Source organism: Bradyrhizobium sp. Ec3.3, from assembly GCF_000472925.1.
GTDB lineage: Bacteria > Pseudomonadota > Alphaproteobacteria > Rhizobiales > Xanthobacteraceae > Bradyrhizobium.
On sequence record NZ_AXAS01000046.1, the window covers coordinates 1 to 55,167 of the forward strand.

At 63.3% G+C, this 55,167-nt stretch carries 56 protein-coding genes, 1 tRNA gene and 1 pseudogene (1 of these 58 only partly in view); 27 read left to right on the plus strand and 31 right to left on the minus strand.

Going from position 1 to position 55,167, the window contains the following annotated elements; genetic code table 11:
• From YUU_RS0132715 to YUU_RS0132725, 3 genes are all read left to right on the plus strand, one after another.
• Positions 1-1,506, plus strand: a 1,506-nt coding sequence (locus tag YUU_RS0132715) for a biotin/lipoyl-containing protein (protein WP_027526132.1), incomplete at its 5' end; no start/stop codon positions are given.
• A 156-nt stretch (positions 1,507-1,662) separates the two neighbouring features.
• Positions 1,663-2,529 carry an oxaloacetate decarboxylase gene (locus YUU_RS0132720; protein ID WP_027526133.1) on the plus strand — a complete coding sequence of 289 codons (867 nt, stop codon included), beginning with the start codon at positions 1,663-1,665 and terminating at the stop codon, positions 2,527-2,529.
• Entirely contained in the window at positions 2,526-2,825 is a 300-nt protein-coding gene (locus YUU_RS0132725; RefSeq protein ID WP_027526134.1) for an acylphosphatase, read from the plus strand. Before YUU_RS0132720 ends, YUU_RS0132725 begins: the two co-directional genes overlap by 4 nt.
• Before the next feature lie 2 nt (positions 2,826-2,827).
• On the opposite strand, the gene YUU_RS0132730 is transcribed toward YUU_RS0132725, so the two are convergent.
• On the minus strand, positions 2,828-4,345 hold the full coding sequence (locus YUU_RS0132730) for a PAS domain-containing sensor histidine kinase (RefSeq protein ID WP_027526135.1): 1,518 nt from the start codon (positions 4,343-4,345) through the stop codon (positions 2,828-2,830).
• Between the two features lie 152 nt (positions 4,346-4,497).
• On the opposite strand from YUU_RS0132730, the gene YUU_RS0132735 reads away from it, so the two are divergent.
• Genes YUU_RS0132735 through YUU_RS0132750 form a run of 4 tightly spaced genes read left to right on the plus strand, consistent with a single transcriptional unit; the run spans position 4,498 to position 7,600 of the window.
• Positions 4,498-5,055 (plus strand): GbsR/MarR family transcriptional regulator, encoded by a 558-nt coding sequence (locus tag YUU_RS0132735; protein WP_027526136.1) that lies wholly within the window; start codon positions 4,498-4,500, stop codon positions 5,053-5,055.
• A 17-nt stretch (positions 5,056-5,072) separates the two neighbouring features.
• The gene (locus YUU_RS0132740) at positions 5,073-5,738 is read left to right on the plus strand and encodes a DUF4166 domain-containing protein (protein ID WP_027526137.1); all 666 of its coding nucleotides are present in this window, start codon (positions 5,073-5,075) and stop codon (positions 5,736-5,738) included.
• Positions 5,735-7,171: a TIGR01777 family oxidoreductase gene (locus YUU_RS0132745; protein WP_027526138.1), complete on the plus strand. Its 1,437-nt coding sequence runs from the start codon at positions 5,735-5,737 to the stop codon at positions 7,169-7,171. The genes YUU_RS0132740 and YUU_RS0132745 overlap by 4 nt, the downstream gene beginning before the upstream one ends.
• 9 nt (positions 7,172-7,180) lie before the next feature.
• Positions 7,181-7,600 carry a hypothetical protein gene (locus YUU_RS0132750; protein ID WP_027526139.1) on the plus strand — a complete coding sequence of 140 codons (420 nt, stop codon included), beginning with the start codon at positions 7,181-7,183 and terminating at the stop codon, positions 7,598-7,600.
• A gap of 1 nt (position 7,601) precedes the next feature.
• Here the strand turns inward: YUU_RS0132750 and YUU_RS0132755 are convergent, their stop codons facing one another.
• A complete protein-coding gene (locus tag YUU_RS0132755) occupies positions 7,602-8,456 on the minus strand; it encodes a LysR family transcriptional regulator (protein ID WP_027526140.1) in 855 nt (284 codons plus the stop codon).
• A gap of 114 nt (positions 8,457-8,570) precedes the next feature.
• Between YUU_RS0132755 and YUU_RS0132760 the strand changes: the two genes are divergently transcribed.
• On the plus strand, positions 8,571-8,996 hold the full coding sequence (locus YUU_RS0132760; protein WP_027526141.1) for a 4-oxalocrotonate tautomerase family protein: 426 nt from the start codon (positions 8,571-8,573) through the stop codon (positions 8,994-8,996).
• Between the two features lie 55 nt (positions 8,997-9,051).
• Here YUU_RS0132760 and YUU_RS0132765 read toward each other — a convergent pair whose 3' ends face one another.
• On the minus strand, positions 9,052-9,765 hold the full coding sequence (locus YUU_RS0132765; RefSeq protein WP_027526142.1) for a DNA helicase: 714 nt from the start codon (positions 9,763-9,765) through the stop codon (positions 9,052-9,054).
• 179 nt (positions 9,766-9,944) lie between these two features.
• On the minus strand, positions 9,945-10,682 hold the full coding sequence (lipB, locus tag YUU_RS0132770) for a lipoyl(octanoyl) transferase LipB (protein ID WP_027526143.1): 738 nt from the start codon (positions 10,680-10,682) through the stop codon (positions 9,945-9,947).
• Between the two features lie 68 nt (positions 10,683-10,750).
• On the opposite strand from lipB, the gene YUU_RS0132775 reads away from it, so the two are divergent.
• Positions 10,751-10,993 (plus strand): FliM/FliN family flagellar motor switch protein, encoded by a 243-nt coding sequence (locus tag YUU_RS0132775; protein ID WP_018647371.1) that lies wholly within the window; start codon positions 10,751-10,753, stop codon positions 10,991-10,993.
• 135 nt (positions 10,994-11,128) lie between these two features.
• Positions 11,129-11,213, plus strand: a tRNA-Leu gene (locus YUU_RS0132780).
• A gap of 157 nt (positions 11,214-11,370) precedes the next feature.
• On the opposite strand, the gene YUU_RS0132785 is transcribed toward YUU_RS0132780, so the two are convergent.
• A complete protein-coding gene (locus YUU_RS0132785; protein WP_027526144.1) occupies positions 11,371-12,318 on the minus strand; it encodes a 2-hydroxyacid dehydrogenase in 948 nt (315 codons plus the stop codon).
• A 101-nt stretch (positions 12,319-12,419) separates the two neighbouring features.
• Between YUU_RS0132785 and YUU_RS0132790 the strand changes: the two genes are divergently transcribed.
• A complete protein-coding gene (locus tag YUU_RS0132790) occupies positions 12,420-13,175 on the plus strand; it encodes an SDR family oxidoreductase (protein ID WP_027526145.1) in 756 nt (251 codons plus the stop codon).
• A 45-nt stretch (positions 13,176-13,220) separates the two neighbouring features.
• Positions 13,221-14,102, plus strand: coding sequence for an NAD(P)-dependent oxidoreductase (locus YUU_RS0132795; protein ID WP_027526146.1), 882 nt, complete (start codon positions 13,221-13,223; stop codon positions 14,100-14,102).
• A 22-nt stretch (positions 14,103-14,124) separates the two neighbouring features.
• Here the strand turns inward: YUU_RS0132795 and YUU_RS0132800 are convergent, their stop codons facing one another.
• The 7 genes from YUU_RS0132800 to YUU_RS0132830 all read right to left on the minus strand — a co-directional run bounded on the left by YUU_RS0132800 (position 14,125) and on the right by YUU_RS0132830 (position 21,461).
• Entirely contained in the window at positions 14,125-15,030 is a 906-nt protein-coding gene (locus tag YUU_RS0132800) for an SMP-30/gluconolactonase/LRE family protein (protein WP_027526147.1), read from the minus strand.
• Between the two features lie 39 nt (positions 15,031-15,069).
• Positions 15,070-15,408 carry a hypothetical protein gene (locus tag YUU_RS0132805; protein ID WP_027526148.1) on the minus strand — a complete coding sequence of 113 codons (339 nt, stop codon included), beginning with the start codon at positions 15,406-15,408 and terminating at the stop codon, positions 15,070-15,072.
• Between the two features lie 109 nt (positions 15,409-15,517).
• Positions 15,518-16,618 carry a substrate-binding domain-containing protein gene (locus YUU_RS0132810; RefSeq protein WP_027526149.1) on the minus strand — a complete coding sequence of 367 codons (1,101 nt, stop codon included), beginning with the start codon at positions 16,616-16,618 and terminating at the stop codon, positions 15,518-15,520.
• 99 nt (positions 16,619-16,717) lie between these two features.
• Positions 16,718-17,770, minus strand: coding sequence for an ABC transporter permease (locus YUU_RS0132815; protein WP_027526150.1), 1,053 nt, complete (start codon positions 17,768-17,770; stop codon positions 16,718-16,720).
• A 50-nt stretch (positions 17,771-17,820) separates the two neighbouring features.
• Positions 17,821-19,320, minus strand: coding sequence for a sugar ABC transporter ATP-binding protein (locus tag YUU_RS0132820; protein WP_027526151.1), 1,500 nt, complete (start codon positions 19,318-19,320; stop codon positions 17,821-17,823).
• 144 nt (positions 19,321-19,464) lie between these two features.
• Positions 19,465-20,463, minus strand: coding sequence for a LacI family DNA-binding transcriptional regulator (locus YUU_RS0132825; RefSeq protein ID WP_027526152.1), 999 nt, complete (start codon positions 20,461-20,463; stop codon positions 19,465-19,467).
• Between the two features lie 305 nt (positions 20,464-20,768).
• Positions 20,769-21,461 carry an SDR family NAD(P)-dependent oxidoreductase gene (locus YUU_RS0132830; protein ID WP_027526153.1) on the minus strand — a complete coding sequence of 231 codons (693 nt, stop codon included), beginning with the start codon at positions 21,459-21,461 and terminating at the stop codon, positions 20,769-20,771.
• Positions 21,462-21,689: 228 nt separating this feature from the next.
• On the opposite strand from YUU_RS0132830, the gene YUU_RS0132835 reads away from it, so the two are divergent.
• The 9 genes from YUU_RS0132835 (at position 21,690) to YUU_RS0132880 (ending at position 30,512) form a co-directional block, all read left to right on the plus strand.
• Complete coding sequence (locus tag YUU_RS0132835) at positions 21,690-22,493, plus strand: SDR family oxidoreductase (protein WP_027526154.1); 804 nt, start codon at positions 21,690-21,692, stop codon at positions 22,491-22,493.
• Positions 22,486-23,688 (plus strand): pyridoxal phosphate-dependent aminotransferase, encoded by a 1,203-nt coding sequence (locus YUU_RS0132840; protein WP_027526155.1) that lies wholly within the window; start codon positions 22,486-22,488, stop codon positions 23,686-23,688. The genes YUU_RS0132835 and YUU_RS0132840 overlap by 8 nt, the downstream gene beginning before the upstream one ends.
• Before the next feature lie 225 nt (positions 23,689-23,913).
• Positions 23,914-24,840, plus strand: a complete 927-nt coding sequence (locus YUU_RS0132850; protein ID WP_051390008.1) for an ABC transporter permease — start codon at positions 23,914-23,916, stop codon at positions 24,838-24,840.
• Positions 24,840-25,643: an ABC transporter permease gene (locus YUU_RS0132855; protein ID WP_027526157.1), complete on the plus strand. Its 804-nt coding sequence runs from the start codon at positions 24,840-24,842 to the stop codon at positions 25,641-25,643. Before YUU_RS0132850 ends, YUU_RS0132855 begins: the two co-directional genes overlap by 1 nt.
• Positions 25,644-25,671: 28 nt before the next feature.
• Positions 25,672-26,736, plus strand: coding sequence for an extracellular solute-binding protein (locus YUU_RS0132860; RefSeq protein WP_035664036.1), 1,065 nt, complete (start codon positions 25,672-25,674; stop codon positions 26,734-26,736).
• Positions 26,737-26,747: 11 nt separating this feature from the next.
• On the plus strand, positions 26,748-27,842 hold the full coding sequence (locus YUU_RS0132865; RefSeq protein ID WP_027526159.1) for an ABC transporter ATP-binding protein: 1,095 nt from the start codon (positions 26,748-26,750) through the stop codon (positions 27,840-27,842).
• Between the two features lie 196 nt (positions 27,843-28,038).
• The gene (gene pxpB / locus YUU_RS0132870; protein WP_027526160.1) at positions 28,039-28,734 is read left to right on the plus strand and encodes a 5-oxoprolinase subunit PxpB; all 696 of its coding nucleotides are present in this window, start codon (positions 28,039-28,041) and stop codon (positions 28,732-28,734) included.
• A complete protein-coding gene (locus YUU_RS0132875) occupies positions 28,731-29,708 on the plus strand; it encodes a biotin-dependent carboxyltransferase family protein (protein WP_027526161.1) in 978 nt (325 codons plus the stop codon). The genes pxpB (YUU_RS0132870) and YUU_RS0132875 overlap by 4 nt, the downstream gene beginning before the upstream one ends.
• A gap of 36 nt (positions 29,709-29,744) precedes the next feature.
• On the plus strand, positions 29,745-30,512 hold the full coding sequence (locus tag YUU_RS0132880) for a LamB/YcsF family protein (RefSeq protein ID WP_027526162.1): 768 nt from the start codon (positions 29,745-29,747) through the stop codon (positions 30,510-30,512).
• Between the two features lie 41 nt (positions 30,513-30,553).
• Here YUU_RS0132880 and YUU_RS55330 read toward each other — a convergent pair whose 3' ends face one another.
• Genes YUU_RS55330 through YUU_RS0132910 form a run of 6 tightly spaced genes read right to left on the minus strand, consistent with a single transcriptional unit; the run spans position 30,554 to position 35,229 of the window.
• Positions 30,554-30,967 carry a biotin/lipoyl-containing protein gene (locus YUU_RS55330; protein WP_051390009.1) on the minus strand — a complete coding sequence of 138 codons (414 nt, stop codon included), beginning with the start codon at positions 30,965-30,967 and terminating at the stop codon, positions 30,554-30,556.
• 2 nt (positions 30,968-30,969) lie between these two features.
• Positions 30,970-31,953, minus strand: a complete 984-nt coding sequence (locus YUU_RS0132890; protein ID WP_027526163.1) for a biotin-dependent carboxyltransferase family protein — start codon at positions 31,951-31,953, stop codon at positions 30,970-30,972.
• The gene (gene pxpB, locus YUU_RS0132895; RefSeq protein ID WP_027526164.1) at positions 31,950-32,612 is read right to left on the minus strand and encodes a 5-oxoprolinase subunit PxpB; all 663 of its coding nucleotides are present in this window, start codon (positions 32,610-32,612) and stop codon (positions 31,950-31,952) included. The genes YUU_RS0132890 and pxpB (YUU_RS0132895) overlap by 4 nt, the downstream gene beginning before the upstream one ends.
• Positions 32,609-33,964, minus strand: coding sequence for an acetyl-CoA carboxylase biotin carboxylase subunit (accC, locus tag YUU_RS0132900; RefSeq protein WP_027526165.1), 1,356 nt, complete (start codon positions 33,962-33,964; stop codon positions 32,609-32,611). The genes pxpB (YUU_RS0132895) and accC overlap by 4 nt, the downstream gene beginning before the upstream one ends.
• Positions 33,964-34,425 (minus strand): acetyl-CoA carboxylase biotin carboxyl carrier protein, encoded by a 462-nt coding sequence (accB, locus tag YUU_RS0132905; protein WP_027526166.1) that lies wholly within the window; start codon positions 34,423-34,425, stop codon positions 33,964-33,966. Before accB ends, accC begins: the two co-directional genes overlap by 1 nt.
• A 45-nt stretch (positions 34,426-34,470) precedes the next feature.
• Positions 34,471-35,229 (minus strand): SDR family oxidoreductase, encoded by a 759-nt coding sequence (locus YUU_RS0132910; protein ID WP_027526167.1) that lies wholly within the window; start codon positions 35,227-35,229, stop codon positions 34,471-34,473.
• A 49-nt stretch (positions 35,230-35,278) separates the two neighbouring features.
• Here YUU_RS0132910 and nac point away from each other — a divergent pair, with 49 nt between their 5' ends.
• Together nac and YUU_RS0132920 are read left to right on the plus strand one after the other, a co-directional pair.
• Entirely contained in the window at positions 35,279-36,349 is a 1,071-nt protein-coding gene (nac, locus tag YUU_RS52535; protein ID WP_084801656.1) for a nitrogen assimilation transcriptional regulator NAC, read from the plus strand.
• A gap of 98 nt (positions 36,350-36,447) precedes the next feature.
• Complete coding sequence (locus YUU_RS0132920) at positions 36,448-37,119, plus strand: 4-carboxy-4-hydroxy-2-oxoadipate aldolase/oxaloacetate decarboxylase (protein ID WP_027526168.1); 672 nt, start codon at positions 36,448-36,450, stop codon at positions 37,117-37,119.
• A gap of 159 nt (positions 37,120-37,278) precedes the next feature.
• On the opposite strand, the gene YUU_RS0132925 is transcribed toward YUU_RS0132920, so the two are convergent.
• The 9 genes from YUU_RS0132925 to YUU_RS0132965 all read right to left on the minus strand — a co-directional run bounded on the left by YUU_RS0132925 (position 37,279) and on the right by YUU_RS0132965 (position 46,320).
• Positions 37,279-37,989, minus strand: a complete 711-nt coding sequence (locus YUU_RS0132925; protein ID WP_027526169.1) for an SDR family NAD(P)-dependent oxidoreductase — start codon at positions 37,987-37,989, stop codon at positions 37,279-37,281.
• Positions 37,990-38,044: 55 nt separating this feature from the next.
• Entirely contained in the window at positions 38,045-38,827 is a 783-nt protein-coding gene (locus tag YUU_RS0132930; RefSeq protein ID WP_027526170.1) for a 3-hydroxybutyrate dehydrogenase, read from the minus strand.
• A 58-nt stretch (positions 38,828-38,885) separates the two neighbouring features.
• Complete coding sequence (locus tag YUU_RS0132935; protein ID WP_027526171.1) at positions 38,886-40,496, minus strand: MDR family MFS transporter; 1,611 nt, start codon at positions 40,494-40,496, stop codon at positions 38,886-38,888.
• Positions 40,497-40,531: 35 nt separating this feature from the next.
• A complete protein-coding gene (locus YUU_RS0132940; protein WP_027526172.1) occupies positions 40,532-41,680 on the minus strand; it encodes an HlyD family secretion protein in 1,149 nt (382 codons plus the stop codon).
• A gap of 33 nt (positions 41,681-41,713) precedes the next feature.
• On the minus strand, positions 41,714-42,889 hold the full coding sequence (locus YUU_RS0132945; protein WP_027526173.1) for a patatin-like phospholipase family protein: 1,176 nt from the start codon (positions 42,887-42,889) through the stop codon (positions 41,714-41,716).
• A 32-nt stretch (positions 42,890-42,921) separates the two neighbouring features.
• Positions 42,922-43,722: an acetoacetate decarboxylase gene (locus YUU_RS0132950; RefSeq protein ID WP_027526174.1), complete on the minus strand. Its 801-nt coding sequence runs from the start codon at positions 43,720-43,722 to the stop codon at positions 42,922-42,924.
• Between the two features lie 78 nt (positions 43,723-43,800).
• Entirely contained in the window at positions 43,801-45,006 is a 1,206-nt protein-coding gene (locus tag YUU_RS0132955) for an NAD(P)/FAD-dependent oxidoreductase (protein WP_027526175.1), read from the minus strand.
• A gap of 109 nt (positions 45,007-45,115) precedes the next feature.
• The gene (locus tag YUU_RS0132960; protein WP_027526176.1) at positions 45,116-45,412 is read right to left on the minus strand and encodes a hypothetical protein; all 297 of its coding nucleotides are present in this window, start codon (positions 45,410-45,412) and stop codon (positions 45,116-45,118) included.
• Between the two features lie 137 nt (positions 45,413-45,549).
• The gene (locus YUU_RS0132965) at positions 45,550-46,320 is read right to left on the minus strand and encodes an SDR family oxidoreductase (RefSeq protein ID WP_027526177.1); all 771 of its coding nucleotides are present in this window, start codon (positions 46,318-46,320) and stop codon (positions 45,550-45,552) included.
• 144 nt (positions 46,321-46,464) lie between these two features.
• On the opposite strand from YUU_RS0132965, the pseudogene YUU_RS52540 reads away from it, so the two are divergent.
• A pseudogene (locus YUU_RS52540) lies at positions 46,465-48,029 on the plus strand (winged helix-turn-helix domain-containing tetratricopeptide repeat protein).
• A 2-nt stretch (positions 48,030-48,031) separates the two neighbouring features.
• On the opposite strand, the gene YUU_RS0132975 reads toward YUU_RS52540, so the two are convergent.
• Positions 48,032-48,991, minus strand: coding sequence for an AraC family transcriptional regulator (locus tag YUU_RS0132975; protein ID WP_027526178.1), 960 nt, complete (start codon positions 48,989-48,991; stop codon positions 48,032-48,034).
• A gap of 499 nt (positions 48,992-49,490) precedes the next feature.
• Between YUU_RS0132975 and YUU_RS52545 the strand changes: the two genes are divergently transcribed.
• Both YUU_RS52545 and YUU_RS0132985 read left to right on the plus strand, forming a co-directional pair.
• Positions 49,491-50,483 (plus strand): AraC family transcriptional regulator, encoded by a 993-nt coding sequence (locus YUU_RS52545; RefSeq protein WP_084801657.1) that lies wholly within the window; start codon positions 49,491-49,493, stop codon positions 50,481-50,483.
• Positions 50,432-51,361 (plus strand): AraC family transcriptional regulator, encoded by a 930-nt coding sequence (locus YUU_RS0132985; RefSeq protein ID WP_027526179.1) that lies wholly within the window; start codon positions 50,432-50,434, stop codon positions 51,359-51,361. Before YUU_RS52545 ends, YUU_RS0132985 begins: the two co-directional genes overlap by 52 nt.
• A gap of 27 nt (positions 51,362-51,388) precedes the next feature.
• Here the strand turns inward: YUU_RS0132985 and YUU_RS0132990 are convergent, their stop codons facing one another.
• Together YUU_RS0132990 and YUU_RS0132995 are read right to left on the minus strand one after the other, a co-directional pair.
• A complete protein-coding gene (locus YUU_RS0132990) occupies positions 51,389-52,336 on the minus strand; it encodes a catalase family peroxidase (RefSeq protein ID WP_027526180.1) in 948 nt (315 codons plus the stop codon).
• A 95-nt stretch (positions 52,337-52,431) separates the two neighbouring features.
• A complete protein-coding gene (locus YUU_RS0132995) occupies positions 52,432-53,757 on the minus strand; it encodes an FAD-binding oxidoreductase (protein ID WP_027526181.1) in 1,326 nt (441 codons plus the stop codon).
• Positions 53,758-53,992: 235 nt separating this feature from the next.
• Between YUU_RS0132995 and YUU_RS0133000 the strand changes: the two genes are divergently transcribed.
• On the plus strand, positions 53,993-54,469 hold the full coding sequence (locus YUU_RS0133000; protein WP_027526182.1) for an Lrp/AsnC family transcriptional regulator: 477 nt from the start codon (positions 53,993-53,995) through the stop codon (positions 54,467-54,469).
• A 21-nt stretch (positions 54,470-54,490) separates the two neighbouring features.
• Here YUU_RS0133000 and YUU_RS0133005 read toward each other — a convergent pair whose 3' ends face one another.
• Positions 54,491-55,167 carry the 3' end of an ABC transporter ATP-binding protein gene (locus tag YUU_RS0133005; protein ID WP_027526183.1) on the minus strand. It continues 985 nt past the right edge of the window, so the window shows 677 of its 1,662 coding nt (coding positions 986-1,662); its start codon lies beyond the right edge, outside the window — the gene reads right to left on this strand; it ends in the stop codon at positions 54,491-54,493.

The window sequence follows — 55,167 nt, forward strand, 5'->3', positions numbered from 1 at the left end:
GCGCATTCGAAGAGCGAGGTCGCCGAAGGCTTCAATCTGGCGAAAGCCGAAGCCAAGGCGTCGTTCGGCGACGACCGCGTCTTCGTCGAAAAATTCATCGTCGATCCCCGCCACATCGAGATCCAGGTGCTGGGCGACAAGCANGGCAATGTCATCNATCTCGGCGAGCGCGAATGCTCGATCCAGCGCCGCAACCAGAAGGTCATCGAGGAGGCGCCGTCGCCGCTGCTCGACGAGACCACCCGCCGCAAGATGGGCGAGCAGGCGGTCGCGCTGGCGAAGGCCGTGAACTATGATTCCGCCGGCACCGTCGAATTCGTCGCCGGACAGGACAAGAGCTTCTACTTCCTGGAGATGAACACCCGCCTCCAGGTCGAGCATCCCGTCACCGAGCTCGTCACCGGCATCGATCTCGTCGAGCAGATGATCCGCGTGGCCGCCGGCGAAAAGCTCACCATTGCGCAGAAGGACGTTACGCTCACGGGATGGGCGGTGGAGTCGCGTCTCTATGCCGAAGATCCCTTCCGCAACTTCCTGCCCTCGATCGGACGCCTCGTGAAGTACCGCCCACCAGCGGAGCTAAGCAAGGACGGCATCACCGTGCGCAACGACACCGGCGTGCAGGAGGGCGGCGAGATCTCGATCCACTACGATCCGATGATCGCCAAGCTCGTCACACATGCGCCCTCGCGCGCCGCGGCCATCGAGGCGCAGGCGACCGCACTCGATGCGTTCTATGTCGACGGCATCCGTCACAATATTCCGTTCCTGTCCGCGCTGATGAACCATCCGCGCTGGCGCGAAGGACGGCTCTCGACCGGCTTCATCGCCGAGGAGTTTCCGAAGGGCTTTTCGGCGCGCGTGGCTGAAGGCGAGGTCGCGCGGCGGATCGCGGCCGTCGGCGCCGCCATCGACCACGTGCTCGGCGAGCGCAAGCGGCAGATCTCCGGCCAGCTCGGCGGCCGCGTCGTGCAGCGCGAGCGCCGCCGCGCGGTGTGGCTCGACCGCGAGGAGATCGCACTCGAGATCGCGCGCGAAGGCGAGGCGATCGCGGTGCGTTTCCTCGATGCCGAGGGCAAGGCAGGCAATGCCCACCTCCTGGAATCGCCGTGGAAGCCGGGCGTACCGGTCTGGCAGGGCACCATCGACGGCCACTTCATCGCGGTGCAGGTGAGGCCGATCCCGAACGGCATGCGGCTCGCCCATCAGGGCGTCGAGGTTCCCGTCTATGTCTGGACCGAGACGGAAGCGACTTCCGCGCGGCTGATGCCCGTGACCGCGGCCTCCGACACCGGCAAGAAGCTGCTCTGTCCGATGCCCGGGCTCGTCGTCTCCATCGCCGTCGCCGAAGGGCAGGAGGTCAAGGCTGGCGAGACGCTTGCGGTCGTCGAAGCCATGAAGATGCAGAACGTGCTGCGCGCCGAGCGCGACGGCACCGTGAAGAAGATCCACGCCAGCGCCGGCGCCACGCTCGCGGTAGACGCGCTGATCCTGGAGTTTGCGTGAGGTGTGAGTCGGTCTCCGCAGGACCCACAAACACCGTCATTGCGAGGAGCGAAGCGACGAAACAATCCAGACTCCTCCGCGGAAAGATCCTGGATTGCTTCGCTGCGCTCGCAATGACGGAGTATGCTGGAGCGGCTTCGAAAGACAGGGAACACCATGGCCTTCCGTCAACGCCGCGAAAGATTGCGATCGATCCTCGCCGGGCTGGGCTGCGTCCGTCCCGGCTCGGTCTATGACGCGATCTCGATCCGCATTGCCAAAGATCTCGGTTTTCCGCTCGGCATGTTCGGCGGCTCGGTGGCCTCGCTCGCCGTGCTCGGCGATCCCGACATCGCGCTGATTACGCTCACGGAACTTGCCGAGCAGATGCGGCGCATGTCGCGGGCATCCGCGCTGCCGGTGCTGGTCGACGCCGATCACGGCTATGGCAACGCGCTCAACGTCCGCCGCACGGTGCAGGAGCTGGAGGCCGCGGGCGCCGCCGGCCTCACCATCGAGGACACGCTGCTGCCGCAGGCCTTTGGCGAGCCGAAGACACAGCTCATCTCGCTGGAGGAGGGCATCGGCAAGATGAAGGCAGCGCTCGACGGCCGCAGCGATCCCTCGCTCGTCATCATGGGCCGCACCGGCGCCGCCGCGATCACGTCGATCGAGGACACCATCAGGCGCGCCCAAGCCTATGAGGCAACCGGCGTCGATGCCTTGTTCTTCACCGGCATCAAGACGCGCACCGAGCTCGAGGCGATCGCAGCGGCAACGCGTCTACCGATCGTGCTGGGCGGTGCGCCCGATGAGCTGAACGCCCTCGACTATCTCGCTGGCCAGCGCGTGCGCATCGCGCTGCAGGGCCACGCACCGATCGCTGCGGCAACTCAGGCCGTCTACGACACGCTAAAGGCGCTGCGCGAAGGGACGCCGCCGAAGAATCTCAGCGGTCTCGCATCGTCGGAGCTGACCAGCCGCATCATGCGCGAGGCCTACGTGAAAGCGCGTACTGCCGATTTCCTGGGGTTGAAGAGATGAGCCGCGCCATCCTCCAGGTCATGATCCGCGGCCGTGTGCAGGGCGTTGGCTATCGCGCCTGGGTCGAATACCAGGCGAGCGCGAGCGGGCTCGAAGGCTGGGTGCGCAACCGGCGCGACGGCAGCGTTGAAGCGCTGTTTGCGGGGCCTCCGACCCGCGTCGCCGAAATGGTGGCACTGTGCCGGCATGGCCCACCGTCCTCGCGCGTCGATAATGTCACCAGCGAAACCGCAGGCGATGACGATCTGAACCTGCGGCGGGCAGGCGAGGCGTTCTCGGTGCTGCCGACGGTGTAGATTCACCGCGGCAGCTTGGCGATGGCGTCGCTGAGCTCGTGGATCTCGTAGGGCTTGCGCAGGATCGGGAAGTCGCCGCGCACGTCGGCCGCGGCGTCGCTGTAGCCGGTCGCGAGCAGGATCGGCAGGCCGGGGCGGATCTGGCGCAGGCGATGGGCGAGGGTGAGCCCGTCCATCTTGCCGGGCATCACGATGTCGGAGAATACGAAGTCGACGCCGTCATGCTCGATCTCGCGTAGCGCCTCCTCGGCGTCCGCCACGCGGCGCACCTGATAGCCAAGTTGCTCCAGGAGCCCGATGCTGACCAGCGCGACGTCCGGATTATCCTCGACCAGCAGCACGGTTCCGCTGCCGCGCGAGGGCGCGGCGGCCGCTTCGCGTTGTGGTTCGCTCGTCTCGCGCGGCAGGAGAATGGTGAATATCGTGCCCTTGCCGAGTTCGCTGTCCACCTTCACGGTGCCGCCGGCCTGATGCGCGAAGCCGTGCACCTGGGACAGGCCGAGCCCGGTGCCCTTGCCGACCGGCTTAGTCGTGAAGAACGGCTCGAAGATCTTGTCGAGCACGTCGGAGGGGATACCGAGACCAGTGTCGGCAACGCTGATGGCCACGAACTCGCCGGCGTGAAGGGGGTCGGACAGCGCCACATTGCGGGCACCGATCGTCACGGTGCCGCCGTCGGGCATCGCGTCGCGCGCATTGATCACCAGGTTGAGCAGCGCCGTCTCGAGTTCGGACACGTCGGTTCTGATCGGCCATATCTCGCGGTCGATGTCGAAGGCGAGCCGCACGGGGCTGCCGACGCCGGCATGGAGGACCTCACGGATCGCTTTGATCCGCTCACCGAAATGGATCGCCTGGGGATTGACGCTCTGCCGCCGCGCAAAGGTCAGGAGCTGGGCCGTCAGTGCGGCGCCGCGCTTCGTAGCCGTATCGATTGCGGAAATCGCGCGCTCCAGCTTGGCGTCCTGCTCGGCGCCCCGCTTGAGAACGTGAAGGCTGCCGCTGATGATCATCAACAGATTGTTGAAGTCGTGCGCGACGCCGCCGGTGAGCTGGCCGAGCGCGTCGAACTTCTGGGACTCCGCCAGTTGCTTCTGCATCGCCTCGAGCTTGAGCTCGGCGTTGCGGCGTTCGGTGATGTCGCGGGTAATCTTGGCAAAGCCGATGAGAGCGCCGTTCTCGTAGATCGGATCGATCACGACGCTCGCCCAGAAGAACGTCCCGTCCTTGCGGACGCGCCAGCCTTCTTCCTCGTAGCGGCCTTGTTCCCGCGCGATTCTGAGCGCGCGCGCGGGCTTGCCGTTGGCTCGGTCGATTTCGGTATAGAAGCGCGAGAAATGCTGGCCGACGATCTCCTCGGGCGAATAGCCCTTGATGCGCTGACCTCCGATGTTCCAGCTGGTGATGATGCCGGTGGGATCGAGCATATAGAGGGCGTAGTCCGCAACTCCCTCAACCAACAGCCTGAAACTGCGTTCGCTATCGAACAAGTCTCTCTGTTGTCTATACTTTTGCGCCATTCTGGACCCCGCCTCGACGGGGACAAACGTCTTCGTGGCGGTCTTTGTTCCGCGCGCCTGAGCTCTTTTTAGGCAAATGTCGGGAACAGTATGCAAGGCAGAGGCCTCGCGTAACGCTTGACAGGAAATCGATACCGTCAGATATTTCTGTTATGACAGAAACAACCGGTAAGAAGAAACTGCCCGCCGCCGTAGAGCGCTTTATCCTGCACTGGGGCGACATGGGAGACGAGTGGGGCGTCAACCGCTCGGTCAGCCAGATCCATGGGCTCCTCTATCTGGCGGAAGCGCCGATGACGGCGGAGGACATCGCCGAGACGCTCGGCATGGCGCGGTCCAACGTCTCCAACTCGATCAAGGAGCTTCTGGCCTGGAATTTGATCCGGCGCGTGCCGATCCTTGGCGACCGCCGCGATCATTTCGAGGCCGAGACCGACATCTGGGAGGTGGCGGCGCGAATCGCGGCGCGGCGCAAGGAGCGGGAGATCGATCCCGCGATCGTGGCCCTGCGGGCCTGCGTCTCCGATGCCACCGATGATCCGACGATCAGCCCGGTCGCAGCCAAGCGGCTGAAGGAGATGCTCGCCTTCACCGAGCTCACGGATCGCTGGTTCATGCAGATGCTGAGAGTGCCGCGGCCGAAGCTGATCGCGCTGATGAAGCTCGGCGAGAAGATCGCCAACCTGCTGCCGCTGGGCAAAGCCAAATAGCTGGGGGGAGGGGTGAGATGACGTCGGCAAGATTACCAGGCTCTCACGCATCCTCCCCCGCTCACACCAGATTCCTCGATGATCGCCGCTTCCGCGCGCTGTTGTCGGCTGAGGATTGGGGGCGCCTGCCGCTTGCGACCTGGCGGCGGTTTTCCAAGCGGGTCGCTGTCGGCGACAGCGTCGTCTATGTCGGCGTGGTCAACGAGGTCGGCTTCAGCGAGCTTGGCTGGTGGTTCGCGCAGGCCGCGCGCCTGATCGGCGGCCCGTTGCCGACCGGACGCGACACCGGCGTGCCGATGATCGTCACGGTCACCGAGGATGGGAGGAGCGGCGGCCAGACCTGGACGCGCATCTGCGCGCGGAAGCGGGGCTTTCCGCAAGTAATCCATTCGGCCAAACGCTTCGCCGGACCGACCGGGCTCGAAGAATATGTCGGCTTCGGCGTCTCGATGGCGCTCCGTATCGCGGTGGAAGGCCAGGCGCTGACCTTTCGCAGCGCCGGTTATGGCCTTCAGCTGGGACGTCTCTGGATTCCCCTGCCGCAATGGCTCACGCCGGGCGACCTCACGGTGACCCACCGCGATCTCGGCGAGGGCTCTTTCCGTTTCACCCTCGACGTCACTCACCCGCGTTACGGCGCGCTGATCCACCAGTCCGCCGTATTCAGGGAGGCCGTATCATGACCCCGCTGTTGTGGACCCTCATCGCTATCCAGATCGTGATGGGGGTGTTCGACACCTTCTATCACCATGAATTCACCGAGCGCCTGGCCTGGCGGCCGTCGCAGCGTTTCGAGCTGAAGCTCCACGCGGTGCGCAACATGCTCTATGCGCTTCTGTTCCTGGTGCTCGGGTGGCTCGAGGTTCACGGGCTGCTTGCCGTCCTCATCTTCGCGATGCTGGTCGCCGAGATCGTCATCACGCTGATGGATTTCGTCGAGGAGGATCTGAGCCGCAAGCTGCCGCCGAGCGAGCGCATCAACCACACACTGCTTGCCATCAACTACGGCGCCATTCTGGTGCTGCTGCTGCCGGTCCTGATAGGCTGGGCCATGCAGCCGCTCGGCGTGACGATCGCTTATCACGGCCTGCTCAGCATTGCCGCGACCGCTTGCGCGGTTGGCGCGGCATTGTGCGGCCTGCGCGACTTTGCTGTGACGCGGCGGCTCGCCCGCATGACCAGCACGCCCGCCTGCGGCCTGGTCGACAAGCTGACCAGTCGCCAGACCATTCTGATTACGGGTGCCACCGGGTTCATCGGCAACAGGCTCGCGGCCAGCCTTGTCGCGGCGGGGCACCATGTCATCGCACTCATCCGAGACCCCGCAAAGGCGGGGATGCTACCGCCGCCGGTGACCTTGATCACGGGCCTCGATCAGCTAGCTTCCGACATGCCGATCGACACCATCGTCAATCTCGCGGGCGAGCCGATTGGCAACGGCCTGTGGACCGAGGAAAAGCGTGCAGAGATCCTCAATTCGCGGACGCATGTCACCGGCGAGGTCGTGAAGCTCATTGCGCGGCTTGAGCGCAAGCCGGCCGTGCTGGTCAGTGGCTCCGCGATCGGCTGGTACGGACTGTGGGCCGACCAGGTGCTGACGGAATCAGCGAAGTCGCATGCCTGCTTCAGCCATGCGCTGTGCGATGCCTGGGAGAAGGCGGCGCGGCCGGCGGAGCAGCTTGGCGTCCGCGTGGTCTACTTGCGGATCGGCCTCGTGCTTGGCACCGAGGGCGGCTTCATCACGCGCATGCTGACGCCGTTCGAGTTCGGCCTCGGCGGTCCGCTCGGCACCGGCCGACAGTGGATGTCCTGGATCGAGCGCGACGATCTCATCCGCCTGATCGCCTATGTCATTGCGATACCCGATCTCGCCGGCCCCATCAACGCGACCGCGCCGATCCCCGTCACCAACGCGAAATTCACCGACGAGCTTGCTCGCCGCCTGCATCGGCCAGCGGTATTCCGCATTCCCGGCCGCCTCTTGCGGCGGATCGGCGGCGGCTTTGCCGACGAGCTTCTGCTCGGCGGCCAGCGCGTGCTGCCGAACAAGGCCCTGAGCCGGGGTTTTGTCTTCAAGCACGAAACGCTGCGCAGCGCGTTCGAGGCGATTTTGTGAGGTGGTGGGATGTCCGGCACCTTTGCGCGCACTTTCAAAGGTTGGCTCGCTGGCTGCATCGTCGCAAGCATCGTCATCGAGCCCGTCATATTGGTCATCACGTCTCCATCCTCGCCGGAGACTGCTGGTAGGCTGGCAACTGCTCTCGTTGTCGCCACGTGGACCTTGCCGCTCGTGCTCATCGTCACCTGCATTCTGACGGGCATTCCCGCTGCCATCACGGTTTGGCTGAGCGAGCGACACCGGATACGGTCATTGCCCTTCTTCGCTTGCGTCGGCGGTGGGCTCGGGACCTTGAGCCATGCCATCCTCTTCCAGGGCTTCGGATGGTTCAGCGGGTTCTTCATCGGCGCAGGATGTTTGGCTGGACTCGTCTATTGGTTCGTCGCTGGAAAGCGCGCGGGCGGCGAGAGCAAGCCGGCTTTCTGAGCTACGCGTCGGCGACGCTGCGGAATGTCGCCGCGAGCGTTCGTAGCGCCGCGAGCTTGGCAGGATCGCTGACCTTCGAATGCAGCATCACTTTCGATGTTCCGAGCTTCGGCAGCTTGTGTGTCGGCCCAATATCAACCAATCCCGGTGGCGCAATGCGGCGGGCGAGGGGCGCCACCGCAAGACCGGCAAGGGCTGCAGCCGCAACTGCCCTGACACCGCCGCCGACGAAGCTCTCAGTCCAGGCGATGCCGGCCTTGTCGAGTGCGCGCAGCGCGATGGCGCGGACGCCGCAGGGCGGCGCCAGGGTTGCGAGCGGCAGGGCTTCGCCCTTCGGCACGGTAAAGCGTCTTGACGCGAACCAGCCGAACTCGTCCTCGACGAGTTTCTCACCGCCGCGCCGGCTGCCTTCCTGACGCACGATCACCGCATCGAGCTGGCCCTTGTCGTAGGCCTCCAGCATCTCGCGCGAGAAGCCGATGGTGACTGATAGGGCCATCTGCGTGGTCATGGCATGCAGCCGCTCGAGCAGCGGCACCAGCTCGGGGCCCGCGGCATGGTCGGAGATGCCAAGCGACAACAATTGCGCGGTCGGCGTCTCGCCCGATAGCGCGCGATCATGCGCGTCCATCAAGGCACGCGCCCGCGGCAGGAACATCACGCCGTCGGCCGTCAGCCTGACCGCGCGCGGCGAGCGCTCGACGAGGCGCTTTCCGAGCAGCGTTTCGAGCCGCTGGAGTTTCAAACTGACCGCCGCCTGCGTGGTACCAAGCGCTTCGGCGGCGCGCGTAAAACTCTGCAGGTCGGAGACCAGCAGGAAGGCCTGCACCGTGGCGATGTCGAGGGTGGTTTTCATTATGGATTGTTATCATTGATATCACTTTAGATAAGATACCAAAATGGCGCGGTCGGGTCTAGTTTTCCTTGGACGCCGCACAGCAGCTGCGCGCCCTTCAAGGAAAGAACCACAATGCCCCTGATCACCGTGTCCTATTCGACCTCCCGCCAGTCGCCCGCGCTCAAGGCCGACATCGCGAGCGCTGTGTCCGAGCTGACCGCCAAAATCCTGCACAAGGATCCCAAGGTCACCGCCATCATCGTGAAATCGGTCGACGCGAGTGACTGGTTCGCGGGCGGCAAATCGCTCGCCGAGCAGAAGCTCGCCAGCTACTGGATCGACATCCACGTCTCCGAGGGCACCAATACCAAGGACGAGAAGGCCGCCTATCTCGCCGCGATGTTCAAGCGCATGGGCGAAGTTCTCGGGCCCCTGCATCACGAGACGTACTTGCATGTCGACGAGGTGAGGGGCGATGCCTACGGCTTCGGCGGCCTCACCCAGGAGCGCCGCTACATCGCAGGCCAACTCGATGTCGCGCCGCAGAAGGCGGCGTGACGGTCAGGTCGCGGGCGAGCAATCACCCGCGACCCGGACCTGGTGCAGGGGATCGTCAGCTCGCCGCCCGGAACCGAACTTCGCCGTTGTTCAGGAAGCATGTCGTGTCGAAGAGCTTCAAATCCAGCGGATTTGGCAGCCTGACATCCCTGAGGTCGGGGCAGGGTCTGGTCGACAGATCGTATGACCGATCAATCTGTGAGATGAAGATGATGATCAGTCCCTTGTCGCGTGCAAATGATCTCAGCGTGCGCACCTGAATCGTCAGCTCGGGGTGTTCACGTTTCTGATCGAGCAGTTGCAAATAGTCGATCACCACCAAAGTCCCGCGGGGCGCGGCAGCCATCCGCTTCACAATGTAGTCGGCGCTGATGGCGTCAGAGCAATCGAGTTCGAACAAGCGATCGAATTGCGCAGGCTCCACGCCGATCGCCCGGAAACAGCCAAGGACATCCCGCTCGGTGTATTCGAGCGAGAAGAACGCCCCCCGACTGCCGGATTTCATGGCCTCAACGGCAAGTTCGAGGCTCAGCAGCGTCTTGCCATGGCCCGGTCGGGCTCCGACCAGCACCAGATCACCCGGCCGAAATCTGGCGAGCAGTTTGTTGGCCGGCGTCGCCGCGGCGGCTTTCGCCACGAGCAAGCTCCAGGCGCTGAAGCCTTCGCTCGCGGCGACGCGGTCAAGCGCCTCGTGGAGCGGAATGCCTTCTTCGCGGGATAAACTCTTCGCAGTACGCTTCAAACGATAGATGGGCGCAGACAACTTCATCGATCAAACCTCCCATTGCGAGCATGATCGCAACCCCTCCTGATGCATGGTGCTCGAACAGTCGGCCCAATGATCTATTCGCCCGGCATGATCTGTACTTTCCCGACGGAGGGGGGAGGCGTGGGCGACACCGGAATCAAGCATAACCGAGTCCCCGCCTGCGGAGAACTCGCGCGCAGCTACACCGTCGCTTGCATGAGCCGTGCCTTGACGGGGCCGAACAGCTCCTCAAACGCCTGCCGGAGTGCGACATCGACGTCGGCCATCGTCACGAGGTGGCCAAGGTCGATCAGAGAGGTGACGCCGTAGCGGGGATCGGTGACGCCGCAGGGCACGATCCCCAAAAAATGCGACAGGTCCGGCTCGACATTGATGGCGATGCCGTGGAACGATACCCAGCGCTTCAGCCGCACGCCGATCGCGGCGATCTTGTCCTCATGGCCCGGCCCCTTGTCCGGCCGCTTCACCCAGACGCCGACCCGGTCCTCGCGTCGCTCGCCGCGGACGTTGAAGGCGTCGAGCGTGCGCAAGATCCATTCCTCCAGGCTCGCGACATAGGCCCGCACGTCGGGCCGGCGGCGCTTGAGGTCGAGCATCACATAGGCAACCCGTTGGCCGGGCCCGTGATAGGTCAGCTGCCCGCCGCGCCCCGAGGCAAAGGTCGGGAATCGGGCATCGAGCAGGTCGGAGGCCTTGGCGGAGGTGCCGGAGGTATAAAGCGGGGGATGCTCGAGGAGCCAGACCAGCTCCGGCGCTTCGCCCGCGGCAATCGCGGCCACCCGTGCCTCCATGGCGGCCACGGCCTCGGGATAGGGGACCGGGGCATCTGCGATCCGCCACTCAACGGGCTCCCCGCCGGGGGCGGAAAACGGCGTCAAATCGAGGTCTTGGCGCTGATTTTCGGGGCTATTAACCATTGGCTAACCATAACGTGGTGATCATCACAGGCGCAAATGCAAGAGTCTCCAGTTGCGGCGGTGCTGACGTGCCCACTCTCGACAAAGTAACCGTGGATCTCATGGTCGTCCTCGGGACGACCACCATGCCGATCCATCAGGTATTACGTCTTTCCCGTGGCGCCATCATCGAACTAGACGCAACCGAGGCCGACGAGGTCAAGGTTTTGGCCAATAACCTGCCCGTCGCCTCCGGCGTCGTGCTGGTCGACCGCAACCGGATCGCGGTCGAGGTCAAGCAGATGCTGCCGCGCTCGCCCGGGACCCGGTAACGGCGGGAGCGGGGGCGAAACTTTCCTCAGAAGCTTGTGGAATTTGCGGCCTCAGCAGGCTTGTCCCCCCCTGATGGATTTGTTAGATCGGCGCCGGTTGATCCGGCCGGCGCAAGCCCAAGCCGGCTTCTTAAAGCGCTCGTGGCGGAACTGGTAGACGCGCTGCCTTGAGGTGGCAGTGGGTAACACCGTGGGGGTTCGAGTCCCTCCGAGCGCACCACCCCCGCTTTTGGCGTTGAAATCTCGCGATTTTTTCCGCTTGGTACGCTCAAAAGTTACTGTGCTCGTTTTCTGGCATCAGCAAATCGGCGATGTCTGCGTCTGATCGTAGGCGATCAGTTCGTCCATGCCGTCGAATCCAAGCCGCTCGCAGGAATTCAGAGGACTGGGCTGGGCAGCGGGTGCCCGGCGAAATGCGCGGCGAGATTGTCTCGCATCAACTGGCCCATGGCCTTGCGGGTCTCGACCGTCCCGGAGGCGTGATGAGGTTGCAGGAGGATGTTGGGTAGGCTGAGGAACTTGGGATTCAGGTTCGGTTCACCGTCGAAGACATCGAGCGCTGCCGCCCCAAGCTTGCCATTGGCAAGCGCCTCGATGAGCGCCTCCTCGTCGATATTGGAGGCACGCGAGACGTTGACAAGGAGCCCGTCAGGCCCGAGCGCCTCGAGAACCGAACGCCCGACGATGTGCCGCGTTGTGGCGGAGGCAGCGAGCGTGACGAACAGGACGTCTGAACGCTCGGCGAGCGCGACCGGATCGGGAACGAAGGTCCAATCCTTGCCGTAAGGCTTCGGCTCGATGTCGCTATAGGCGACATCCATGTCGAAGCCGGTCAGCCGACGTGCCACTTCAAATCCGATGCGCCCGAGTCCGAGCACACCAGCGCGCTTGCCCCAGGCCCGTGTCCTCAGGGGATAGAGTCCCTTGGCGGCCCAGGAACCATCGCGCACCCAGCGTTCGGCGCCGTTCACGCCTCGCCATTGCGCGAGCATCATTGCAATCGCGAGATCAGCCACATCCTTCCTCAGCACGTCGGGGGTGTTGGTCACGCGGATCCCGCGCGCCCGGCAGCTATCAAGATGCACCGCATCGAAGCCCACACCGTAGACTGAGACGATCTCGAGCTTTGGGCAGGCCGCGATGAGCTCGGCGCTCGCGCCGAGCTCGCCGCGCGTGGCGATGGCTCGCGTGCGCGCTCCAACCTCGGCGAGGAGGGCAGGCTTGTTACTGGTCTCGAAATAGCGGTGCATGACGTAAGCGGCGTCGAGAGGGACCTGATCCCACTCCGGATATGGGCCGATCTGCAGGACTTCAGGCTTCGACATGGGGTGAGCGCTCCTCTCGGTCATGGTCTTGACGAAATGTTATCGATAACATAGTCAGGCGCAGGGGTAATTGTCGAGATGCAACAAGAAGGGGAGATGGAATGGCGCTCAGCTTGTTCGATCTGACAGGGCGCCGCGCCCTCGTGACCGGGTCTTCTCAAGGCATTGGCCTCGCGCTTGTGCGCGGCCTCTCCGAGGCCGGTGCGGAGGTCGTGCTCAATGGCCGCGACGAGACCAAACTCGCGGCCGCGGCCAGTACCGTTGTGGGATCGCGAACACTCGCCTTCGATGTGGCCGACCATGCCGCGGCACGTACCGCCATCGACCGCTTCGAATCCGAAATCGGACCTATCGACATTCTCGTCAACAACGCGGGTATGCAGCACCGCGCGCCGCTCGAGGATTTCCCCGCGGATGCGTTTCAGCGCCTCCTGCAAACCAACATCGCCTCGGTCTTCAATGTCGGCCAAGCCTGTGCGCGCCACATGATTGGGCGGCGCGCCGGCAAGATCATCAATATCGCCTCGGTGCAGACGGCGCTCGCGCGCCCGTCCATTGCTCCCTATACGGCGACAAAGGGAGCAGTCGGAAACCTGACCAAGGGCATGGCGACGGACTGGGCGAAACACGGGCTGCAGGTCAACGCGATCGCGCCCGGCTATTTCGATACGCCGCTAAATGCCGCACTCGTCTCGGATCCTGCTTTTTCGGCCTGGCTCGAAAAGCGTACGCCGGCGGGCCGCTGGGGCAAAGTGGAGGAACTGATCGGCGCCTGTATTTTCCTTGCCTCAGCCGCTTCTTCCTTCGTCAACGGGCACGTGCTCTATGTCGACGGCGGCATCACGGCCTCGCTCTGAGGCGGTTGCCTAACCCATCCAACGGACCACCGCGGAGATGTTGAAATGTCCCGTTCAGTCGCATTGATCGGCGCCGGCGCCATGGGCGGCGCGATTGGAACTCGACTTGCTGAACGCGACACCCGCCTCCTGGTGTTCGACCTCGATCCCAAAAAGGTCGCTGCCCTCGTCGAAAAAGGGGCGACAGCGGTCAGCTCCGCTGCGAAAGCAGCGGCCGAGGCCGATGCAGTGATCCTCAGCCTCAACTCGCCAAAGATCGTGCGAGCCGCTGTCTTCGGACCGGCGGGCGTGGCTGAGGGAGCGCGGAAAGGCACGCTCGTCATCGACATGTCCTCGATCGATCCGGAAGCCACGCGCGCGCTGGCCGCAGACGCGGCCGCGGCCGGTCTGCGCTGGGTCGACAGTCCACTGTCGGGCGGTGCCCCGAAGGCGCTGATCGGTCAGTTGACGTGCATGGCCGGTGGCGAAGCCGCCGACGTCGCCGAAGCGCGGACGGTGTTGGCTGAAGTCGCCTCGAATTTCACGCATATGGGTCCGAGCGGCGCCGGCCAGACCACGAAACTGATCAACCAAGTGCTCTGCGGTCTCAATTTCCTCGCCGTCGCCGAGGCGACAGCGCTGGCGGAGGCCGCCGGTGTCGCGGCCGCGAAAATCCCCGAGGCGTTGCGCGGCGGGCGGGCCGACAGTGCCATCCTGCAGGAATACATGCCGCGCTTCGCATCGCGCGATTATCGTCCGACGGGCCGCATCGACAATATGGTCAAGGATCTGAGCGGCGCGCAAGATCTTGCCAGACAGACGGGTATCGCCATGCCGATGACCGTTGTCTGCGCCGAGATACATCGCCTTCTGACGGCGGTGGGGCTCGGCGCGATGGATCAGGCCGCGCTCATGGAATTCTGGGCCCGGCGAACGCCGCCCGCGTGACAAAGAACGCGGGCGGACGGCTTCATGCAAGCCCGTGGGCATTGACGAAGATCGCGTAGAGCGAGGTCTGCGCGGTGATATAGAGCCTGTTCCGCTTCGGCCCGCCGAAGGTCAGGTTGGAGACGATTTCAGGCACCGGAATACGTCCGATCAGCGTGCCATCCGGCGCGTAGACGGCAACTGCATCCGCCGTCGATGTCCAGATATTGCCGTTCCGGTCGAGGCGGAATCCATCGAAGAACCCGGCCGGGGAGGTCGCGAACATGCGGCCCTCACCGACTGCGGCACCGTCCGGCGCAACGTTATAGACGCGTATGACGGCCGGTGTGTCCGGCACATGGGTGGCACCCGTTTCGGCCACATAGAGCAGCCGCTCGTCAGGCGAGAAGGCGAGACCGTTTGGCCTCACCATGTTGGTCACGACAGCCGAAACTGCGCCGCTCGTCGGATCGAAGCGATAGACATTGCTCGCGCCGATCTCGCTTGGTCCGGCGTGCCCCTCATACTCGCTATCGATGCCGTAGGTCGGATCGGAGAACCAGACCGTTCCGTCCGACTTGACCACGACATCGTTCGGGGAATTGAAGCGGCACCCTTCGAAGCGGTCGACAAGTCCCACCCATCGGCCGTCGGGCTCCAGCCGCGAGATGCGGCGGCCGCCGTGCTCGCAGGCGATCACACGCCCGAGGGCGTCACGGGCATGACCGTTGTGATAGCCGCAGGTGCTCTCGAACACCGAGACCGAGCCGTTGGTCTCGTCGAAGCGCAACACGCGGTCATTGGGAATGTCCGACCAAAGTAGCGACTTGGCGGCGGGCACATAGACCGGGCCCTCGGCCCAGCGACTGCCGGTCCAGAGCCTGTCGAGCTTGGCGTGTCCGATGATCAGCGCCTGGAAGCGTCGGTCGAGGATCTCGTAGGTGCTCACGGTATCAGTGTTTCCGAGATTGCAGCGCTGATAGCATGATCAGTCGGTCGGCAGCGCAAAGTCGTTGGCCTTGAAGACCGTGTGGAAGATGGAGCCGTCGAACATTTCGGCCAGCCCCTTGGTCACCTCGCGGCTCTCGAGGCGAACCGGCGAGGCCAGCGCTTCGTCGATTGCCTCGCGCGAGGGATAGCGGATCGCCAACACCATCTCGTAGTGCTGGGCATCGCTGTCGCTCTCATCCTGGCGCAGCACGCGAACCTCCTCGGCGCCAGGAAAGCGTGTCCACAGCGGCACGAGCTTCTCGCGGACATAGGCGGTGAATTCGGCTTCGCGCCCGGGCTTTGCGCGGCCACTGAAAAAAGCACAACGGATATACATCGGCACTTGCTCGTCTGTCTGGTGGAGGTGAAGCAAAAATCGGCGGTCAGCTTGTGACCGACCGCCGAGTGAGCACGGTCACGGTTGCTCGGGGATAGGGAAGGAACGCCTACTCGAAGCCCCAGGCCTTCTTGTAGGCGTTACGGTAGCCATTGCCCGGGTCGAACGTATTGGTTGGGCCGCCGTCGAATTCGACGTTGGTCTTGGTCACCACATGCAGCGGCGAGACATATCCCGACCATTTCTCTCCAGCCATGGCGCGGTTCAATTCGTCGACGAGCTGCCATCCTTGCAGGTTCAGGGGCTCGGCCACGGTGACGGCCTGGTAAGCGCCGGAACGGATGCGCTGATAGGCGCTTTCGGAGCCATCGCCTGCGGCCACGTTGACCGGCGCGCCGGTGCCTTTGATGCCGGCCGCAGCGAGGGAGGGGGCCATGAAGTCGTAGTAGAGGTCGTTGATCGCAAGCGAATGCGTCCAGGCGGCACCATGCTTTTGCAGGAGCGAGGTGGTCAGCTGCGGCATGCGCGTCGAGGTCTCGGCGATTGGCGTATCGACCCATTCGAGAACCTTGCCGCCGAGCGCTTCGATGACTTCCTTCATCTTCTTGGCCTTGGCAATTGCGATCTCGTAGGTCGAGTCGGTGAAGATGATCACACCCGGCTTGCCGTTGGCGTCGACGAAGCTCCAGTTGGCCGCGGCAGTGGAGACGGCCATCGGATCGGTCGTCACATTGGCGAAGACACCGGCTTCGGGTACTGGGCCGATGACGGGAGCGGCGTGCCAGGAGACCATCGGGATCTTGGCGGCCTTGGCTGCCTCCATGCCCGGCTTCTGCTCGATCGCGTCGAAGCCGCAGATGACGAGGCCATCGGGCTTCAGCGTCATGGCCTGGCCGAAGGCGGCGGTGCGGCCGGAGACCGATCCGGCACCGTCGAGCGTGCGCACGGTCCAACCGGCTGCCTTGGCAGCTTCTTCGATGCCCTTGGTGACACCGAGAACGCCGCCGTTCTTCATGTCCGAGGCAAGCACAACGATGGTCTTGCTCTTGGCAATCTTCGGACCGGAGGTCGGGCCGTCCCACTTGTCAACTTTGGACGCATACTTGTCGACGAAGGTTTTCGCGTCCGCGAGCGGGTCGGCGTGGACGGAAGCAAGACCGAATGCTAGCCCGGCGACGACAGCGCCGGTTCGGAGGATCGAATGCAACATAGAGCGTTCTCCTTGGTGTGATTGTCGTTCCGGTTTCTCGCCGGACGTTTCGTTGTTGTCGGCTTGTCGCCGATCACGAAATCCATGGCTGGTCGTGCCTCAGGCCTTGCGGTCAGGTGCTCCGGCCGGCAGCTTGGCAACGGCGCCGCGCTTTCTCTGCGCGTAGCCGGCCATGCCGATCGCGGCGAGCAGCGTGAGGCCGTTGAAGAGCGGCTCGACCCAGAAAGAACCGCCGAATTGCTGGATACCGGCGATGCCGACCGCGAGCACGGCGACGCCGATCATGGTGCCCCAGACGTTGACGCGACCGGGCTTGATCGTGGTCGAACCGAGAAAGGCGCCGACGAGAGCGGGCAGGAGATATTCAAGGCCGACACTCGCCTGGCCGATGCGCAGCTTTGAGGCGAGCAGAACACCAGTGACAGCGGTCAGCACGCCGGAGGCCATGAACGCGCCGACAGTGAACCGCTGTACGGGAATGCCGTTGAGTGCAGCCGTCTTGGGGTTGGCGCCAATGGCGTAGATGTAGCGCCCGATTGGCAGATATTCGAACATGAGCCACATCGCCACCGCGAGGACGAGCACGTAGAAGCCCGTGATCGGCAGACCAAAAACCATCGTCCCGTTGAGGGCGAGGAAGCCTTCCGGCAGGAGTGCGACGACCTGCCGGCCGCCGGTGTGCCAAAGCGCCAGTGCATAGAGCACCGTACCGGTGCCGAGTGTTGCGATGAAGCTGTCGATGCGCGCGACCTCGACCAAGAGGCCATTGAGAAGACCGGTGAAGGCGCCGAGGCAGATGACGACAAGGACTGCGGCCGGCCACGGCAAGCCAAGGGCGGTTTGCAGGCTGATCACCAGGATGTGCCAGAGCACGATGCCATAGCCGACCGTAAGGTCGATCTTGCCCGCAGCCATGGGGATCATCGCTGCAAGGGACAGCATGGCGATGATCGACTTGTCGGAAATGATCGAGCGCAGGTTGAGGAGCGTTGGAAACGTGTTGGGCAACAGGATCGAGAACAGGACGATCAGCGCGACGGTGATGATCGGCAGGCCGTAGACCGGCAGGAGCCGCGTGAGCTTCTGCGGCAGCGAAGCGCCGGCGAGATCGGCGCGCGTCGGCTCCAGAGCGTTCGACTCGATCGAATTCATTCCCATGCATTCCTCCCGACGGGCCTCTCGTCGGCCCCTGCGATTGTCCCTTACGCGGCCTCGGAGGCCGAGGCGGCGGTGATCAGGGCTTCGGTCGTCAGATCATCTCCGGCGATCTCGGTGATGATCCGGCCGCGGTTGAAGACCAGCGCGCGATGGCAGATATGCGCGACTTCCTCGAAATCGGTGGAGACGACGACGACAGCGAGTCCCTCTGCGATGGCGCGCGCGATGAGCCGATAGATCTCCGCCTTGGCGCCGACATCGACGCCGGCGGTCGGATCTTCGGCCACGAGCAGCTTGCGGCCCGTCGCAAGCCATCGCCCGACGACGACTTTTTGCTGGTTGCCGCCTGAAAGTCCTTCGATTGCGAGATGCGGATCATTGGGCCGCAAACCCACCATGGCGCCGAGCCTGATGGCCTCTTCCGCCTCGCGCCGCGGTGCGAGCACATCGAGCAGGCCGCGTCCGGAGGCGCCCGGGTTGAGGAAGACGTTCTCCCGGATCGACAGGGAGGCGGCGATCGATTCCTCTGTACGGTCGCGGGCAACGAGACCGATGCCAGCAGCCATTGCCGTCACCGGGCTGGACAGATCCGGCACCGAGCCGTCGATGCGGATCTCGCCGCGATGCGCCACCGCGCCGAACAGGGCGCGGCCTACTTCTTCCTGGCCGGCGCCGCGCAGGCCGACGAGGCCCAGGAGCTCGCCCTCGCGCACGTCGAAATCGACCGGCCCGGACTTCGGGGTGATCAATCCTTTCACCGTGACGCGGGTCGTGCCGGAGTGGCAGGCGGCTTTCTCGAACATGTCGAGCAGCGGCCTGCCGACGATCTGCCGCACCAGATCCTCGGGTGAGGTCTCGCTGATCGCATTCTCACCGACAAGCTGGCCATCGCGCAGGACGACAACGCGGTCGGCGATGCGGAAGATCTCGTCGAGCCGGTGCGACACGTAGATCATCCCGACGCCTTGCTGGCGCAAGCGCCGCAGCGCTGCAAACAACCGCTCCACCTCATCCGCAGGCAAGCTCGCCGTCGGCTCGTCGAGCACGAGGAAATCGCATTTGACGACGAGCGCCCGGGCGATGGCGACGAGCGATTTCTCGGTGCGCGACAGGCTCGATACCCGCGTGGTCGGATCGATATCGCAGCCCACCAGGGCGAGAGCCTTGGTTGCGCGCGCCTCGGCGCCGCGCCAGTCGATAAGGCCGAACGGCCGCGTCCGCGGAAAACCCTGGGCCAGCCCGACATTCTCTGCGACCGTCATCCATTCGACGAGGCCGAGATCCTGATGGATGAAGGCGACCGGCTGGTGATCGGCACGGCCACCCGGGGCATGATGATAGGATTCGCCTGCGATCGTCACCGCTCCGGCATCTGGACGATGGATACCGCCGAGCACCTTGATGAGAGTCGACTTGCCCGCGCCGTTCTCGCCGAGCAAGGCGACGATTTCGCCTCGCTCGACGCCGAATCTGACGCCTTTGAGTGCGCGCGTGCCACCGAAAGACTTGACGATTCCATCAAAGCGCAGCGCACCCGACGCCATCCTTAGGTCCCCCTCCGCGATCGCCGGCCGGGGCGCGAACGATTGCGAGGATCCCGCAACCGGCGGCCGAGCTCTTTACGATGGCGAGCTTATTGTTATCGATAACATCGTAGCCGGTTAGTGGGAGCTGTCAAGCCGTGCGGCTCAGGTGCTTTCGCGTTCAATGACCTGGAAGGGGACAATCAATGTCTCTGGCCCCGGTGTTCGTTTCTCCCGAACGTCGTCGAGGGCGCCGAGCAGGACGCGGCCTGCCTCTAGCCCGATATTGCGGCAATCGACGGCGACAGTTGTGATCCTCGGCCAGCAGCAGCGCGAAACTTCGAAGTCGCCGAAGCCGGCAACCGCGATCCGGCCGGGTACCGCCCAGCCGCGGCGGTGGCACTCCATGATCGCGCCAAAGGCAGAGAGGTCGGATACGCAAACGGCCGCGTCCACATCAGGCCACTGCTCGATCAGGTGGACGATGGCTTCGCCGCCCTGTTCCATCGAGATTGGCGGATTGCCGAACGAGATGGTGCGCCCGGGTGGCAGGCCGAGCTCTTCGACTGCCCGCTTGTAACCGAGCCGGCGGTCGGCGCCGCGGGTGTCGCGCCTGCTCGCGCCGCCGATGAAGGCGATGTTGCGGTAGCCCTGATGGTAAAGCCGGTGCACGAGCGCGCGTGAAGCCTCGGCGTTGGAGAAGCCGACGACATGGTCGATCGGATCGGCGGGCAGGTCCCAGGTCTCGACCACCGGAATGCCGGCGGATTGCAGCATCCGGCGCGCCTTTGGCGTGTGCCGGCCGTCGGTGACGATGATCCCGTCGGGCCGGCGCGTCAGCATGGCCTGCACGAGTTGCTCTTCCTTATCCATGTCGTAGTCGGTGTAGCCGAGAAGCATCTGGAGCCCTTGGCTTTCGATTGCCTCGGTGATGCCGCGAGCGGTATCGGAGAAGTTGGAGTTGTTGATCGAGGGGATGAGCACAGCTACGAAGCCCGTCCGTTTCGAGGAAAGTGCTCCAGCGGAAAGGTCGAGCACATATCCGAGTTCTTCGACGGTCGCGAGGATCCGGCGCCGCGTTTCCTCGGAGACGGCACCGTCGCTCTTCAGCGCACGTGAGACGGTCATTGCGGAAACCCCGGCCCGTGCCGCCACCTCCGCCATGGTCGCCGGCCGCTTTGGGCTCTTCCTGATCTGAGTCCGCTTCATCTCAATGCAGTCTTTGCTTGGTGAACGTAGTCGGGATCGAAGCCGGCAAGCCGTCTCTGCCGAAGGATTTCGGTGCTGCAGCCGCGATGCCGAACGAGTTTATGGTATCGATATCAATCACCGCAATGGGGTCGATAGTAGAAAGGGTTCCAGGCAAATTGGCGGGAAACCGGCACGCAAGATCGAACGCATCCGGAACTACCTTCGCCTCACGGCGGGGGTTCGTGTCGCCACGCGAGCCACGCGGCAATCCGTATGCGCTACAGCATCGGTTCGAACTGGCAGTGAACGAGCAGTTCGGAAACGGAGGCGTTGTTCGGCAGCATGAGGGCGGTTTCGACGAGGCGAGCGATATCGCCCGGCTGGCTCATCTCATGGCGGGGGATCTCGTCGTCCTTCAGCGTCATGTCGGTGGCGACATAGCCCGGGCAGATGACGGTGGCCCGGATTCCTGCCGCGCGTCCCTCGCGGCGGATACCGTGGGTGAGAGCGACGACGGCAAATTTGGTCATGGCATAGCCGACATTGCTTCCGACGCGCTTGCCGGCGAGTGACCCCAGATTGATCACCCGCCCATGACCACAGGCGGCAAGATGGGGAAGGGCGGCCCTGACGAGGCGCAACGGACCTTTGACGTTGACCCGCCACATCTCGTCCAGCTCATCCTCGCCATCGTCGGACACGCGAACCCTGGGATTGATGCCCGCAGCATTGACGATGGCGTCCACACCGCCCCATCGCGCGATCGTTGCCTTGACCCATGATACCGGGCTCTCCGCGTTCTCCGCGTCGTAGCGGTGTGTCATGACCCTATCGCTCTCCGCGAGACGGCTGGGATCACGAAGTCCGGCCGAGACGCGAAAGCCCGACGCCACGAGCCGGTCGACGACGGCGCCTCCGATGCCGCGCGAGGCGCCGGAGACCATGACGATCCGATTGTTGACCTCGAGCATGTGCGGCTGTCTCCAGGGGGAAGGGTTAGCAAAGGACCGCGCGAATCTAACGGGACGCCGCTTACAGCCAGTAAGAGAAATTCGCTCTGCCGGTATTGGTGGCCCTTATGGCGTCGGCCGCCGAACCGGCCTCAGTTATCGGCTGTCCTTATGTGGGCAGACCGAATCCGTTCTATGCGTGCGCGTTCCCATGTACGTAGTGTTCCCGATCGCAAGAGAGCCGTGTGGATGGGATTTTCGGACTATCGAACGGCGTTGGTGACGGGCGCATCCTCAGGCATCGGGGCTGCGACCGTACGTCGCTTGAGGGGCGAGGGGCTCGACGTCTACGCGGTCGGGCGTGATGCGGTCCGGTTGGCGGCGTTGTCGTCCGAGACGCATTGCCACGTGTGCGCGGCGGATGTGGGTAATCTCGACAGCTTGACCGCGCTGGCGCAATCAGCTGCGTTCGATATTCTGGTCAACAACGCCGGTCAATCGCGGCGGGGCAACATCCTGGACACTGCGCCTGATGACGTCGACACGCTCGTCGACGTCAATTTGCGGGCCGTCCTGCATCTCACACGTTTGATCGTGCCCGGCATGGCCAAGCGTGACTGCGGCCACGTCGTCAACATCTCGTCCATCGCCGGCCACTACGCTTTCGGCGAGAATGCAACGACGTTCAACTCATCCGTCGCCTATCACGCGACCAAGGCGGGCATCCATTCGCTGTCGCAGCAATTGCGCATCGATCTCTACGGCACGCGCGTTCGCGTCACCGAAGTATCGCCGGGTCGGGTTGCGACCAGCATTTTCCAGCATCCGGGCGTCGCAGAGGACGACGACAGCCGCTTCATTGGGGCATTCGAGACGCTTCAGCCTGAAGATATTGCCGACGCCATTGCTTTCGCCGTGGGATCGCCGGCTCGCATGAATGTCGCGATGCTGGAGGTCGTTCCGACACTCCAGGTCGTCGGCGAGCTCGGATTTGCGAGCCGATCCGAAGCCGCGCGGCTAAGAGAGAAGAGAAACGGAGTATCAAATGCCTGAACTTGCAACGCGCCTCAAGACCGTGAAGGTGTCCGCTTCGGCGGCAATGACGGATAAGGCGCGCGAGCTGCGTGATGCGGGCGTCCAGATCGTCAGCCTGTCGTCCGGGGAGCCCGACTTTCCGACGCCGCCGCACGCGATCGAGGCCGCGCATCGGGCTGCCCTGGTGGGGGATACAAAATATCCGGCGATGCCTGGAACCGTGGCCCTGCGAAAGGCCGTCCAGCGCAAGTTCAAACGCGAGAACAATCTCGACTATGCGCTCGACGAGATACTGGTCGCCAATGGTGGCAAGCAGATCATCTTCAACGCCCTGTTTGCCACCTGCGATCCGGGCGACGAGGTCGTCATCCCGGCGCCGGGCTGGATCACCTATGCGGATATCGTGCTCCTCGCCGAGGCAACACCCGTCGCCGTGCCCTGTCCGGAGAACAACCAGTTCAAGCTTCGGGCCGCGGACCTCGAGGCCGCGATCACCCCTAAAACCAAGTGGCTGATCCTCAATTTCCCGAACAATCCGACCGGCGCGGCCTGCACCCGCGCCGAGATGCGGGCGATTGCCGATGTCATGTTGAAGCATCCCGACGTCTGGATCCTTACCGACGACATCTACGAGCACCTCACCTATGACGGTTTCGAGTTCTGCACCATCGCGGAGGTTGAGCCCAAGTTGAAGAATCGCGTCGTGACCGTGAACGGCGCGTCCAAGGCCTACGCCATGACGGGCTGGCGCGTCGGCTATTGCGGTGGGCCCAAGGACCTGATCGCCGCCATGACCAATGTCCACGGTCAGGCGACCGGTGGCATCTGCACCCTGAGCCAGGCTGCTGCCGTCGCCGTTCTCGACGGTCCGCAGGATTTTCTGAGAGAGCGCGCCGATATTTACCGCAACCGGCGCGATCTGGTGGTCTCCCTCCTCAATCGGATCCCCGGAATCACGTGCCACAAGCCGCAGGGCGCGTTCTACGTCTTCCCCAACATCGCTGGTTGCATAGGCAAGACGTCGCAAGGAGGGCGGCGACTGGACACCGACGCCGACTTCATTTCGGCGCTGCTCGAGGAGCAACATGTCGCAGCCGTTCATGGCGGGGCCTATGGAATGAGCCCATACTTCCGGATTTCCTACGCGACCGACACCGAGATCTTGAAGGAAGGGTGCCGCCGCATCGCGAATTTCTGCGAAGCCTTACGCTGACGGTGAGAGCGGATACTGGTGAGCGATCGGTCCCTTGTCGCTCGCCGGCATTGTCGCCGCCGCAGGCGCATCGATCGAAGTTTGGGCGGAGAATGCCAAACCGATTGTCATAACCGTTTGCAATGGCCCTAAACCGAGACAATCTTGGTGCCGTAGGATGTCGACACATAAGCTTCATCTAAAGAGGGGTAGGCCTTGGTATCGCACAGTCGAGGACGGCCAGCGATGACCACCAGCGACGATGCGGTGGCTATATTAGATGCCCAGCCAGAGATCCGGCAGGGATCGCGGTGGCGCCTGTATTTGCCCGCCGGGCTCCTGGCGCTCCCGTTGCTGCTTTTCCTGACTTACTTCTTCTTCTATCCCGCGATCACGCTGCTGCTGTCGAGCATCCAGACCCAGAACAGCCAGGGGATCATCGGGCGGCCGTTTACGCTCGCGCACTACGCGCGGCTGATTAACGTCGATCTCTATTCCCGGGTGTTCTGGAACACGCTGCGGATCAGCGTGATCACCTCGGCGCTTGCAACAGTGCTTGCCTATCCGGTCGCGTTGGTCATGGTCAAAAGCCGCCCCCTCGTGACGCGGATCATCACGCTCATCGTCATCGCGCCATTGGTCGTCAGCGTTGTCGTGCGCGGCTATGGATGGCAGCTCATTCTTGCAAACGGTCCGAAGGGGATGCTGAACTGGATCCTCATGACGCTGCACATCACCGACGGGCCGGTGTCGGTCCTCTACACGGAGATAGCCGTCGTCATCGGATCGCTGCACGTGTTCTTCCCGATGATGGTGTTGCCGCTGGCCTCGGCGCTCGGCAAGATCGATCCGAACCTGGAAGACGCGGCGCGCATGCTTGGCGCGCCCTGGTGGAAAGTGTTCCTCCGGGTGACACTGCCGCTGAGTATGCCCGGTTTCGTCGCCGGCTTCACCCTGGTGTTTTCACTCACCGCCGGATCCTTCGTCATTCCGGCGATCCTCGGTGGCGCCTCCGCGATCATGCTCGGCAACCTGATCGAGCAGCAGATCTTCGTCGTGTATGACTGGCCGTTCGGCGCTGCGATCGCGGTGATCCTGGTTGGCGTCGTGTTTGCGGTCAACGGCTTCTCCATGTGGCTTCTCGAAGGCCGCCGTCTGCGGAGGGCAAGCTGATGGACGAGCGCTTCTCAGGCCTCGGCGCCTTCATCCTCTATGCGATCACAACCGCCATGATGATCTTCATCCTGGCGCCGCTCCTGCTCGTCATGGCGGTGTCGGTCTCCGACTCCTATTTCGTGACGTTCCCACCGCAAGGTTTCACGCTGAAATGGTACGCCAAGGTCCTGGGGGATCGCGACTTCCTTGAAGCGATGCGGCTCAGCATCCTGCTCGCACTCGGTACGACCGCGGGCTCGCTGCTGTTCGGTGTGCCGGCCGCCTTTGCGCTGGTGCGCGGAAACTTCGTCGGCCTGGCGGCAATCAAAGGGTTTCTGCTGTCGCCGCTCATCTTCCCCTCGCTGGTGACGGGCCTGGCCCTTCTTCAGGTCCTGACGAAGCTTGGATCCCAGGATGCGCGGCTGAACCTGCTGATCGGGCATATCGTCGTGACGTCGCCCTACGTCATCCGCACCGTCGTCACCAGCCTCCAGCTCGTTGACGAGAACCTGGAGGACGCCGCGCGCACGTTGGGGGCCAATCGGCTGCGCACCTTCTGGCGCGTGACGCTGCCGCAGATTGCATCCGGGGTCGCGGCCGGCGGACTGTTCGCCTTCATGGTGTCGTTCGACAATTATCCGGTCACGATGTGGCTCGCCAATTCCGAATATTCGCCCGTGCCGCTGGTGCTGATGCGGCAACTGGTCAACGTCTTCGATCCTTCCGTTCCTGCGATGTCGACGATCATCATCCTGATGGCGATGGTCGGTGTCCTCTTGCTGGAGAAGTTGGTGGGCCTTCGCCGTGCGCTGGCCGCCTGATGTTTGTTCTTGAATGGAGATTTGACCCATGAGCGTGACACGTAGGACTCTCATCAAGGCCGGTGCAGCCACGATTGCATTCCCGACGATCATCAGCCGGGCATCGTCGCAGGATGCCAAGCAGGTCCATATCGGCGTCTACAACTCCGCGCTGGGCAAGCTCATCCAGAAGGAGGTCATTCCCAAGTTCGAGGCGGAATTCAAATGCCGCGTCTTCACGATCGAGGGGGCGACGCTCTCCAATATCGCCGCGCTTCGCGCGACCCGTGACGCGCCGCGGTACAGCGTCATGATGATGGACGATGTCGGCATACCCCAGGCGAAGCAGGAGGGGCTCATCGACAAGCTCGACGCGAGCAAGATCCCCAATCTCGCGAAAGTATATCCGCGCTACATCTTCGAGGAGGGCTACGGAGTCGGGTTCTCGATCTCCAGTGCAGCCCTGTTCATCAATCCGCAGGTGACCAAGCCGATCGAGAGCTATGAGCAGATCTTCGATGCGAAATATCGCAAGCAGATTCTCCTGAACACGCCCAAGAATACCCAAAGTGTGCTCATGCTCATCGTCGCAACATCGCTGGCGACGGGCAAGCCGCTCAAGGAGGCGCAGTATCTCGTCGACAACGGCTGGGACAAGCTGGCTGCACTCAAGCCGAATGTTCTCACGATCTATGACAGCGAGGCGCAGGTGCTCCAGGTTGCGCAGGGGCAGGCGACGATCGGCGGCATCGAATATTCGAAGGCGATCTATCCGCACACGGCTAAGGGCATGCCGATCGACATGACGTTCCCCAAGGAAGGCGCGTTCACGGGCATCAACAGCATGACGCTGGTCAAGAATGCGCCGGAGCCGGAATTGGGCGCGGCATTCATCAACCGAATCCTGGAGCCGTCGGTCGCCAAGATGCTGTCCGAGCAGACGCTCAGCGCGCCTTCGGTCAGCGGCATCGACTTCAAGCCGGAGACGGCGAAGTTCCTCGCGTACCCCGATACCAAGGCGACCGATCTCGGGCTCTTCACGCCGGACTGGAAGTTCATCGTTCCGCGCCGCGGCCCCTGGCTGGAGCGCTATAATCAGGTGTTCACGAGCTGAGCGGAGCAGCCATGAAGTCGTCCGAGGTCAGGCTTGAACGCCTCTGCAAGGAATACAACCGCATGGTCGCGGTCGACAACGTGTCCCTGACGATCGAGCCGGGCCATATGATCGCTCTGCTCGGTCCAAGCGGATGTGGCAAGACCACCTGCCTTCGCATGATCGCCGGCCTGATCCATCCGACTTCCGGCGACGTCTTCGTGAACAATCAAAGGATGACCGGCGTCCCGGTGCATCGTCGCAACGTCGGCATGCTGTTTCAGAACTACGCGCTGTTTCCGCATCTCACCGTCGAGGAGAACATTGCATTCGGCCTCGAGATGCGTGGGATCGCCAGGGCGGAGGCCGCGCAGAAAGTGGCTTCGGCGCTCAACCTCGTTCAGCTATCGAACTTCGGGAAGCGGTATCCCGCCCAGCTCTCCGGTGGCCAGCAGCAGCGCGTCGCACTGGGGCGGGCCCTGGTGATCGAGCCGGCGATGCTGCTGCTCGACGAGCCGCTGGGAGCGCTGGACAAGGGGCTGCGCGAAAGCATGCAGGTGGAGTTGCGGGCCCTCCAGCGCCGGCTGGGTTTGACCACGATCATGGTGACCCACGATCAGGACGAAGCCCTGACAATGGCGGACCAGATCGTGGTGATGCGAGACGGCAAACTCGAGCAGGTCGGCTCCGCAACCGAGATCTACCAACGGCCGACGTCGAAGTTCGTCGCGAAGTTCATTGGTGCCTCCAATCTGTTCGAGGGCCAGGTCGAGCAGCGGAATGGAAACGGCGCAATCGTCCGTGTGTCGCAGGGTTTGAGCCTGTTGGTCGACGAGGTTCCGGCGTCGGCCGCCGACGTCATGGTCTCGATCAGGCCGGAGGCCATCGTCGTCGAGGAGGCCGGCCAGAGCGGTGCCGTGGGTCGCCCCAACAGCGTCGCTGCGCGTGTCGATCAGGTCGTCTATCGCGGCTTCGTCAGTCACTATTATCTGAAGATGGCGAGCGGCGAGCAGCTCATCGTATTCGAGCAGAATCAATCGCAGCAGTCCGGCTTCCGTTACTCGGTCGGCCAGGAAGTCGTTGCAAGCTGGAATGCACCGAGCAATCACGTGATCGCGCGTCACTGACCTTTGGACGCGCAAGAGGCGGGCGGGTCGCGCAACGCAAGTCGACGCGCGTCAGGCCGCGTCCGCAACTGAGCCGCCTCGCCAGTGATCGATATCCGCTATACCGGCAGAGCGATAACGTCTTGGATCGCATCGCGCCGGATACCTAGATTGAAGATGGCGACGCTCTGCCGTGCGCCGTTTTCCGGGGTAACCCTTGTCGATCAATCATCATGCCTCTCCCTTCGTCGGCGTGCTCGAGAAGGATCCGAAGATCAGCCTGATCGGCACGCTGGCGATGCTGGTGGAGGCGCCGGGAGAGTTCGACCTGGTTCAGCAGGGACGGATCTGGGCTCTTGCCGACGCGCTCTCGTCCTGGCCCAACGTTCAGGAAGCCGTTGTTGGCGTCACCAACGTCATGCTCGCATTCGAGCAGCCACCGGATGATATCGACGCGCTGGGAGCGTCGCTCATCGAACTGTGGCATCGACTCGCCCCGCGCAACGCCGACGGCAAGCTGATCGAGATTCCAGTCGTCTATGGCGGCGAACTCGGCTTCGACCTGCCGGCAGTGGCCGCACGCGCAGGCTTATTGGAGCGCGAGGTGATCAGGATCCACAGCGAGGGGGAGTACACGGTCTGCGCGATCGCAAGCTCGCCAGGCTTCGGCTACCTCCACGGCCTCGATCCACGCATCTACATGCCGCGCAAATCCGTGCCGTCGCTCAACATGCGCGCGGGCTCGGTGACCATCGGCGGGATGCAGACCGGCGTCGCTGCCCTGGACAGCCCGAACGGCTGGAACGCGATTGGCTGGGCTCCCGTAGCGATGTTCGATCCCCGGCTGGAGCAGCCGTCGCTCATGATGCCAGGCGACCGTGTCCGGTTCAGAATTGATCGGATTGAGCTGTGATCGAGATCCTCGCCAGCCACGCCTTCAACACCATTCAGGACCTCGGCCGTCGCGGCGCGCGCCGTTTCGGCGTCAGCCCGTCCGGCGCGATGGATCCCGTCGCGCTCGAAGCCGGAAATGCGCTGCTCGGCAACGACGGTGATGCCGCGAGCATCGAGGTGCAGACCTTTCCGTTCCGCCTGCGCTTTCTGGCAGACATGGCGTTTGCGCTCACGGGGGCCGATCACGACGCGACGCTCGCCGGCCGGACCGTCCCACCCTGGTGGTGCATGCGGGCCAGCGCAGGAGACATTCTCACGATCGCCTCGCCAAGGCGCGGTGCGCGCGTCTATGTGGCGTTCGAAGGAGGCATCGACGTGCCGCGCGTGCTGGGCTCGCGCAGTACGCATCTGCGCGCCGGCTTCGGTGGACTGGAGGGGCGCCCCTTGCAGGCAGGCGATATCGTGCCGACCGGGAGCGCACGGAATGATGCGTCCAAGCACGTCGACTTCGGCGCCGAGCCGCCTGATATGGCAATTGCCGGTTCCGAGCCCGCGGAGGACCGCGTGCTGCGTGTGCGTGTCATGCGCGCCGGAGAGCACATACTGTTTTCGGAGGCGATGCGCGCGACGTTCTGGTCGACGAAGTGGAAGATCAGCGCCCGGAGCGACCGGGGAGGATATCGTCTGACCGGAAGCAAGCTGACATTGGCCGCACCGGTTGAGATGCGCTCGCACGGCGTGGTGGCAGGCGTGGTGCAAGTGCCGCCGGCCGGTGAGCCGATCATCCAGATGAGCGACGCCAACACTGCCGGGGGCTACCCGAAGATTGCCGCCGTGATCCAGGCCGATCTCTGGCGGCTCGGCCAGGCGCCGCCGGGCTCATTCATCGCCTTCGAGGAGGTCGGCTATCAGGACGCCGTCGCAGCCATGGCACCCGTCACCAGCTATCTTGCCGGGCTACGCGCAACCGCCGACCTTTATCGCGCACTTTGAGATGGACGGCCGCAACAAACAAGGGATGGTGCAAACATGAAAATCGGCATCAATTCGGACATGGGCGAAGGTTTTGGCAATTATCGCATCTGCGACGATGAGGCGCTGATGGGTATCGTCTCCTCGGCCAATGTAGCTTGCGGCTTCCATGCCGGCGATCCCATCATCATGGATCGCATGGTGCGGATGGCCAAGGCGAAAGGGGTTGAGGTCGGCGCCCATCCAGGGCTGCCGGATCTTCTCGGGTTCGGTCGCCGAGTGATCCAGATGGACGCTGCCGAGCTCGAGAAGCACATGGTTTACCAGATCGGTGCGCTCCAGGCGATTGCGACCAATGCCGGCCATCGCGTGACCCATGTCAGCTTCCATGCTGCGATGGGCAACATGGTGAACGCGGATCCCGACATGGCCGACGTCGTTGCGCGTGCGATCGCGGCCATCAATCGCGACTTCATTGTATTCTCACAGCCTGACGCCGAGATCGTGCGTGCCGCGCGCAAGGTCGGCTTACGGGTGCTGACGCTGTTTCTCGCCGATCGCGCCTATGATGAGAATGCGCACCTCGTGTCCCGCAAGCTCCCCAATTCGGTCATTACCTCGCCGGAAGCCGTTGCGGAGCGGGTTACCCGCTTCCTGGACAGTGGGACGGTGAAGACGATCGAAGGCAAGTCGATCAAGGTCGACGCGCGCTCGATTCTCATTCACAGCGATACGCCCGGCTCCGTGAACCTGGCGGCCACCGTGAGGCGCGTGGTAGAGCAGGGCGGCGGCGAAGTTGCGCCAGCGACAGTATTGGTCGGGTAATGCGATAGTTGCGGGTAGGTCGCCGCGTACCGTCGCTCAGGTCAGGCGGTCTCAGCGGTCGGACGAATGCTGGCGATCGGCGTTCCGTAGCCGACCATCGCGCCTGCCTCCGCGGTGATCGCATCGAGGATGCCGGCGGCCGGCGAAAGCACGGGTGCATAGAGCAGCCCGATCTTGACGAGGCCGACGATCGCGCCGGCTTCGATCTGCTGGCCGGGTTCGGCGAACGGCTTCGCCCGCCACGGGTGCGTGGCGAGAAAATGTCCGGCAACATCCGCCTTGGCAATCACGAGCGTCTCTTCGGAAGAGCTGATTGCGTCGGCGCGCACCGACGATGTCATGCCGATCGCGCTCGTTTCCATGACGAGCTTCAGGGACTGTCCCTCGTCGTCGATCTCGATCGATGTGACGCCGGACGTCTCCAGCAACTTCGCCAGGCGTTCGATATGGGTCATGTCTATCGGCATCCTTGAAGCTCCGCGAAAAGGCGAACATCGGCCCTGAGCCGATCGAGATAGACCGAGACTTCGTCCTCTGCTGCTAGCGCGTCCGCATAGGCCGTCTGCTCGAAGCGCAGTGTGCTGCCGAGCCGCGCCTGTGCAACGCGCCACATGTCGGCCTTGATCACGGTCGCGATTTTCGGATAGCCACCGGAGGTCTGCGCGTCGCGCATCTGTATGATGGGCTGCCCGTTCGGCGGGATCTGGATGACACCCGCGACGATGCCGTGAGACCGCTTTTCGATCGGCGAGACTGGATTTACCGCGGGGCCTTGCAGCCGATAGCCGTAGCGGTTGCTCTGTGGCGTGATCTTCCAGCCGCTGCGCCAGAACAATTTTTGCGCGGTACTATCGAACGCGTCGTATTCGCCAGCGATGATGACCCTGACGGTGGTATCGCCGGCCGGCATGTTCGGTCGGGCGAGAACGAGATCGGCCGGCCCGACCCCGAGATCGCTGGTCTCCGCGGACGGGTTGGGCGCGGCGCAAGGCAGGACATCACCCGTTTGTAACGGTCGCCCCTCAAAGCCGCCAAATTCGCCGCGAAACTGCGTACTGCGCGATCCCAAAACGACGGGGACGTCGATGCCGCCGCTCAGGGTGAGATAGCTTCGTGCACCACGGGACATCGCCTTGATGGTGAGAATCTCCCCGGTGTGGGCTCGCGATCGCCACCACGGCGGGATTGCGCGGCCTCCGACGTCGGCCTCGACCTCGGCGCCCGTCAGCGCGAAGGCCCTATCGCGGCCAAAGCGAAGCTTGAACGGGGTTACCGGGATTTCGATGCCGGCCGCGTTCTCGTCGTTGCCCAGGAGAATGTTGCCGGCGCGCAAGGCGACGTCGTCCATCGCGCCCGACGTGCCAACCCCGAACCGATACTGCTCGAAGCGCCCCAAATCCTGGACGCTGGTCGGCCCGAGCGCGGAGAGGATCTCGATCAACGAATCACCCGTTCAATCTCGAACCGGATGGTGTCGCCCGGCGCAAGCGCAGCCGGCGTCGTCCAGCACGGATCGAAGAATATCCAGCTCGTGTGCCCGATGGCGTGCCAGCCGCTCGGGCCCGGTGAGGCCGAAACGCCCGTCTGCGATCCTCCGATGGAGACCGAGCCGCCCGCGGAGCGCTGGAGCGGAGTCTGACGCCTGGGCATCGATATCCGCGGATCCATGCCGCCGAGGTAGCAATAGCCGGGGTGGCTGCCCAGCGCGAAGACGGTGTAAAGGGGCGCAGCGTGGATAGACACCACGTCGTCGATGGACATGCCGCAATGATTGGCAACAGCCTGGAGCGAAGCGCCGATTTCACCGCCATAGGTCACAGGCAGCCTGATCTCGCGGCCGCCGATCGTGAGCTCCTGCGCTTCATTCCAGGCATCGTTGAGCGCGGCCATCAAGGTACTCGGATCGCGCGGCGGCGTCTCGAAGGTCAACATCAGGTTCGTGATGAGGGGAATTGCCTCGCGGATTCCCGGCCATTTCGAGGCCGTCGTTGCGAGGGTCCAGATGCGCCGCTGGTGCGGCAGGTCGAACGGGCCGGGCGCCTCGAACAAGATTGCTGTCGTCCCGAGCAGGCTGATCCGCGGCCGGTCGCTCGCCGTCATTGCGCAGCCACCCGCGCAGCCATCCAATGTTCGAGATGGTGGATGTCGCAGCCACCGCGACGGAACGCGGGATCAGCGAGAATGGCCTGATGCAGCGGCACATTGGTTCGGATGCCATCGGCGCGCAACTCGGACAGCGCGACGCGCGCGCGCGCCAGGGCTTCATCGCGTGTGCTGCCATGGGCGATGAGTTTGCCGATCAGCGAGTCGTAGTGACGAGGAACAGGAGCGCCGGAGGCCATGTGAGTATCGACGCGGATGCCTATGCCGCCGGGAACATCCCAGCGCGTGACCGTGCCCGGCGAGGGGGCGAACGTGGCGGGATCCTCGGCATTGATACGAAACTCGATCGCATGGCCGACGCGCCTGATGTCGGCCTGCGCGATCAGCAACGGCTCACCCCGCGCGATGCGGATCTGCTCCTTGACGATGTCGATCCCGGTGGTCATCTCGGTGACGGGGTGCTCGACCTGGACGCGAGTGTTCATCTCGATGAAGAAGAACTGGCCGTCCTCGTAGAGGAATTCGAACGTGCCCGCGCCCCGGTAGCCGATGCGCCGGCAGGCTTCGACGCAGCTCAGGCCGACCTGCTCGACGAGCGCGCGGTCGATGCCAGGAGCGGGCGCCTCCTCGACGACCTTCTGGTTCCTGCGCTGGAGCGAGCAGTCGCGATCGCCGAGCCAGAGATGGTTGTCGTGCTCATCGCAAAGGACCTGAATCTCGATATGGCGGGGCTTCTCGAGGAACTTTTCGATGTAGACGGCCGGGTTCTTGAAGGCCTGGCTTGCCTCCGCACGTGTCAGCGCGAGTGCGTCATCCAGGTCGCGCTCATCGCGCACGATCCGCATGCCGCGCCCGCCGCCGCCGCCGGCCGCCTTGATGATGACGGGATATCCAATCTTGCGCGCGATGGCGCGCACCTCCGCCGGATCATCGGGCAAGGCGCTGTCCGGTCCAGGCACGCAAGGGACGCCAGCCAGCCGCATCGCCCGTTTGGCGGCGACCTTGTCGCCCATGGTCCGGATGCAGTCCGCCGGGGGGCCGATGAAGGCGAGGCCGGCCTGCGCGACGCGTTCGGCGAATTCGGCACTTTCCGACAGAAATCCGTAGCCGGGATGAATGGCCTGGGCGCCGCTGACCTCCGCCGCAAGCAATATCGCGGCGGGATTGAGATAGGTCTTGCTCGCCGAGGCCGGCCCAATGCAGAGCGCCTGATCCGCGAGGGCGACATAGCGCGCGTCGCGATCCGCTTCCGAGTGAACGACGACCGTCTTGAGGCCCATCGCCCGGCAGGCGCGCTGGATGCGAAACGCGATCTCACCTCGGTTGGCGATCAGGACCTTGTCGAACATCAGGAAGGCCCCGCAGGAGCGATCCGGAACAGCGGCTGTCCTGCTTCGATCTCGTCACCGTTCTCTGCAAGGACAGCGAGGACGACGCCAGATGTCTCGGCGGCGACGTCGATAAAGGTCTTCATCGCCTCGATGATGCAAATTTTCTGTCCGGCCTCGATTCTGGCACCGACCTCGACCAGCGGCGGCGCATCCGGCGCCGCAGCTCGGTAGAATACGCCGTGCATGGGAGCCGATACGATGATCTCGTCGGTGCTAGCAGGGACCGGTGGGCGGGCAGCCTCGCGCCTGGCGACGTAAATTTCCTCCGATCCGGGCTCAGCAGCAGGCAGGGCGGGGACCGCTCCGCGCGCGGGGTTTTTCAGGATGCGAATGCGCGTCCCGTCTTGCGTCAGCTCCAGCTCCGCGATGCGGGATCGCGAGACCAGATTGATCAGTTGTTCGATTTTAGCGAGATCCACGGTGATCGTCCTCTGCGTCGAGTCGCGATCCTTAGCCCTTCGTCCTCAGGTCGCCGTCTGCCGGCTTCTCTGCGCGAAGTTGAGGCCACCGACGACCTGCTGCGTTGGCAGCACCTCCATGAACGCGACGTTCATGCGCGCAGGGGAGCCGATTGCGAAGGCGATCGAATTGGCGATGTCCTCTGGCTGGAGGGCTTCATAATCGTCGAAGAAACGGCGCTTGGCCTCGGCGAGGTCGCCCAGGAGCCGCCCGAAGACTTCCGTCTCCACGCGTGCTGGCGACACCTCGGTCACGCGAACCCTGGTGCCGTAGAGGTCGACGCGCAACTGCTGCGAGAGCGAATGAATGCCCGCCTTCGTCGCGTGGTAGACCGTGTTGCCCCCTCCGAAGGCATAATGGCCAGCGATGGAGGAGATGTTGACCACGTGGCCACGGTCGCGCTTCGCCATTCCTGGCACGATCAGGCGCGTGAGATGCAGAACCGCGCGCAAATTGACGTCGATGAGCGCATCGACGTCATCGGGTGTCGTGTCCAGGATGTTGCCGCGCCGGGACTGGCCGGCGTTGTTGATGAGAACGTCGAATTCTGCCGATTGCGCCAGCGCCGCCAGCGCATCGAGGTTGTTCACGTCCACGGCGCATGAGCGGCAGCCGGTCTCGGCCGACAGGGTCGCCAGCCGGTCCGCATCGCGCGCCACGGCGTAGACCTCGAGCCCCTCGGCGCTCAGGCGGCGAACCGTGGCAGCCCCGATGCCCGAGGATGCGCCGGTGACCAACGCCCTTCGATAGTCCGAAAATGCCATTCGTACGGCTCCTCCGTGTATCGTTACCTATAGGCCCGGCCGGTTCCAGATGGTAAGAATATTTCCTTCTGGTCCCATAGCCCCAGCGTATTGCTGCTGCGGCCATGACAACCGCCTTCTCGGGAACCCCGTATTGGATACGCGTCGCCTCGAAGCCTTCGTCAAAGTCGTCGATCTCGGTAGCGTCTCGCGCGCGGCGAAGCTGCTCAACATCGCCCAGCCCGCGCTGAGCCAGCAGATCGCGAGCCTCGAGCAGGACTTCAAGCGAAAGCTATTGGACCGCAGCGCCCGCGGGGTCCGCCCGACCGAAGCCGGACAGATCCTCTACCGCTACGCCAAATCGATCCAGCGGCAGATCGACGAGGCGCGGCGTACTATTTTGGAGAACCGATCGGGGCTGACCGGCAACGTTACGATCGGCTTGGCGCCGCTCAGCTCGGCGGCGTTGCTCGCGACTCCGCTGCTGTTGCAGGTACGTGAACGCTATCCCGGCGTCGTGCTGCACATTTACGACAGTTCAGGGATCATGCTCAGCGAAATGATGCTGAAGGGCAGCATGGATATGGCTGTCCTGTACGGCGATCGTCCGGTGACTGGTCTCGACTACAAGCCGCTGATGCGCGAGTACTTTTATCTTGTCGCGCCTCGCAGCATGTATGCAGGGCAGATGCCTTCGGAGGAGGTTTCGGCGGAGGAGGTCGCGCAATTCGACCTGCTTCTTCCATATCGGGAATCCTTCCTGCGACAGACGGTCGAGCGGGTCTGCGCCGAGGTGGGGCTCCGCCCGCGCATCGTCGCCGAGATCCATTCGCAATCGACCCTGTCTTCGGCGATTGCAGCCGGAATGGGTGCTGCCGTGCTGCCGATGTCCATCGCAAAGGCATTACCGAACCTGGATGAGCTCTGCATTCGGCGGATCGATGCGCCGTCGGCGTCGCAGCAAATGTCGCTATGCATTTCCGATAACGTTGCCCTGTCCGACGCAGCGTTCGCGGTCTACAAGATATTGCTGGAGATCATCGCGAAGGAATGGGGACAGTTCGATTGCCTGGCTGATCCGAATGCCGTCACCTCAGGCTCCTCCACCAAACCTCTGGGCGGTTCGGAAGACGAGCCATAACGAAATACGATGCGGCAATCCCAAAATCTGAAATTCTCCGGCGGGAGAGGGTCGACTATTGGAGGTGAGGTGCAGAGATTGCGGCCGTTGGAGGGACCATGGTTCACGTTATCAGGACATTCGATCGGCCCGCGGCTGAGCTTGTGGAACGCATCAAGCAATTCCCGCCGTCGACCCTGCATGAGGCTCAGGGGCGGACCGGGGCGCTGACGTCCCGGATCAAGCCGATTTATCCGGGTATGCGCGCTTGCGGGCCGGCATTCACGGTCAGCTGCCACCCCGGCGACAACATGATGCTCATTACCGCGATCTCGCTCGCTAAGCCGGGCGATGTGCTCATCGTGAGTGCAGGCGACCATCCCGAGCAGGGCGGTTTCGGCGAGGTGCTGGCGACAGCCTGCGTGGCCAAGGGGCTTGCCGGCCTGGTGACAGATGCCGGCGTGCGCGACGGTCCGGCGATCCGGAATACCGGCTTCAACGTGTTCTCGTATGGCCTCTGCATGAAGGGGACCGTGAAGGAGACGCTCGGCTACATCAACCAGCCGATCGTCATTGGCGGCGTTGCGGTTCGCCCCGGCGATATCGTGAGCGCCGACGATGATGGTGTCGTCATCGTGCCGAAGGACAACATCGCCGATGTGTGCACCAAGTCGGCCGCGCGCGAGGAGAAGGAAGCCGGCGTGATGAAGGCGCTCAAGGCCGGCGGCGACATTCTCGAACTGTCCGGCATCGGCAAGGTGCTTGAGTCCAAGAATTGCACGTTCGCCTGAAAAGCGGACGGCTAGGCGATCATCGCTTACGGGAATAGCACGGCCTGAGGGGACCGCACGCGCTGAATTCCGCGTGTCAAGCCCGAGGGGCATGGCGAGGATTATCAGGAAAGCCGTCGTGCCATTGGGATGCTGCCACGCGTCCCCACGCGCGCGTTTCTAATGTCCGGCGCTCTGTCCGCCGTCGACGTGCAGGATCTCGCCGGTGGTGAAGGCGGCACCTTCGAGGTACAGCACCGCATCGACAACATCGCGCACCTCTCCCATCCGTCCGACCGGATGCAGCTTGGCAAGGAAGTCGTACGTTTCGGGTGCATGCATCGGCGTCTTGACCGCGCCAGGTGCCACGGCGTTGACGCGGATACCCTTGCTCGCATATTCGATGGCGAGCGACTTCGTTGCCGCATTCAAGCCGCCCTTTGTGAGGGCGGCCAGCACCGATGGGACGCTGCTGACCGCATGTTCGTCGAGGCTGCTCGTGATCTGCACGATATGCCCGGATCCTCGCTTCAGCATTTCCTTGGCTGCGCGCCGAGTGACATGGAAGAACCCGTCGAGATTGATCCCCAGCAAGTGGGCGTAGTCTTCGTCGGTATAATCGGTGAATGGCTTTGCGACGAAGACGCCGGCGTTGTTGACGAGGGTGTCGAGGCGGCCGAAGCGGTGGATCGCCTGCGACACGATGCGTTCCGCCGTGTTCGGATCGGCGATGTCCCCGGCAACTGCCAGGATATCCGGATCAGACGGCTGTCTGATCGAGCGAGAATTCGCGACCACACGAAAATTGCGATCGCGATATGCCCTGACCAAGGCTTCGCCGATACCCTGCGACGCTCCGGTGATGATAGCGACTTTCTGCTCTGTACCCATGATGGACCTCCATGTTTTTCGGTTGAAGCGGCGCGTCGCCGCGCTGGTCGCTTCGCTACTGTGCGGTCCAGCCGCCATCCACGGAAATGGTCGTGCCCGTGATCTGGTCCGCCGCAGGCGAACAGAGGAAGGTCACGGTGCCGCCAAGCTGTGAGGGAGAAACGAAATCCAGGGACGGCTGTTTCTCGGCCAAAAGGTCCCTGGCCGCCTCCTTCTGATTTATGCCCCTTTGCGTAGCGATATTGCTGATCTGCTTTTCGACAAGGGGTGTTCGTACCCAACCCGGACAGACTGCGTTGCAGGTGACGCCGCTGCCGGCTGTCTCCAGGCCGACCACCTTGGTCAGGCCGACCAGTCCGTGCTTGGCTGCAACGTAGGCGGCTTTGTGTGTTGAGGCGACAAGACCGTGCGTCGAAGCAATATTGACGATCCGTCCCCAATGCTGCTTTTTCATCTGAGGTACCGCCGCGGCGATTCCGTGAAACGCAGCGGACAGATTGATGTCGAGAATTGCGTGCCACTTAGCGGCAGGAAATTCCTCCACCGGCGCGGTGAACTGGATGCCGGCATTGTTCACCAAGATGTCGAGGCGTCCGAACCTCTCGACCGTCGCGGCAACCAATCCGCGCACGGCTTCTCCCTTTGACATATCGGCGCCGTCGTAGACGACGCGCACGCTGTGCTCACGTTCGATGCCGATGCGGATCTTCTCGATCTCGTCGGCATCCCCGAGGCCGTTCAACACGAGGTCGGCGCCGAGCCTTGCCAATTCCTTCGCGATGCCCAGGCCGATGCCGCTGGTCGATCCGGTGACGATGGATACTTTTCCCTTCAACATGGGGAATTCCTTTCGATGTTTGAGACAAGAGAATCAGGCGGCGGTCGCCGCCTTGGTTTCAGTGGGCGCCGCCGCCGGCGTCGATGCGGTCGGGCTTGGTGAGTATGAGCGCCGCGATCAGGGCGACGATCTGTGAGATGCCGAGCAGATAGAAGGTGTCGCTGAAGCCGAGGATGAACGCCTGCTTCTGGATGACCTTGCCGATTGCGACATAGGCGCGATGGGCGGCATCGACCCGGTCGATCACGCCGTGGCTGATGAAATACTGTGTGAGCTGATCGAGCCGGGTGCGGGTTGCTTGCTCGAACATCGAGACCGATTGCATCAGGACGTTGGAGTGGTACTGCTCGCGCTTGGTCAGGAGCGTCTGCAGGGCAGCGATTCCGATCGCGCCGCCGAGGTTGCGCATCATATTGAACAAAGCTGATGCCGATCCTGCGTTCTCCGCTTCCATTCCTGCAGTCGCAACGCTCGATAGCGGCGCGAAGACCAGGGCCTGGCCAAGCGCGCGGATGACGTTCGGCCAGAAAAGCTGATCGGCCGCATAGTCGTTCGTCATGTAGATGTTCATGAAATTGGAGCCGCCAAACAGCACAAAGCCGATGCCGATGACGAGGCGCGGATCGAACCGCTTCATCAGGCGAGGTACCAGCGGGATCAGCACGAGCTGCGGCAGGCCAGTCCATGCCAGCACCATGCCGATCTGCTCGGAGTTGTAGCCCTGGATGCGGGACAGATAGACCGGCAGGACATAGACGGAGCCATACAGCGATACGCCGAGCAGGAAATTCGCCAGCACGCCAAAGCCGAAATTGCGGCGGAACAGGATGCGCAGGTTGAGCAACGGTTTCTGGGCAGTCAGCTCGATTGCGAGGAACAGCGTCAACGCAACCGCGGCGATCACGGCCAGCCGAACGATGAAGGGCGAGCCGAACCAATCGTCCTTGTTGCCTTCTTCCAGGACGGTCTGAAGCGCGGCGAGCCCGATCGCCATGGTGATGATCCCGGCCCAGTCGCCGTCTCGCAGCAGCGAGAGGTTCATCGGCCTCGCTTCCAGAGAGAAGAAGAGCATACCGATCATGATCGCGCCGGGCACGACGTTGACGTAGAAGATGTATTCCCAGCCGAAATTCTCGGTGAGATAGCCGCCGATGGTCGGACCGATCGCGGGTGCGAAGGTCGCGGAGATCGCGAACATCGCCAGCCCGATCGGCTGCTTCGCTTTCGGCAGGAGCGTGATGATGAGCGTGAATGCCATGGGGATCAGCACGCCGCCGGTAAACCCTTGCACCGCGCGCAGCGCGATCATCTGCGGCAGGTCTTGCGCGAGCGCGCAGGCTGCCGAGAAGACGAGGAACAGAACGGCGTTGGTGAGGAGATAGACTCGGACCGAGAAGACCTGGGCAAGCCAGCCGCTGAGCGGAATCACGACGATTTCGGCGATCAGGTAGGAGGTCGAGATCCACCCGCCGTCGTCGATGCCCGCACCGATCCCACCCTGAATGTCGGCAAGCGAGGCGTTGACGATCTGGATGTTGAGTACCGCCATGAACGCACCCATCGTGGCGCCGATCACTGCGAGCCAGGTTTTTGCTGAGACGGCGTGGGCCGCAGGTGGCCGATCCTCGCTGGCGGGAGTGGCGTCGATCGTGGTTTGCAATGTGGTCATGACGGTTTCCTCGCTCGCGAGGCTGGATAGGGGGGTCAGCTGCGGGGCTTGCCGCCGCGCGATGCGAGCCGCTTTTCGGCCTCGCGTTCGGCGACGACAGTGGACTTGGTGTCGACAGTCGGCTCCGCAGACATGCCGGGGCGCAGCAGACCGCTCAGGCTCCGGTCATCGAGCACGATCTTCACCGGCACGCGCTGCACGATCTTCGTGAAGTTGCCGGTCGCGTTGTCCGGCGGGAGCAGCGCGAATTCCAGGCCACTCGCCGGCGACAGGCTATCGACATGGCCTTTCAGCCTGGTCGAATGGAAGCTGTCGACCCGCAGCTCGACCGGTTGGCCATTGCGCACATGGGTGAGTTGGGTCTCCTTGAAATTGGCGACCACATAGACTTGGTCGAGCGGAACTACCGCCATCAGCTGCGTGCCTGCCTGCACATATTGGCCGACGCGGAGTGTCCGCGCACCGATCGTGCCGTCGACCGGAGCCGTGATCTGGGTGTAGGAGAGGTTCAGGGCAGCCTGGTGCTCGACCGCGCGTGCGCGATCGAGTTGCGCGACAGCTTGCGTGCGCTGGGTCGATAGCACCTCGACTTTCTTGTTGGCTGCGAGCAATCCCGCCTTACCCTGCTGAAGCTGTGCGGTCTGCGAGCGCAATGCTGCGTCGGTCTGCTGGGCGCGTTGTATCGTTCCCGAGCCCGACCTCATGAGCTCGTCGTAGCGGGCGCGCTCCTGCTGCGCGAATTTCAGACCAGCTTCGGTCGCGTCGACTTCGGCCGCCTGCTGTTGAATGAGAGGCTGCTGCAATTCGATCTGCGCGTCGAGGTTCTTGACCGCGGCTTCCGAGGCCGCAATGTCGGCCTTGGCCTGGTTCAGCGCGGTCTTGAAATCGCGATCGTCGATCCGGGCCAGCACCTGGCCGGCCTTCACCGGTTCGTTGTCGGCGACCAGCACTTCGGCGATGTAGCCGGAAACCTTCGGCGCAATGACTGTGGAGTCGGCCTTGACGTAGGCGTCGTCGGTCGTTTCCAGATAGCGGCCGGTGGTGATGTAGTAGTGGCTGAAAGCGGCGGCCCCGGCCACGCCGAGGGCGGCGGCGAACGCCAGCGCCGCGCGCCGGATCGCCTGACGCGACGGGCGAATGCTGGTTTTCGTTTTCTGCTCGGAAGCATACGAAAGGATCGACATGGTTCTCTCCGAAGTCGGGGGGGACGCTAGATCTCAATCGGGGCGGTGGACGTCATGCGTGATGATGCCGAGCTCGGGAGCGGGCGGGTCCAGGCGGCGTGGGTCGGCCAGCGTGCGGCGGATGTCGTCCAGACCGCTTTGCCAATGCGCGCGCATTGCGTTCAGCCCGAACTCGTAGTCCTTTGACTGGCCCTCGTAGATTTTGGACTGGTAGATGAGGTGGACGATGTTGTAGGAGCGATGGCGGGCCATGTCCGCGATGGCGCGGATTTCCGGATCCTGCTTCGCGCGTTCCGGCAACTCCTGGATCGTCCGCTGTAACGCCTGACGCATCTTCTGCATGCGTAGCGCCTGGTCCGTGATGGCGCGCGTACGGCTCGAATATTGGATGTCCTTCTGCCGGCTCGACACCTCCATCATGTCGTGGGGAACACGACCCCTGGCAGACCAGAGATCGACCTGGAATGTCAGTGTGTCGCGCGGCTCGCTGGACAGCACGCGTGAGAGAGGAGTGTTCCAGACGACGCCGCCATCCCAATAGTGTTCGCCTTCGATCTCGACGGCAGGGAACCCCGGTGGCAAAGCGCCGGAAGCCATGAAATGCTTCGGTCCCAGCTTACGTTCGGTCGTGTCGAAGTAGGTCAGGTTACCGGTGCGAACGTTGACCGCGCCGACGCTGACGCGTACCTCGCCCGCGTTCAGCCGATCGAAATCGACGAGCTTCTCCAGCGTCCGCTGCAACGGTGCTGTGTCGTAGAAGCTGGTCGCTGCATCACCCGAAAAAGGCGACCAGAACGGCGCGGGGAATCGAGGCTTGAAGAAGCCGGGCTGCCCCTGGAATAAGGCCCTCATCGCGGCAAGCGCGTTGTGCAGCGAGCGCATATCGAACGCGAATGGCAGGGCATTGGCTAGCCCTTCGCCGGCGGGCCATCCCACCGGACACGCACAGATAGTCTCCCAGAACTCGCGTAGCCGCTCGACCCGTTGGTCTTCCGGCGATCCGGCAATGATCGCCGCATTGAGCGCGCCGATCGAAATGCCGGCCAACCAGTTCGGCCTGATACCGGCTTCGTGCAGGCCCTCATACACTCCGGCCTGATAGGCTCCCAGAGCTCCGCCGCCCTGCAGCACCAGGGCGACGACGTCATATGGCAGCGACGTGGACGGCTGCGGCACGGAACTCACTTGCTCGCGCATCACCTTCAGCATCTCGTAAACTCCCGATCTTGCGGCTGATCCGATCAGCCTGCGTTTGCTTCGATAAGGATCTCGGACCTGGACTCGCGTCGTTGTGCGGTAGCGCCCGGCGCCAGGTAGTCGTGGACGACAGTGCCAAGCCCGAGCGTCAGGTCGGCGATGAGGTGCTTGGCCGAAAGCACTTGGAGGACGGGCAGTTCGGCTACGGGGGCCAGGGCGTGCGAATACAGGTCCAGCGCTGCCGGCCCGGTCCAAGCACCTTTCACGGTGATCGCTTCGAGGTGGTAGCGGACCAGCTCGCAGATGCGCGCCGAGCCGTCGACATGCGGGATGATCTTGAGCAGGAAATTGGGAGCGGCGAGTTTCCTGGCCTCGGCTTCGATGTCGAGGGCGCGGTGCTTGTAACCCATGGTGCCGGTCGCGATGCGCACCGAGCCGTAGTTCAGGGTGCCGACCAGGGTATCGATCTCGACCGCGAGCTTCGGTTGCGCCAGCTTCTTGGGAAAGCCCCACAGCTCACGCCCGCCGGCGATGGGCGGATGATCGTTGAGGAACATCTGATGGGTAAAGCTGCCGGCCTGACCTTGATAGGATACCGGGATGACCTGGCCGCTTTCGGTGTAGTCGCCAAACCCAGTTGAATCCGGCATGCGGATGAACTCGTAGTTCACCACAGGTTCGGTCAGCTCGAGTGGCGCCGGTACAATCCGGCGCAGCGCCTCGGGATCCGTCCGGTACTGGATGATGAAGTACTCGCGATTGATGAAGCGATAGGGGCCGGGTGGAAAGGCCGGGTTCGTCAACGGCATGGCGAACGCGCTCGTGCGGACGGTCTCGTGTTTCATCGTGGTGAGCTCCAGTTTGGTCGATAGCGAGGGAGCCGCGCTTCTGCGTGGGAAGCGCGGCCGTGTCGCGTGAGGCCCTCAGACCTCGGTGACGTGATCCGGATCGGCCGACGCCAGCGCGGCGGCACGCTCGGCGCGCGGCGGGTAGATCCACACCGTGTTGATCTCGTGCTTGGTCTTCTTTGCAACCTCGCCGACGATCTCGACTTTCCGTTCCCAGCCTCGCGTGAAGAGCGCGCCGGCTTCGCCGAGGTCGAGGCACGTGACGTAGGCCTTCTGGTGATACGGCTTGGTCGGGACGCCCAGGAGCTCTGCGGCGGCGTTGTTGCCCGCGAAGGCGCCCATCCTGGTGGCGTGCTGGCAGGACATCAGCGCAAAGTTGCCGGCATCGTCGCACGCTGCCTTTGCGGCATCGCCGGTGGCAAAGACGCCAGGCACCGATGTCACACGCAGATCCTGATCAACCAGCAGCCGGCCGAAATTGTCGCGCTCGGCGGGGATCTGCTGGGTCAATGGCGCGGCGCGAATGCCTGCCGCCCAGACTACGGTTTCCGCTTCGATGCGTTCGCCATTTGAAAGCGTGACAGCGGTTTCATCGAGCGAGGTAACGCCAGCGCCGACCCGGGTCTCTACGCCGACCTTGCGCAGGGCATCCTCGATGATGGGACGAGGGCCAGCGCCCATATCGGGAGCGATCGCACCGTTGCGTTCGACGATGATCACGCGCGGCTTGGCATCCTTGCCGAGAATCGCGCGAAGCCGCGCAGGCATCTCGGTCGCCGCTTCGATGCCGGTGAAGCCGCCGCCGGCAACGACGACGGTGTCGCGCCCGTTTCTTGCCGGCCGATCCGCCAGGCTGTGCAGATGCCGGTCGAGCGCAACGGCATCATCGAGCGAGTCGACACTGAAGCCATGCTCGGCGAGGCCCGGAATATTCGGACGGAACAGCCGGCTGCCGGTGGCCACGACCAGGCGGTCATAGGAGAGCGTCTTTCGCGTGCCCTTGGCAGTCGCGACCTGCAGCATGCGGGACTTGGTATCGACCGTTTCGGCGCTGCCTTGCACGTAGACAACGTCGATGGACTTGAGAACATCCAGCAGAGGCGCCGTCAGGGTTTCCGGCTTCGCTTCGTAGAGCCGCGGCCGAATCACCAGCGTCGGCTCCGGTGCAACCAGCGCGATCTCGAGTTCTTCCGGCGAAGCGCCCTGAATGTCCCGCAGGCGGGCGGCGGAAAGTGCGGCGTACATGCCGGCGAAGCCGGCGCCGATGATGACTATTCGCATGTGATCTTCTCCTGTGGTTGATCTTCGGGCATACGCGCGTTGCCGCCGCCGCTGCTGTTGCGGTTTCGTGTGGTCGACGCGCGAAGACGTGAAATGGAGTCGTTAGGTCTTAAGGGGAGGGGCAGCTCGGCATCGATGACGCCCGCAGCGGCCAGGGGCGGCGAAAGAAGATCGGCTCGGTGGCGTTCGGGCCACCCCAGTTGGCGTAGGGAAGCGGCGCGTTATCGTTGGCGATGATGGACATCGCCGGGGTCGTCCTCTGCAGGGACTGCGGTGGAATTTCCACCTCCTCGCCCGTTGCAGAGGTGAAGCGAACTGCCAACGACAGTCCGTAGACGATTGCGCTTGCGACCAGCCGGCGTCGCGGTGCGATTGCAAAGAGGCTGACGAAGGTCTTCGAGGTCATCGTTCGTCTCCGTCTCTTGGGGTCTCGGGACCCTGATGATTTAGCGGGAGTGAGCTGCAACTGCGCCAGAGCGATTGCGGCACCTGCAGAGCGATTGCTGCTACCGCAGCGTCGCCAGTCGCTCGGTATTTCTCCGGTCAATTGCCCGAACGCCGGGTCGCTTGCGGGAGCCTCGCCAGCCAGTCCTCGAAACGCACTGAGCCGAGCCGGGGACCACTGCCAGGCATGAGAGACTGATCATCGAGCTCCGCGCCGAAATAGCGGGCATGGATGTCGGCGACGACTTTGCGCGGATCCTTCATCGCGATCAGATATTTCCGACCGAATTCGTCGAGGCTAAACCGCTCCGGGCCTGCCAACTCAACCAAACCGTTGACTGGAGCGCCGAGCGTGATGTCGGCGAGCGCGGCGGCGACATCGTCCGAGGCGACCGGCTGAAACAGGGCAGGCGACAGTCTGACGATCTGTCCATCGGACGAGGACTCGACGATTCCGCCAACAAACTCGAAGAACTGAGTCGCGCGCAGGACCGTATAGGGGATCTTGCACGCATTAATCAGGTTCTCCTGCGCCAGCTTGGCACGGAAGTAACCGCATTCCGGAAGCCGATCCGTGCCAACAATCGACAGCGCGATATCGTGCCGGACGCCTGCGGCGCGCTCGGCAGCGAGCAGATTGCGGCCCGAACTTTCGAAGAAGCTCAGAGCGGGCTCGTCCTCGAAAGAGGGCGAGTTCGCGACGTCGATGACGATTTCCGCAGCCGACAGGGCCTTTTCGAGACCCTCGCCCGTGATCGTGTTGACGCCCGTGCTGGGTGCCGCTGGAACCACCTCGTGGCCCTTCTCGCGGAGCTTGCCCGCAAGCTTGGTTCCGATAAGGCCGGTGCCACCAATAACGACGATCTTCATCACTTTCCCTCGATTTATCTGAACACCAATGGCGTTTTCCTGAACGCGAGGGGAGAGTGCGCGCGTGCGGGATGGAAATCCTTGCAGCCGCCCTGAATTGCGGTTGGATATTCCTTGGCTTCTTGTCCAAGCGGAGTGCGAGAAGTGCCGTACTCATTCGAAAATTATTGCTTGGACGCCGGACGCCGCGAGCTCAGGCGAGGCGCCGAACTGATTACGATCGGACCTAAGGTATTCGATCTGTTGCTTTTCTTGATCCAGAAGCGGGAGCAGGTTGTGACAAGAGACGACCTTCTCGAGAGTGTTTGGGAAGGACGGATCGTTTCCGAGTCGACGCTGACCAGTCACATCAACGCGGTGCGCAAGGCGATCGGGGACACTGGCAAGGAGCAGCGCCTGATCAGGACGGTTTCGCGCAAAGGCCTTCGGTTTGTCGGCAAGATCGAAGAACGCGAATTGCCCATCAGCACCCCGATCACTGCCCCGGACATCCCGGCGCCTGCTCTGCCCTTGCCGGAGTCCCCGTCGCTCGCGGTCCTGCCGTTCCGGAACCTCAGTGGCGATGTCGAGCAGGATTATTTTGCGGATGGCGTCGTCGAGGATTTGATCACCGCGCTGTCTCGTATTCGCTGGCTGTTCGTGATCGCCCGCAATTCAAGCTTCACCTACAAGGGCAAGACGGTCGACGAAAAGCAGGTGGGGCGCGAGCTCGGCGTCCGCTACGTCGTCGAAGGCAGCGTGCGCAAGTCCGAGAACCGCATTCGCATCACGGGCCAACTCGTAGACGTCGCGACCGGCACCCACCTGTGGGCGGAAAGGTTCGAAGGGCCGCTCGACGACATTTTCGAGCTTCAGGATCAGATTGCGAACAGCATCGTCGGAGCAGTCGCCTCCCAGCTCGAACGAGCGGAGATCGAGCGCGCCAGACGGAAACCGACTGGCAGCCTCAGTGCATACGACAATTATTTGCGTGCCATGCCCACCTGCATCGAGGGACCCGCGAGTCGATCGACGAGGCGCTTCCCCTGTTCTACAAGGCCATGCAGCTCGATCCGGAGTTTGCCTCCGCCCATGCAATGGCAGCGTGGTGTCATTTCTGGCGAAAGGTCAACGGCTGGATGACCGATCGAGAGCAGGAAATCGCCGAAGGCCTCCGATTGGCCCGCCTTGCGGTGGAATTGGGCAAGGACGATGCCGTCGCGCTCACCAGGGGTGGACATGCTCTTGCCCATCTTGCCGGCGACGTGGAGGGGGCGATCGCGCTGGTGGACAAGGCCCTTGTGCTCAACCCGAACCTGGCGTCGGCCTGGTTCCTGGGAGGCTTTCTCAGAACCGAGAACGGGGACCCCGACGCTGCGATCGAACTCTTTGCGCGCGCGATGCGTTTCAGCCCGCTGGATCCGGAGATGTTCCGGATGCAGGCAGGCGTAGCGCTGTCGCATTTATTTGCGGGGCGCTTTGACATGGCCTCGTACTGGGCAGAACAGTCCTTCAAGCAATTGCCCAGCTTCCTGGTGCTGGTGGCCATCATCGCCGCAAGCCACGCGCTTGCCGGTCGTGCCGAGCAGGCGCACACCGCGGTCGAGCACTTGCAGAAGCTGAATCCCGAGTTTCGTGTTTCCAGCCTCGAAGGCTGGATTCCGATCCGACGACCGGAGCATCTCGCCCGCTTCCAAGACGGCTTGCGTCAAGCGGGATTACCGGAGTGACCTCATTGCATGCACCGCATGCGCCGCCGCCAATCGCTCGGCGTTTCTCCGGTCAATCGCCTGAACGCTGCGGCGAAGGCCGTTTGAGAGGCATAGCCAAGCTCTGCCGCCACCAAGGCGATCGATGTGTCGGTGTCGCGCAGCATGTTCATGGCCTGCTCGAGCCGGTGTTGGCGCATCCAGGCATGAGGTGAAAGACCAGTGCTTTCCTTGAAGGCTCGGCAGAAGTGAAAGCGCGACAGCCCCGCATCCGAAGCAAGCGCGGAGAGAGAGAGGTCCGCATCGCTATCGGAGCGCAGGCGCTCGATGGCGCGGCGCAGGACTGTCGGTGACAGCCCACCTGCAACTGGCTGGAACGGGGTTGGCGTATCCGCGTGCGCAGCGAGCAGGCGCGTGGCCAGAAGATCCGTAAGCTGATGCCTGAACAGAGCATCCAGGGCCGCATTGCCGTCCAGCGCGTCCGACGCACTCATAAGCAGGCGGGATGTGATCATGTCGGGATGTGCGGTTCGCTCCAGGAGATCGCCCGGTTCGGCTTTGTCGGCTTCATGCGCAATCCGCTCAAGCGTCGTGTGCGGCAGATAAAGCTGGACCACGTCGACAAGCCCGGGAATGTCCCATCGCGCGCTTGAGCCGGCCGGAATGATCGTCACCACGCCGGAACGCGCCGTGCCAATGGCGATCGATTTCCCGGTGCGCCGCTCCAGTCGCTGTACGCCCGTGGGATAGGTCATGATGACGTGGTCAGCCATTGGCTCGACCACGTCGTGCAGAGCTCCATGCTTCCAATGGGCGATAGCGCCATTCGACGCATCGGAAGCCATGCGGAGCGGCGCGGTCTTGAGGACGCGCGCCATTTCCATATCCGCGGGACGCCGGTTGGCGCCCGGCAATTCGCTCTGGTGCGTCTCGGGTGCCACCAGCAGCGCTTGCAAAGGATCATTCAAGATCGGCTTGCGCATGGCGTATGCTCGCGTTTGTGGGGCCGACACTCGCGCTGCTCGGCGTAACTTTGCGGGCTGTTACGAAGCCGATGCTTCCTGTCTGCCCGTATCGATGCGCCTAAGCGCCGCGACCTTTCGATCGCGTTCTAGGCGCGGAGAACTACGGGGTCTTTTCCAAACCGGGCGTGCTTTGCCTGATTCTGCTCAAAGCCTATTCGAGCGGCGGATGCGGCGGTCGGCGTGGTCAATGCGGGAAGGCTTGGAAGTGCCGGCTTCACAAACGCACGATGGAACCCGAGAGTGATCTTGTGGAACCTGGCGAGACGAGCGCCAATTGCGTTGGAATCGCTTTGAAAAATCGTCTTGCCGAGAATTAATCGGGGACTCGGCCGACACACCTGTCAGTTGACGAGCTAGTCTGGACGGGTGCTCGCCTACCTCCGATAATGCATTCTCGATCTGGTAGGGCGCAGCAATGGCCCGCCAGGTCAAATTCCACTGGATGAGATTGACACATATGCCACAAGCGGGGGTCTACGGACAGAGGCTCGGGCGGCCCTTGTTTTTGAAGGAGGCGCCCTCGCTGATAACGCATTCGCTGCGCAGCGCCGAGCTCGCGGTCACCGAAACCCGGAATGACGATCCGGTGTGCGATCTTTCCGGCCCCTTTCCCGCCGAGGATGCCTATCTCGTAAGCCTCAAGTTTCGCGACTACCCCGACTGCGAATGTTGGGAACGGGGTCGGTGCGTCATCAAGACGGATGTCCGCGCCGGCGCAACCTATCTTTATGACCTGAAGCGCGATCCACGCTACGTAATTGACAAGCCGTTCCACTCCGTCTTTTTCTATCTGCCGCGCTCGGCGCTCGACGACATGGCCAAACAGAGCGGCGCTCCACGCGTCGGCGAACTTGACTATCAGCCCGGCGTCGGAAACGACGACACGGTCGTCCGTCATGTTGGCGCGTCGCTGCTGGAGGGACTGCGTCGGCCGGCCGAGGCCAACCAGCTTTTCATCGATCACATGATGCTTGCGCTTACCGCGCATGTCGCCCAGGCTTATGGCGGGCTGAGGCGAACCGGCGAGCTGGCTCGCGGCGGTCTTGCGCCGTGGCAGGTGAAGCGAGCCTGCGAAAGGCTCGAGTCTGACCTCGGCGGGACGATTTCATTGCAACAAATCGCGGCCGAGTTTGACCTCTCGGTCAGTCATTTTTCGCGCGCGTTTCGATTCTCCACCGGACTGCCGCCGCATCAATGGCTGCTCCATCGGCGCGTGAAAGCGGCCAAGCAGTTGATGACTGTCCGCGATCTGCCGCTGGCCGAAATCGCAGTTTCGGTCGGGTTTGCCAATCAAAGCCACTTCACGCGGGTATTCTCGGCCGCGGTCGGTGTCAGCCCAGGCGTGTGGCGCCGCGAAGCGTTTGGTGCAACAGGAAGCGAAACCAAGGGACCACGCCTATGGCACAGGCGAGCACCTTCGGAGAAAGGGTCAGGCAGCAGTTGCGCCTGAGGGATGCACCGCCCTCGCTGATCACGCGTTCAATGCGCGGCGTCGATCTCGCGGTCACCGAAACCCAGGATGATACCCCCGTGCCAGGCCGTTCCGGCTCAGTGGCCGATGAGGCCTATCTCGTCAGCCTGAAGCTTCGCAATTACCCGGACTGCGAACTCTGGGATCACGGCAAGTGCGTCACGAAGACGGATGTCAGACCCGGTACAACGTATCTGTACGACCTCAGGAGCGATCCGGGCTTTATCATCAACAAGCCCTTCCATTCCCTCCAGTTTTATCTTCCGCGTTCAGCGCTCGACACCATCGCTAAAGAATCCCGTACACGGCGTGTTGGCGATCTCGCTTGTCAGTTCGGCTTCGGCCATGACGACAAGGTCATGCGTCATATCGGAGCATCGCTGTTGGAAGGGCTGCGTCGGCCGGCCGAGGCCAACCAGCTTTTCATCGATCACATGATGCTCGCGTTCACGGCGCACATCGCGCAGGCCTATGGCGGACTGGAGCGCATCACCGTGTCGAGCCGCGGCGGTCTCGCTGCGTGGCAAGTGAAGCGCGCCTGCGAAAAACTCGAATCCGATCTCGGCGGGCAGCTTTCGTTGCAGCAGATCGCGGCCGAGTTCGGTCTCTCCGTCAGCCATTTTTCACGTGCATTTCGGGTTTCGGCTGGTTTGCCGCCGCACCAATGGCTGCTGCGCCAGCGCGTGAAGGCGGCCAAGCAGTTGATGACTGTACGCGAGCTGCCGCTGGCCGAGATTGCACTATCGGCCGGGTTTGCCAATCAAAGCCACTTCACGAAGGTATTTTCGGCCGCGGTCGGCGTCAGCCCAGGCGTGTGGCGCCGCGAAACACTGGGCGCGCCGGAAGACGATACATAGTCCGCGGCCATCAGGGGGCTCGCTCGATCAACGACGCCTCGCAAACGAGATAGCGTAGGCAGCGCTGCGCGCCGCGAAGATCTCGTCCGGCGGATGACCGATGCCTTCGGCGAGATTTGCCGGATCGAAGAAGAAGGCGTCGCACGCTTCGTTTGGATCGATAGCTGTGATGACGATTGTTCCCAACCGCAGCGCCTCCCGTCTGTCTTCGTCTGGCCAACGGATGGTCGCGTCCATAGTGGGATCCCCGGGACGATCGAGCAGGGCCATCACGCTGAAGCGGGCATCGCCTGCGGCGATCCGATGTTCGAGATCTTCGTGCAAAAAATCCGCAGACTTCGCCTTGGCTTCGTCCTCCGCCAGCGCGATATCTCCGCCGACCGGCGTGACCTTGAACTTGATGAACCGAGTCTCCCCCATCGAATTCGTCGCGGGAAAGGCATGCACGCCCCAGTAGGTTGTTCCAGCAAAGCTCGCCGGCAGCGGGCGCGCGGCGATGTAATCGGCCTGATGCTGCGTTTCGGGATTGGCGGCGGCGAATGCGCTGATTCTCTCCATATCCGGCTTGTCGTCCTCTCCCGGAATGCTCGCGTCGAGGAACGCCAGCATCTGGTCGAGCGTCCTTGCATAATGCACCGGAGCGCTCTGCGTGAGAATGTCGGACCGATGATCAACGTTCCCGAGCCTGAAACTGAAGCCGCGCAGCGCGAGCTTGTCGGTATCCGTAACCCTGGGATTGCCGCTGCCGACCGAGAAGCGCGCCAGTACGCGCGATGGTCTAGTGAAGCTCTGGGATTTCGTAATCTCCTCCGCCTGATCCGACGGGATATAAGCGCCATGGACGCATTGGCCCCTGGCAAAGCTCGCGCGTACCTTTGGTGGATCACCAGCTACCGCTTTCAGGGCGTCGACGATCGACGCGGGCGCGGCGCTGCCGGTCGGGAACTGGGACTTCGCGGGGTCTTTGGTTGACATCGCAACGATCTAGCGAACCTGGTATTTCGTTGCGCCAGAGCGATTGCGGTACTTGTAGAGCGGTTGCTGCTATCGCGACGCGTCGTTGCCAATCCCTAAAAGTCCGAAACCTTGCCGACCGTAAATCCGGCGAAGCGCTCGGCCCGGTAGGGTCTGGGATCGACGATCGGCGCCGCGCCGGTCACCAAGTCCGCGACGAGGTGCCCGGATGCTGGGCCGATACCAAAGCCGTGGCCGCTGAAGCCCGCCGCCAATATCAACCCAGGCAGGCCGGACGCTTCTCCGATGACCGGCACGCCATCGGGTGTCGAGTCGATGTAGCCGCCCCACGTGGCGGTGATCTTCGTGTCCTTCAGTGCCGGTAACAATTCGAGGGCGCGCCGATGCGTGAGTTCGATCGTGCTTTGATCGGGCGTGGGATCGAGGATGCGAACGCGCTCCATCGGCGTCGGGCTGCCCGCGCGCCAACGGCGGAGCGTTTCGTGTCCCGACCTCACGCCCTCGAGGCCGCCGGGGAGCAGACTGCGCCAGCGGCGCGCGAACATCGGCAGGAACTGCGGGGCGAAGCGGAACTGCTGCGCGGTTGGATCGACGCGTCCGCGACCGCTGATGGCGAGCGTGTATCCGCCGTCGCCGCGTTTCGTCACCGAAACGGCGGCGGTGTGGAGCGCGTCCGGTAGGCCCTTCGTGCCTGCCGAGACGGAGAGAATGGACGAGCGGATCGAGGCGAGCGGAAGCCGAATGCCGGCCTGGTGGCAGAAGGACGAAGACCACGCGCCGCCTGCCAGTATGGCGACACGCGTGCGAATCGTTCCGTGCTCCGTCACGACCGCGCTGATCCGGCCGCCCTCGGTCTCCAGCCCGCGCGCCGCGCACATCTGGCGCACCGAGCCTCCACGCCTGAGGATCGCCCGCGCGACCGCCGGCGCTGCATTGGCGGGATCGGCGGTGCCGTCGGTTGGCGAGAAGACGCCGCCCTTCCAGGCGCGGCCCGTCGCCGCGCCGCGCCGCGTCGCCTCGGTCGCATCGAGCATGTGCGTGGTCACGCCGGCCGTACGGGCGAAGTCGCGCCAGCGCGCCCAGCCGTCGAGCTCCGCCTCATCGTTGCTGAGGTACAGGAGGCCGCAGCGAGAGAAGCCGGTGCTCTCGCCGCTTTCGGCGCCAAAGCTCTCCCACAGGTCCAGGCTCTTGGTTGCGATCGGCAGTTCTCGCGCATCGCGGTTTTGCTGGCGGCACCAGCCCCAGTTTCGGCTGGATTGCTCGGCCCCGATCCGCCCCTTCTCCACGAGAGCGACGCTGAGGCCTCGCAGGGTGAGATAGTAGGCGGCAAACACCCCGATAATGCCGCCTCCAATGACCACCACGTCGGCGCTGTGGGGAAGATCCGGCGAGGTCTCGATGTGGCAGAGTGGCGCAGGCATCCTGACGTCCTAGATTTCGCTCGCCGCATCGTATGTCGCGCATCGGCGCGAACGGCGCTGGATTCGATGGCAGCCCAGCATTTTGTGCTGTATCCTCATTATCCTGCAAAACGGCATTCTACCTGAATGATATGACGCCGGCGGTGGCCAACGGATACAGGATAGGTGGGCTTTTGGCTCATTGGACCAAATTTTATGCTGCGCCTTCCGGCGCGTGCTCAATGGAGGATCGTCAATGAAGCTGGACCGGATCGACATCAAGATCCTCCACGAACTCCAGAAGAACGGTCGCATCACAAATGTCGAGCTCGCCGAGTTGGTCAACCTGTCGCCGAGCCCATGTCTCATGCGTGTGAAGAGACTGCAGAGCGAGGGCTACATCGAGGGCTACTCGGCCCAGATCAATGTGCGCAAGCTCGGACAGACGCTGACCGTGTTCACGGAAGTGACGTTGAAGAACCATCGGCAAATCGACTTCGCCCGCTTCCTGGCGGCGGTCGACAAGGTCGATCAGCTGATCGAATGCCATCTCGTCTCCGGCGGATACGATTACATGCTGAAGTTCGTCACCGCCAGCATCGGCGAGTACCAGACGATCATGGAACGCCTGACGGACATGGATATCGGCATCGACAAATATTTCAGCTTCGTCGTCCTGAAGTCGCCCATCGTGCGCTCGCAGATGCCGCTGACCAGCCTCTTTCCTGCCTGATAGCCGGCTGCGCCAGCGCCTCTACTGGTGGCAATAGGCCCGCACCTCTTCGGCGTTCTGCTTCAGATTGTCGAGCCAGGTGGGATCGAGTTTGGGGACCGAAGAGAACAGCAGCCGCGTATAAGGGTGCTGCGGTGCCGCCAACCGGTTCGGCGTGATCTCCTCGACCTTCTGGCCGCGATACATCACGATGATCTCGTCGCAGATTGCCTCTACGACCGACAGGTCATGGCTGATGAAGATGTAGGAGAGGCCGAGCTCGCGCTGCAACTCCTTCAGGAGCTCGACCACCGCGGCCGCCACGACCGTATCGAGAGCCGACGTGATCTCGTCGCACAGGATGAGCGTCGGCTCGGCAGCGAGCGCTCGAGCAAAGTTCACCCGCTGCTTTTGACCGCCTGAAAGTTCTCTTGGCAATCGATGGCGCACCGATTTGGGGAGATGGACCAGATCAAGAAGCTCGCTGACGCGCGCATCACGCGCTTTGCCCTTCATGCCGTGGTAGAAGGTGAGGGGACGTCTCAAGATGTCTTCCACCGACTTCGCGGGGTTGAGCGCTGTGTCAGCGTGCTGGAACACGATCTGAATCTTGCGGAGTTCGTTGCGGGTACGGCCGCGGCCGGCTTTCCCCAATTCGCGCCCATCGAAGATGATGTCGCCCGCATGGGCCGGCAGGATCCCGGCAATCGCCCGGGCAA

What these genes read in the sequence shown, in the direction of transcription:
- YUU_RS0132985 (WP_027526179.1), top strand. Translation starts at nt 50,432, where the DNA reads ATGGCACAGGCGAGCACCTTCGGAGAAAGGGTCAGGCAGCAGTTGCGC.
- YUU_RS0132990 (WP_027526180.1), bottom strand. Translation starts at nt 52,336, where the DNA reads ATGTCAACCAAAGACCCCGCGAAGTCCCAGTTCCCGACCGGCAGCGCC.
- YUU_RS0132960 (WP_027526176.1), bottom strand. Translation starts at nt 45,412, where the DNA reads ATGACCTCGAAGACCTTCGTCAGCCTCTTTGCAATCGCACCGCGACGC.
- YUU_RS0132795 (WP_027526146.1), top strand. Translation starts at nt 13,221, where the DNA reads ATGTCCCGTTCAGTCGCATTGATCGGCGCCGGCGCCATGGGCGGCGCG.
- YUU_RS0132840 (WP_027526155.1), top strand. Translation starts at nt 22,486, where the DNA reads ATGCCTGAACTTGCAACGCGCCTCAAGACCGTGAAGGTGTCCGCTTCG.
- YUU_RS0132730 (WP_027526135.1), bottom strand. Translation starts at nt 4,345, where the DNA reads ATGGCGCAAAAGTATAGACAACAGAGAGACTTGTTCGATAGCGAACGC.
- YUU_RS0132860 (WP_035664036.1), top strand. Translation starts at nt 25,672, where the DNA reads ATGAGCGTGACACGTAGGACTCTCATCAAGGCCGGTGCAGCCACGATT.
- YUU_RS0132830 (WP_027526153.1), bottom strand. Translation starts at nt 21,461, where the DNA reads ATGCTCGAGGTCAACAATCGGATCGTCATGGTCTCCGGCGCCTCGCGC.
- YUU_RS0132810 (WP_027526149.1), bottom strand. Translation starts at nt 16,618, where the DNA reads ATGTTGCATTCGATCCTCCGAACCGGCGCTGTCGTCGCCGGGCTAGCA.
- YUU_RS0132865 (WP_027526159.1), top strand. Translation starts at nt 26,748, where the DNA reads ATGAAGTCGTCCGAGGTCAGGCTTGAACGCCTCTGCAAGGAATACAAC.
- YUU_RS0132940 (WP_027526172.1), bottom strand. Translation starts at nt 41,680, where the DNA reads ATGTCGATCCTTTCGTATGCTTCCGAGCAGAAAACGAAAACCAGCATT.
- YUU_RS0132815 (WP_027526150.1), bottom strand. Translation starts at nt 17,770, where the DNA reads ATGAATTCGATCGAGTCGAACGCTCTGGAGCCGACGCGCGCCGATCTC.
- YUU_RS0132750 (WP_027526139.1), top strand. Translation starts at nt 7,181, where the DNA reads ATGTCCGGCACCTTTGCGCGCACTTTCAAAGGTTGGCTCGCTGGCTGC.
- YUU_RS0132930 (WP_027526170.1), bottom strand. Translation starts at nt 38,827, where the DNA reads ATGTTGAAGGGAAAAGTATCCATCGTCACCGGATCGACCAGCGGCATC.
- YUU_RS0132880 (WP_027526162.1), top strand. Translation starts at nt 29,745, where the DNA reads ATGAAAATCGGCATCAATTCGGACATGGGCGAAGGTTTTGGCAATTAT.
- YUU_RS0132760 (WP_027526141.1), top strand. Translation starts at nt 8,571, where the DNA reads ATGCCCCTGATCACCGTGTCCTATTCGACCTCCCGCCAGTCGCCCGCG.
- YUU_RS0132745 (WP_027526138.1), top strand. Translation starts at nt 5,735, where the DNA reads ATGACCCCGCTGTTGTGGACCCTCATCGCTATCCAGATCGTGATGGGG.
- YUU_RS0132965 (WP_027526177.1), bottom strand. Translation starts at nt 46,320, where the DNA reads ATGAAGATCGTCGTTATTGGTGGCACCGGCCTTATCGGAACCAAGCTT.
- YUU_RS0132955 (WP_027526175.1), bottom strand. Translation starts at nt 45,006, where the DNA reads ATGCGAATAGTCATCATCGGCGCCGGCTTCGCCGGCATGTACGCCGCA.
- YUU_RS0132920 (WP_027526168.1), top strand. Translation starts at nt 36,448, where the DNA reads ATGGTTCACGTTATCAGGACATTCGATCGGCCCGCGGCTGAGCTTGTG.
- YUU_RS0133000 (WP_027526182.1), top strand. Translation starts at nt 53,993, where the DNA reads ATGAAGCTGGACCGGATCGACATCAAGATCCTCCACGAACTCCAGAAG.
- YUU_RS0132725 (WP_027526134.1), top strand. Translation starts at nt 2,526, where the DNA reads ATGAGCCGCGCCATCCTCCAGGTCATGATCCGCGGCCGTGTGCAGGGC.
- YUU_RS0132785 (WP_027526144.1), bottom strand. Translation starts at nt 12,318, where the DNA reads ATGTCGAAGCCTGAAGTCCTGCAGATCGGCCCATATCCGGAGTGGGAT.
- YUU_RS0132740 (WP_027526137.1), top strand. Translation starts at nt 5,073, where the DNA reads ATGACGTCGGCAAGATTACCAGGCTCTCACGCATCCTCCCCCGCTCAC.
- YUU_RS0132790 (WP_027526145.1), top strand. Translation starts at nt 12,420, where the DNA reads ATGGCGCTCAGCTTGTTCGATCTGACAGGGCGCCGCGCCCTCGTGACC.
- nac (WP_084801656.1), top strand. Translation starts at nt 35,279, where the DNA reads ATGGTAAGAATATTTCCTTCTGGTCCCATAGCCCCAGCGTATTGCTGC.
- YUU_RS0132855 (WP_027526157.1), top strand. Translation starts at nt 24,840, where the DNA reads ATGGACGAGCGCTTCTCAGGCCTCGGCGCCTTCATCCTCTATGCGATC.
- YUU_RS0132825 (WP_027526152.1), bottom strand. Translation starts at nt 20,463, where the DNA reads ATGGCGGAGGTGGCGGCACGGGCCGGGGTTTCCGCAATGACCGTCTCA.
- YUU_RS0132805 (WP_027526148.1), bottom strand. Translation starts at nt 15,408, where the DNA reads ATGTATATCCGTTGTGCTTTTTTCAGTGGCCGCGCAAAGCCCGGGCGC.
- YUU_RS0132850 (WP_051390008.1), top strand. Translation starts at nt 23,914, where the DNA reads ATGACCACCAGCGACGATGCGGTGGCTATATTAGATGCCCAGCCAGAG.
- pxpB (WP_027526164.1), bottom strand. Translation starts at nt 32,612, where the DNA reads ATGACGGCGAGCGACCGGCCGCGGATCAGCCTGCTCGGGACGACAGCA.
- YUU_RS52545 (WP_084801657.1), top strand. Translation starts at nt 49,491, where the DNA reads ATGCCACAAGCGGGGGTCTACGGACAGAGGCTCGGGCGGCCCTTGTTT.
- YUU_RS0132765 (WP_027526142.1), bottom strand. Translation starts at nt 9,765, where the DNA reads ATGAAGTTGTCTGCGCCCATCTATCGTTTGAAGCGTACTGCGAAGAGT.
- lipB (WP_027526143.1), bottom strand. Translation starts at nt 10,682, where the DNA reads ATGGTTAATAGCCCCGAAAATCAGCGCCAAGACCTCGATTTGACGCCG.
- YUU_RS0132820 (WP_027526151.1), bottom strand. Translation starts at nt 19,320, where the DNA reads ATGGCGTCGGGTGCGCTGCGCTTTGATGGAATCGTCAAGTCTTTCGGT.
- YUU_RS0132935 (WP_027526171.1), bottom strand. Translation starts at nt 40,496, where the DNA reads ATGACCACATTGCAAACCACGATCGACGCCACTCCCGCCAGCGAGGAT.
- YUU_RS0132950 (WP_027526174.1), bottom strand. Translation starts at nt 43,722, where the DNA reads ATGAAACACGAGACCGTCCGCACGAGCGCGTTCGCCATGCCGTTGACG.
- YUU_RS0132835 (WP_027526154.1), top strand. Translation starts at nt 21,690, where the DNA reads ATGGGATTTTCGGACTATCGAACGGCGTTGGTGACGGGCGCATCCTCA.
- YUU_RS0132975 (WP_027526178.1), bottom strand. Translation starts at nt 48,991, where the DNA reads ATGCGCAAGCCGATCTTGAATGATCCTTTGCAAGCGCTGCTGGTGGCA.
- accC (WP_027526165.1), bottom strand. Translation starts at nt 33,964, where the DNA reads ATGTTCGACAAGGTCCTGATCGCCAACCGAGGTGAGATCGCGTTTCGC.
- YUU_RS55330 (WP_051390009.1), bottom strand. Translation starts at nt 30,967, where the DNA reads ATGACCCATATCGAACGCCTGGCGAAGTTGCTGGAGACGTCCGGCGTC.
- YUU_RS0132755 (WP_027526140.1), bottom strand. Translation starts at nt 8,456, where the DNA reads ATGAAAACCACCCTCGACATCGCCACGGTGCAGGCCTTCCTGCTGGTC.
- YUU_RS0132720 (WP_027526133.1), top strand. Translation starts at nt 1,663, where the DNA reads ATGGCCTTCCGTCAACGCCGCGAAAGATTGCGATCGATCCTCGCCGGG.
- YUU_RS0132925 (WP_027526169.1), bottom strand. Translation starts at nt 37,989, where the DNA reads ATGGGTACAGAGCAGAAAGTCGCTATCATCACCGGAGCGTCGCAGGGT.
- YUU_RS0132910 (WP_027526167.1), bottom strand. Translation starts at nt 35,229, where the DNA reads ATGGCATTTTCGGACTATCGAAGGGCGTTGGTCACCGGCGCATCCTCG.
- YUU_RS0132945 (WP_027526173.1), bottom strand. Translation starts at nt 42,889, where the DNA reads ATGCTGAAGGTGATGCGCGAGCAAGTGAGTTCCGTGCCGCAGCCGTCC.
- YUU_RS0132995 (WP_027526181.1), bottom strand. Translation starts at nt 53,757, where the DNA reads ATGCCTGCGCCACTCTGCCACATCGAGACCTCGCCGGATCTTCCCCAC.
- YUU_RS0132735 (WP_027526136.1), top strand. Translation starts at nt 4,498, where the DNA reads ATGACAGAAACAACCGGTAAGAAGAAACTGCCCGCCGCCGTAGAGCGC.